The organism is Peribacillus sp. NPDC097675 (genome assembly GCF_050277655.1).
Lineage (GTDB): Bacteria > Bacillota > Bacilli > Bacillales > DSM-1321 > Peribacillus.
The window spans coordinates 1-47,712 of sequence record NZ_JBNNSK010000020.1; the positions used below are offsets into that span (position 1 = coordinate 1).

Sequence of the window (47,712 nt, forward strand, 5' to 3'; positions counted from 1 at the left end):
TCAATGAATAATTATAACAATAGAAAAACAGGTGGAGAAAAACGAGTTGTTTTTCTCCACCTGTTTTATTTTAGGGACTTATTAGACAGCCCCCTGACGAACTTGCTAATATAGGAGTTCGTTTCTTTACTATTTTTAATAAATGTACAGGTTCTGATATTTAGATTTTTTTCACAAGTAAATAAATAAAATAAGGTGCTCCCAAAATGGAAACGATAATACCCACCGGTAATTCCATTGGTGCCATAATAACTCTACCAATCGTATCAGCAGATAAAAGCAGAAGACCGCCTAATACTGCAGTCATTAGCAATAACCTTGCATGTCTAGGTCCGACTAATTTTCTAGCGATGTGTGGAGCGATTAGTCCCAAGAATGTTATGCCCCCACCAACGGATACGCACGCACCTGCTAGTGCAACTGATATGAGCAATAATACTCTACGTTCTTTTTCAATAGGTAGACCTATGCCAATCGCAATCTGGTCACCTAAGCTCATTACATCAAGATTTCTTGATTTATAGAATGTGATTGGAATCAGAATGAATAACCACGGCAATAGTGCCCAAACAAAATTCCAGTTTGTGCCCCAGATGGTTCCTGATAGCCAGACTATGGTCTTCATGAAATCGTTTGGCTCCATTTTCATCTGGAAAATGACCAAGCCCGCCATGAATGCTGCATTGATTCCAATACCTACTAACAATAATCTAACAGGTGTCACTTTACCGTTTTTCCACGATAAAATATAGATTAAGAAAGCGGCAAGAAAAGCACCGACTAAAGCAGCGAAAGGCATTATGAATACGGAGGCCCAGCCTGTTAAGAAGGCCGTGCCTTGGAAAAAGAACATATACAATACGATGGCAAAACCTGCTCCTGAATTGATCCCGATGATTCCCGGATCAGCTAAAGGGTTTTGGGATAGTCCTTGTAAAATGGCCCCAGAAACGGCTATTCCCATCCCAACAAGTATCGCCATGACAATTCTTGGCAAACGGAATTCAAAGATGGTTAACTCGTTTTGAGGAGTACCGTTGCCCAAAAGCGTATTGATCACTTCGCTTAAAGGAATTTTTATGTAACCGGCATTAATGCTGATGAAAAAAACAAATACGGTTAAAAGGATGCCTATAATTAACAATAATTTAAAAAGGTTTCTTTCTTTACGCATCATATTCCGCTCCCCTCTTTACGCGCTAAATATAGGAATAAGGGGACACCAATGATAGCTGTTATGGCTCCAACAGGCGTTTCAAACGGTATGTTCACCGTTCGTCCTATGATATCTGAAACTACTAACAAAGTTCCGCCTAAAACGGCTGAGCAAGGAATGATCAATCGGTAATCACTGCCAATTAAGAACCGTACAATATGGGGGATGACCAGTCCGATAAATCCAATCATTCCGGCAATCGAAACTGCTGCCCCAGTAAGTAATAGCACCACAATGGTACCTGTGAACTTTACGAGGGTTATATTTTGTCCAAGCCCACGTGCCACTTCCTCGCCCAAGCTCAGGATAGATATAGAGCGCGAAAGGAATAGGGCCAACAAAAGCCCTCCTAGAATAAAGGGGAGAGCAAATGATATATGTTGTGGCTGAACGCTTGAGACGCTCCCTACAAACCAATAACTAATATCTTTTGATACATTGAACTTTATGCCGATCGCAGTAGAAAGCGAACTTAAAAGGGAAGCAATAGCCGAACCGGCCAACGCTAATTTGACTGGTGTGCTTCCACCTCTAGTAAGCGATGTAATGCCAAAGACAATAGCAGCACCTAACCCTGCACCGGCAAAGGAAAACATCATTAAACCTATATAGGTCATGCCAGGCATAAAGGCTAAAGCGATCGCTATAAAAAAGGAAGAACCGGCTGTTACACCCATAATGGAAGGGTCAGCCAAGGGATTTCTAATCATCCCCTGCATAATGGCTCCGGAAACAGCTAGGGCGGCTCCGACACATACTGCAGCAATGGCCCGGGGGAATCTTAATTCCCGAATGATGACATGAGAAGAGTTATTCCCGTCAAATTCAAATAATGCATTAATCACGTCACGATAGTTTAGGTCTGCAGCCCCAAAATTCACGGACACGATAATGGAAATGACCAGAGCGACCAAACCTACTATAAATATAACCATACTCATGAAGAGATTTTTATTGGTATGAAGTGAAGCAGTAGGTTCTTTTGATTTTGACTCCATAGTAACAACTACTCTCTAAAAAATAATTATTGACATTAATATCGTTCTATATTTAAATTAGTTGATAACAATTATCAATTATAGTCAATATCAACAAACAAATTATAGTCTATCATATCTCTAGGGGGATTAAAATGTATAATGTCATTAGTAAGAAAAAAATGATTCAATTATTAGGAGCTGGGATATTAGCTTTTTCTTTAGCTGGTTGTAGTGACGATGAAACCCAAAAAGATGAGGGTTCAACAAGCAAAACAGAAGAGTCATCAAGTAAAGATGGACAACAAGAAGCTAAGTCAAAAACTTTGACGGATGCAATGGGCAATAAAGTCGTCATTCCGGCTAATCCAAAACGTATCATCGCTACATATCTTGAAGATAATCTGGTTGCTCTAGGCATCGAACCGGTCGCCCAATGGAGTGTAAGTGATGGAGCGGAAGTTCAGGGATATTTACAAAATGAGTTAGAGGGCATTCCGACAATTCCATATGATCTTCCATTTGAATCCGTGCAAAAAATGGAACCGGACTTAATCATTATGGATTCAGCTGCCATGGTAGAAGGCGGTAAATACGAACAGTATAATAAGATTGCTCCTACATATGTGATCGGTAAGGAAGTCAATAATGACTGGCGCGATGAACTGACACGAGTCGGAGAAGTGTTCGGTAAAGAAGATCAAGCTCAAAAAGCTTTGAAAGATTATGATGAAAAAGCAAAAGAAGCTAAAGTCACGCTTGAAGAAAAAGTAGGTAACCCTTCAGTGGCAGCTGTTTGGTTAGTAGGCGGCAAATTCTTCATTGTTAGCGATAACCTTTCAAGTGGTGCGGTTATGTACGGTGATTTAGGGTTAAAAGAGCCAAATGTCGTAAAAGAAATCTCAGCTAAAGCAACCGGGAATTGGAGTGAAATTTCTTTAGAGAAATTAGTGGAGCTGGATGCGGAACATCTATTTTTAGTCAATAGTGATGATTCTTCGGGCTCTAAAGCTTTAAGCGACAAGTTATGGAAAAGCGTACCTGCTGTCAAGGCTGGGAATGTTCATGAATTCTCACCTGATGAAAGCTGGTTGTATACAGGCGCCATCGCTAACGGGCAAATCATTGATAATGTTTTAAAAAGTTTAGTGAAATAGTATAATAAAGGCTATCACTTTTGTGGAGATAGCCTTTATTTTTTTGAGAAATCATATAATTTCTCCTACTTCTGGTGTTTGAGTGAAATTCCTACTGAAAGAAGGTCATGAGATGGGCCACTTATTAACAAAAGAACTGTATGTAGGTTATCAAGACCACATTATCGTGGATAATATGAGCCTTCAGTTCAAAAGCAACGAGATCACTACGATAATTGGACCTAATGGTTGTGGGAAATCCACATTGCTTAAGGCAATCACGAGAATCATTCCTCATATGAGCGGAAGTGTATTGCTGGATGGGCAGTCCATAGCAAAGGAAAATACTAAAGAATTAGCAAGGAAAATGGCCATCCTTCCTCAAACTCAAGACGCGCCTGCGGGGTTAACTGTTCATGAACTCATTTCCTATGGACGTTTTCCCTACCAAAAAGGGTTTGGTAAATTATCAGTAAGAGATTATGAGATTATAGATTGGGCGTTGGAGGTCACGAATACGGCAGATTTCAAATTTCGCTCTGTCGATTCACTTTCCGGTGGGCAGCGGCAACGTGTCTGGATTGCGATGGCTCTAGCTCAGGAAACGGAAATCATCTTTTTGGATGAGCCGACAACATATTTGGATATGGCACATCAACTTGAGGTGCTGGAGTTGTTAAAAGACCTGAATGAAAAGCAAAGTCGGACGATTATAATGGTACTGCATGATCTTAACCATGCAGCTCGTTTCTCCCATAACATGATTGCCTTAAAAGATGGCCTTCTCATAAAAGAGGGGAAAAGTGAAGACGTAATGAAAAAAGAAATATTAAGAGAAGTATTCAATATCGATGCGGAGATTGTAAAAGACTCTCGTACAGGGAAGCCCTTATGCATGACGTATGACTTAATTCGGGATAAATGAGGAGATAACATGTTTTTGGTCATCAAGCGTTTTTTTAATTATTATAGACCCTATAAAGGGCTGTTCATTATTGACTTTTCAAGTGCTGTATTCATCGCCCTTTTGGAACTGATTTTCCCATTGGCCGTGAACCAGGTTATAGATGATTTGTTACCGACCAATAACTGGAGGATCATCATCCTTTCATGTATAGGACTCCTTGGTATCTATTTACTGAGTACCGGTTTGCATTTTGTCGTCACGTATTATGGACACAAACTTGGTATTAATATCGAAACGGATCTACGGAAAAATTTATTTTCTAAACTTCAAAAACAATCTTTCACTTTCTTCGATAATAATAAAACGGGTCATTTAGTTTCTAGGATGACGAGTGATTTAATGGATATTGGAGAAGTCGCCCATCATGGTCCCGAAGATTTATTCATTGCCTTCATGACCATTTTCGGAGCGTTCTTCGTCATGTTCCAAATAAATTGGCAGCTAGCGGTTATTGTTTTTGCTGTCGTTCCTTTTTTAATCGTCCTATCTGTATATTTCAGCCGTCGCATGACCAAAGCCTTTCATTCCATGTTTGGTAATATAGCGAATTATAATGCCCGTATAGAAAATAATATAAGTGGCATCCGTGTTGTACAGTCTTTTACCAAGGAAGATCATGAAATTGAGTTATTTAATCGTTCTAACTCCGAATTCCGTCATACAAAATTATTGGCCTATAAAATCATGTCGTGGAGTACTTCGATAAACTTCCTTCTCATGAAATTGGTTGCTCTAACAGTATTGGGTTGCGGAGCCTGGTATGTGATTCACGGAAAAATGACATACGGCGAATTTGTTGCCTTTATTATGTTATCAAATATCTTCGTCGCGCCGATTCAGCAGATCAGTGCGATCATTGAAACGTTACCTAAAGGTTATGCGGGATTCAAGAGATATCTTGAATTGGTTGACATGCTTCCTGATATCCAGGACAGAGATCATGCTGTAACAATCGATGATGTAAAAGGTGATGTAACTTTTAGAGATGTTTCATTTGGTTATGACTCAAACAGAACCATTTTAAATAATGTTACTTTCAGTGTGCCAGCTGGGGATACAATTGCTATGGTAGGACCATCAGGTGGTGGTAAGACAACAATAAGCAGTTTGTTGCCACGCTTTTACGATATACAGTCAGGCAGCATTCAAATCGATGGCATAGATATTCGGGATTTTACATTAAGTTCATTACGAAAGCATATTGGAATCGTTCAGCAAGATGTATTTTTGTTTGAAGGAACAATCCGTGATAACATCATGTACGGAAATAAGAATGCTACTGCTAGCCAATTGGAGAAGGCGATCGAGGATGCTCAACTAATAAATGTGATTGAGCATTTGCCTGAAGGATTGGATACATTAATCGGCGAGCGTGGTGTGAAGCTGTCAGGTGGGCAAAAGCAACGAGTTTCAATCGCCCGCATTTTCCTGAAAAATCCTCCTATTTTAATTCTGGACGAAGCTACCTCTGCATTGGATACAGAGACCGAAAAGGCTGTTCAAGAAGCATTGGAACGGCTTTCTGTAAATCGAACAACGATTATCATTGCCCATAGGTTAGCAACGATTAAGCATGCTGATCGGATAATCGTCGTTCAAAATGGCCAAATTATCGAACAAGGAACTCATGATAAGTTGATACATCACGAAGGGGCATATAAGAAATTAATTCTCGCCCAAACAGTATAATACTGAATAATCACAAAAAGTGTTCACCAGCATAATGGGGAACACTTTTTTGTTTGATAAAGCGTTTTTAGTTGAACTTGTAAAAGATAGATGGCTACCTTTTTCATTAAACTGCAAACGAATATACGGATAATTAGAAATAGACAGAAATTTAAGGTTGTGTTTTTGAATGTAGTATAATAAAATAACTTAAAACCAACTAAACTAATTGGAATATTTATATATTCAGGAGGGCAGCTTGTGCAACAACAAATCATAGAAGTAACCAATGTAAATAAATCGTTTCAAAATGGAAAACAAATAATAAATGTTCTTGATCGTGTTTCTTTTCATGTGGAAAAAGGAGAAATAGTCACATTACTTGGAAAAAGCGGATGTGGAAAAAGTACACTTCTCAACATGGTTGGAGGCTTTGAAAAGCCGGATGAAGGAAGCGTGATTCTAGATGGGAAATCTATTAAACAGCCAACCAAAAAGTGTGTCATGCTGTTTCAACAAATCAATCTCCTTCCGTGGCGTTCTGTTTTAAAAAATGTGGAATTAGGTCTTGCTGGAGAAAAAATATCACGTGAGGAAAAAAACGAACGGGTGATGGAAGCGTTGAAGCTTGTCGGGCTTGAAGGGCATCTACACCAGTTCCCCCACCAATTATCCGGTGGGATGCAACAACGTGTCGCAATTGCTCGTGCTCTTGCTATTGCACCCGATGTCATCTTGATGGATGAGCCATTTGCGGCGCTGGATACATTCAACCGATACCATTTACAAGATGAACTTCTTAGAATTCAAGAGAAGAAGAGAACGACCATTCTCCTTGTTACTCATGATATAGATGAAGCTGTCTATTTATCTGACAGAATATTGATCATGGAATCACATCCAGGGAGAATATTCAAAGATATCCCTATAAAGCTTGTAAAACCACGTGATCGGGCACATGGGGATTTTCATTATTATCGAAAGAAGATTTTAGAAGAATTCGAGTTAAGTGGTGATCAATTCGTTCCGGAGTATAACATCTGAGAGGGAGTGGTGTTTTGAGCAAGAAAAGTTGGGGGCTTTCTCTATTGATTACTTTCGTTTTGCTTTTTACGGCGTCATGTGGTCAGTCAACACAGCAAACTTCAAGTAAACCAACTATTAAAATTGGCTACCTTCCTACTACCCATGCCGGTGTACTATATCTGGATAATTACACGTATGGAGGGGAATATGCTGAATACAATATTGAGCTTGTTAAGTTCAGTTCCTGGCCTGATCTGATGGATGCATTAAATACGGGACGGGTGGAAGGCGCTTCTGTATTAGTAGAACTAGCCATGAAAGCTAAAGTGAAAGGTATCGACTTAAAAGCTGTTGCACTCGGCCATAAAGATGGGAATGTAGTTATTTCATCAAAAGAGATTGATAGCACAAAAGATTTAATAGGTAGAACATTTGCGATTCCGCATAAATACTCAACACAAAACATTTTACTGAATGAAATGCTTAAAAAAGATGGTGTAAAGTATGAAGATGTAAACGTTGTCGAGATGCCACCTGCTGAAATGCCGGCAGCACTATCTGAGAACCGGATTTCTGGATATGCAGTAGCTGAACCGTTTGGAGCAATGGCCGTTCAACTCGATAAAGGGAAAGTGCTTCACCAATCAGATGATTTATGGCCTAATTCGTATTGTTGTGTACTTGTTTTGAGAAATGATTTTATTCAGTCCAATCATGACGCCACTCAATCATTGGTGACACAATATGTAAAGACTAGTGAGATAGCGGAACAAAAAGACCAAAATCTAGTTGATTCATTTGATCAATATATGAAGGTAGAGAAAGAAGTGCTCGATTTATCACTTAAATGGATATCATTTGATGGATTACGTATCGATAAAGATGAATATAACAAGCTTCGCAAATCCGTAATCGAGATGGCTTTATTCGACAACCCGCCATCCTATGAAGAATTCGTAGACAATACATATATAGATAAAGCGATGTGATAAAGATGAATCTAATAAAAAAACTGATGAATTTTATGATTGGAATGATTGTATTAATCCTACTATGGCAAGTGATTATTTGGATAGGCGGATATGAAGAAGCTCTCTTACCTTCACCATTAAGTGTTGGAGAAGCGATCATCACTCTCATAGTTAATGGGACGTTATTCATCCACTTAAAAGTAAGTCTCGGGAGATTTATTGCAGGTTATTTATTGGCAGTCATTCCAGCTGTTCTTTTAGGAATGGTCTTAGGAAGAACCCCTCGTCTCTGGAATATAATCGATCCAATCGTACAAGTACTGAGGCCTGTTTCCCCGGTTGCTTGGTCCCCCTTTATCGTACTTTGGTTTGGAATCGGGAATATGCCCGCGATTGCAATTATTTTCGTAGCTGCTTTTTATCCCGTTCTATTGACGACGGTTGCGGGTGTTAAGAAAATTGATCGTTCCTATTTAAAAATTGCGGAAAATTTAGAAATTAAGAAGATGCAATTAATGATTAAAATTATTTTTCCTGCAGCTTTTCCATCTGTCGTGAGTGGTCTTCACCTTGCCCTTGGAACGGCGTGGATTTTCTTGGTTGCAGGAGAAATGGTAGGCGCTCAATCAGGTCTTGGTTATTTAATCGTGGATGCTAGAAATACATTGAATCTCGATTATGTATTGGCAGGTATTGTCTTTATTGGTGTTTGTGGTTTTTTATTGGACCGATTAATTGGGTTATTCGAACAATGGGTAGGAAAACACTGGGGAAGATTTTCGAATTAACCAAAGCAGAAACGAACAAAGAAACGCTAGTTCATTGCTAAGCGTTTCTTCGTTCATTTGTGATCAATGACGGTTTATTAGGTGGGATTCATTTATTCATCTTCGACGGTTAGAAGTTCTTTCTCAACAGGAATGACTTTTATATCTTGGACCCGTTCTCCTGTTTTTTTAGAATAATAGCCAATGTTCACTTCATCGCCAGTTACAGGATCAATAAGCTGTTTATAACATTTTTGTAAATGATTGCTTCCCCAAATAATGAGTGAGTTGAAGACATCTTCCAACTCCTCGCCACTTTTAGTCAATGTATAACGGTAACGAGGAGGGTGGTCAGTATAAAGTTCCGCTGTAACCAAACCTTCCTTTTCCAAGTACTTCAGCCGTTCTGATAAAAGATTAGATGAAATTCCACTTAGGGCTTTTTTTATTTCGTTAAACATTGTATGCCCGTTTAATATTTCATGTACTACCAATAAGGTCCATCGGTCACCGATGATATTTAGTGACTGGGCGATATTACAGGGCAAATCGTACCTAGTTTTCATAGTATCCCTCCGTTGTTTGATTTGATTTTACCATAGTTATTAAAAAAACAACAAAGTTGATTTTTTTAACTAAGTATAATAAAATAACCTTATAAACATTTCCACCTAAAAATAAAAAAAGTGAGGGTTTTATCATGGGACTATATTTAATTGAATCTTCATTGAAAGACATCGTATCAACAAAAGAAGAACTGGATCAGAAGGTGTCGGAACTACAATCGAAACTGAGGGACAGCAAAGCTTCATTAGTGGAACTTCAACTATCTAAGGATTTCTCCCGTTCATTCTTCATTATTGAAGGAGAAAATCAAAATGCAGCAACTGAGGCATTAAAAGGTGAGGGTATTTCTGTAGAACTTGTGAAAGAAGTTCGCCTCGTCGGAAAAGAATTAGAAGATGTGAAGAAATACAATGAGGTGGTCAACTACTTAGTTGAATGGAATATCCCGGAAAACCTTACGATGGAACAATACTTGGCGAGAAAGAAAAAGAATTCCGTACATTATCAAGAGGTGCCAGAGGTGGCCTTCTCAAGAACGTATGTGTGTGAAGATATGACAAAATGTCTTTGCTTCTACGATGCACCTGATGAAGCAGCAATTAAACGTGCTCGTGAAGCAGTCCAAACTCCTATAACTTCTATTACGGAGATTCATACAGAAACCAAATAAACTGATCTTAAAAAAATGACACTTAAACCAGTGAGGTTTGGGTGTCATTTTTTTTATTTTTTAAAGAAGATATTATCTGAAAATTTCGAGTAGAGGGTTGCTATTTTGAATGGGGTATAATAAAATAACCTTAAACCAACTAAACTAATGTGAATAAGTGAGTTTCTTGCTTTTCTAAATAGATAAAGTGTTTTTGGTTAATAAAGTCCTGTTACTATTCATAAAAGTTATCATCGAATTTACAAAAAAGTTTTCCTTCTATGTTGTGCTTTTCTAGTGACACAACAATTTCTACAGACTCATCACCGATTACTTGCATCACTAAATTTTATACAGATACTAAATATAAATAGGGAGGAATTTTGGTCATGGAATCGTGCATAGTGGAAAAAAATCTTATGATCGAACAATTAATTGAAAAAGAATTAAAGCCTTTCGTAAAGAAAATTGATGCTGATGCTTTTTATGCAGATGGTTTTCTGAAAAAGCTCGGTGAAGCGGGCCTGTTTTCTTCTATTAATAAGCAGGATAAAGAAATGTTATTAGATGAAATGCATGTAGTTAAAGAAACGGCTAAAGTATGCATGACCACAGCATTTTGTCTCTGGTGTCACTTGGCTGCATTAACTTATATCCGGAAAACTGATAATTTAGAAATAAAAAATAAGTTATTGTCATCTTTTGAAAATGGGGAAATATTAGGTGCAACAGGTTTATCCAATCCGATGAAGTATTACGCGGGGCTTGAGAAACTGAATTTGAGTGCGGAACCGGTTGAAGGCGGTTATATCATTAATGGTGTATTAGCGTCCGTTTCTAATCTTGGGGAGAACCATTGGTTTGGGTTAGTTGCGGGTGTAAGCGAGAACAAACGTATTATGGGCGTTGTTCCTTGTAACGTATCCGGTTTGAAGCTTAAAGAGAAGGTGGATTACTTAGGGATTAATGGTAGTTCTACGTATGCGTGTGCCTTTAATGATGTATTTATTCCTAAAGAATGGATACTGTCTGAAAATGCTGATTTGTTTGTGGAGAAAATTCGTCCAGCATTCATTGCTTATCAAATCCCCCTAGGACTAGGTGTTACCCAAGCATCTATCGAATTAATCGAAAAGGTTGGTCAGAAGCAGAATGGGTGTAATCTATATTTAAAAACTCAATCAGACGATTTGCAAGAGGAAGCGCGAAAACTAGAGGAAAAGGTTTTAACAATATTTAATCGTGATGAATCTCTTAATTGGAAAGATGTTGCGGATATCAGGCTTAAAGTTGCTTACCTAACACTTAAGGCTGTTCAAACAAATATGCTTCATAACGGCAGTGCAGGTTATTTAAAAGACAGTGCACCATCAAGAAAACTTAGAGAGGCATATTTCTTTGCAAACCTGACACCAACAGTGAAGCATTTGGAAAAAGTCCTTACTGTATAACAATTTCCTCATGAGAATGTTTACTCATGGGGGTTTTTGTTTTGTAAATTACATCCCTTTGAATATAATAAGGGTCAAAATGCATATGGTATTCCTTTATTAAATAGAAAGCTTAAGAAAAAGGAAATCCGAAAGTTTATGTAAAAACGTATAAAAGTAGAAGTTTTAGTCAGTAAGGGATCCGTCTAGATGACTATTACACACAAATTAAGGATGGCACGAAAACCAGTGAAAGCGATTTGAATAAAGATACATATTATTTTGTTAATTCGGGAATAAAGACATGTCTTATAACGTAAAGGCTACCTTCAAATTGAGTGAGTATTATGAAAAGGAAAGTAACGATACAGTTAAAAACAGCTACCTCAATTAAATAAAAACGATTACGGTGTTTTACAACAATTCACGGATAAAGATTATATGAATTTTTCCGTAAAGATAAAAAGGAAAGTGACAATCACTTATAATAATACACATAAAGAGCAGAGAGAAATCTTAATCGTCAATTCAAAGGATAAGATTTATAAAAATAAACACGGACTATCATGTATAAAAACCTAGCACCAGTTCAATTTCCATCTCCTTACCAGAATGCATTTATTATGTTCTGGTTCAATACGGGAGTGGGGCGTATAAAAATTAAGGTAAAGTAACCTGAAATGTTACGTGCAAAAAACGGTGCGAACCAGTTAGTGGCTGCACCGTTTTTTTGTTGAAGCGGGCTATTACATATCGTGACTGCTGTTATGTTTTTGTCGAGAGTGTTGTCTGTTTTTCACTTTATGAGATCCACTTAGCGGTTCAGGCTGACCGGATTTTTTTTCTTGAGGTGCATTTTTTTGCATGCTTTTTCCATCATTTTTACTCATATGACATCCCTCCTAATTGTTAAGATAATCAGTTCGAGTAAATTTATTCACGAGCATATATTTGCAACCAACGTACATCCTAATGATTGAAAACAAACATATTGAGGAGCTGAAACTAATGCAGGATAAACAAGATAAGCGGAGGTCTTTTCAAGAGGCACAGCAAAGCTTCAAACAAGTAAATGATGCATTCTTTGCGATTGAAAAGACAGCACCAAACTATGGGGCAGAATTGAATCATGTAAAACAGGAAGTGAATGAAGCTTATCAGCAAATCCAATCTGCTTTAACTACGGCTTCTGAGCATCAGCGTGAACAGTTAAGGCAATTTGAGCAGGATATCCAAGAAATTGTGAACGAAGTCAATTCTGATAGCTATTGATGGTGATAATTAAAACTGATAGGAACTGACTGTGGAGTATCATCAGCAAAATATATTAGGCTTTTTGAAGAGTTATCAGTACCTTCAAAAAGCCTATTTTCATGAGCTACATCGTAATCATTGATTTTTCTTGCGTTTTTTATTATTTTGCCTTTGTTCCTCTGTTAAAGGTGGTTCATTACCCAATTCATCATTGTAACCTGCCCCGTTACCTTGAGATTTAGCTGCGTTCATTCCCGGTATTACATGATTTGCTTTTTGTTTTGCCATTTCGACACCTCCATTCATAGAGTGTCATAAGGTACGATGATTATGTATGATCTTCAAATATGTTTTGTTGGAATAATTTTTCAGCTGAAAATTATGGGAAATGGACTAGAAAAAAGCTTCTTTAAAGCGTGCAATGAACATTCCTAAAAGTGTTAAGGAATTTTACATAAGATAAACTTATCAAAAACAATAACTTTCTTGTTATTTACTTATGCTCATTTCTATATTACTATTAGATAGAAGAGAGAGTTAGGGTGGGAGAAGAGAGATAAAATTTCGACAAAACTAACTTTTCACTTATAACCATAGTAAACATGGTCTTAATGACCAGGTTTTACTTTTATGTGCAGAATTGTTCTGACAGTTTAATAGGGGGTAATATTCATGACAAAGAACGACGTATATCAAGCGCGTAAGTCTTTTGAAATTGAAGGGCAACGCTACAACTACTACAGCCTAGACGCTATTGAAAAAGCAGGGGACGGCAAAGTATCACGCCTTCCATATTCTATTAAAGTACTACTTGAAGCGGTACTTCGCCAAGTAGACGGAAGAGTAATTACAAAAGAACATGTTGCAAACCTTGCTAAATGGGGAACAAGCGAGCAACAAGATATAGATGTTCCATTCAAACCTTCACGTGTCATCCTACAAGATTTCACTGGTGTACCAGTTGTTGTAGATTTAGCTTCTCTACGTAATGCATTCGCTGCACTTGGTGGAGATCCTGATAAAATCAACCCTGAAATTCCAGTTGATCTTGTAATTGACCACTCTGTACAAGTTGATAGAGCAGGTACAGCTGATTCTCTTGATGCCAATATGGATCTTGAATTTGAACGTAATGCAGAGCGTTACCAGTTCCTAAGCTGGGCTCAAAAATCATTCAATAACTACCGTGCTGTTCCACCAGCAACTGGTATCGTTCACCAAGTAAACCTTGAGTTCCTTGCGAACGTAGTTCACGCTGTTGAAACTCCAAATGGAGATTGTGAAGTATTCCCTGACTCTGTATTCGGTACGGATTCACATACTACAATGATCAATGGTATTGGTGTTCTTGGATGGGGCGTTGGTGGTATTGAAGCTGAAGCAGGTATGCTTGGACAGCCATCTTACTTCCCAGTTCCAAAAGTAGTGGGAGTAAAACTAACTGGTCAACTTCCTAACGGAACAACGGCTACTGACCTTGCATTGAAAGTGACTCAAGTTCTTCGTGCACATGGCGTAGTTGGTAAATTCGTTGAGTTCTACGGACCTGGAGTAGGATATCTTCCACTTGCTGATCGTGCAACAATCGCTAACATGGCTCCTGAATACGGCGCTACAGTTGGATTCTTCCCGGTTGATGCTGAAGCAATCGATTACATGCGCTTAACAGGCCGCGATGAAAAACAAATCAAAGTGGTTGAAACATACTGCAAAGAAAATGGATTGTTCTATTCTCCTGAAAACGAAGACCCAGCATACAATGATGTTGTGGAAATCGACCTTTCAGCAATTGAGCCAAACCTTTCAGGACCTAAACGTCCGCAAGATTTGATTCCACTTTCTCAAATGAAGCAATCTTTCCATGATGCAATCAATGCACCTATGGGTAACCAAGGTTTCGGCATGACTGAAGCTGAATTGGATAAAGAAGTAACAGTTAAATTTGCTAATGGCAATGAAACTACTATGAAAACAGGCGCGATCGCAATTGCTGCAATCACAAGCTGTACAAATACTTCTAACCCATACGTAATGCTTGGAGCAGGTCTTATTGCTAAAAAAGCTGTTGAAAAAGGTTTGACTGTTCCTGAATATGTTAAAACATCATTAGCACCAGGTTCTAAAGTTGTTACTGGTTACCTTCGTGATGCAGGTCTTCAACCATACTTGGATCAATTAGGATTCAACATCGTTGGGTACGGATGTACAACATGTATCGGTAACTCAGGTCCATTAGCAGACGAAATCGAAGCAGCAGTTGCTGAAGCAGATCTTCTTGTAACATCTGTACTTTCAGGTAACCGTAACTTCGAAGGCCGTATTCACCCATTAGTGAAAGCAAACTACCTTGCTTCTCCAACATTGGTTGTTGCATATGCACTTGCTGGTACAGTGGACTTCGATCTTAACAACGATTCTCTTGGTAAAGATAAAGACGGTAACGATGTATACCTTGCTGATATCTGGCCTTCACAAGAAGAAGTTAACGCTGCTGTTAAAGCAACAGTTACACCGGAATTATTCCGTAAAGAATACGAAACTGTATTCAACGATAACAAACGTTGGAATGAAATTGAAACAAGTAACGAAGCAATCTATGCTTTCGATTCTAAATCAACTTACATTCAAAATCCTCCATTCTTTGAAGGATTATCAACAGAACCAGGTTCAGTTAACCCGCTTACAGGTTTACGCGTAGTTGGTAAATTCGGCGATTCAGTAACGACTGACCACATTTCTCCTGCAGGTGCCATCGGTAAAGATACACCAGCTGGTATCTACCTACGTGAAAATGGAGTAAAACCACGTGACTTTAACTCTTATGGTTCTCGTCGTGGTAACCATGAAGCGATGATGCGTGGAACATTCGCTAACATCCGTATCCGTAACCAAGTTGCTCCAGGTACAGAAGGTGGTTACACTACTTACTGGCCAACAGGCGATGTAATGGCTATCTATGATGCATGTATGAAATACAAAGCTGATGGTACAGGTCTTGCTGTCATTGCTGGTAAAGATTACGGTATGGGAAGTTCTCGTGACTGGGCTGCAAAAGGTACTAACCTCCTAGGCATTAAAACAGTCATCGCGGAAAGCTTTGAGCGTATTCACCGTTCTAACCTTGCATTGATGGGTGTTCTTCCTCTTCAATTCAAAGAAGGAGAAAATGCTGAGACTCTTGGCTTAACTGGTAAAGAAGCAATTGCCGTTAAAATCGACGAAACAGTTAAACCTCGTGACATCGTAACTGTTACAGCTACTGATGAAGCTGGAAACGTAAAAGAGTTTGATGTATTGGTTCGTTTTGATTCTGAAATCGAAATCGACTACTACCGTCATGGTGGTATTCTTCAAATGGTATTACGTAATAAACTAAAAGGTTAATTTAACTTTGAGAGACGCCAAACCTGTATGTCAGGTTTGGCGTTTTTTTGTGTCGATATTATGAAATCTAAGTATTTATTAAGGGAATTTGGTTTATCACTTTTCTGGGTGTGTTTTTCTTGATAAGATGTAAGAGGTTGACAGAGATGGATATGTTCTATTTCTTGTTGGGAAAGAATATTTTTATTGTATAGGATTAGGGGGACGGGGTTATGCTGAAAAAAATTATTGCCTCTGTTGTCTTACTGTCGCTAATTACGGTGGCAATCGTACAAGCAATGGATAATAAGCCTGAACCAAAAGATGATAGCGATTCAATCGGTGGATTGAAGATTGGAGCTAAAGCACCTGACTTCACTCTAGAGACATTGGATGGGAAACAGGTGAATTTATCTGATTACAAAGGAAAAAAAGTGCTGTTGAATTTCTGGGCAACATGGTGTCCACCTTGTAAAAAGGAAATGCCGGACATGGAAAAATACTCAAAGAAGTCTGGTGAAGATGTTGTCATATTGGGTGTGAACATTGATCCAGAAAATGACGTACAGGCCTTTGTAGATGAAAATGGTATAACATTTACGATTCCCTTGGACAGCCAGAGTGCAAAACGGCCGGTAAATGAACTATATAAAGTTATGGCCATTCCAACTACATACTTCATTGACAGTGAAGGCATTATCCGAAATAAAGTGGTTAAAGCTATGCAGTTCAATGAAATGGAACAAAATATCAATAGCATGAAATGAAGGGATCAATAAAGGAAGTGTCTAATTTTGGGTCTTAAAAGTAATCTAATTATTTCTCCATTAAATCATGACTTAATAGAGGATATCAATATGACAAATGAATACTTTTCGTTAAATGGCAGAGTTGTCCCTAGTTTAGAATCAGGAAGATGGTCTTATAAAGAAGTTCTTTTTGATGAAACTAAGGAAACGCGTTTTCCAGATGACGAACTCGATTGGAGCCAATATATAAACCGAGAGGATAAATCTCTGTTTTTAGCTTATATGAATGATACTTGCATAGGACAAATTAGAATCATTAAGGATTGGAATCGCTTCTGTTATATTGAAAACATTGCTACTAAAAAAGCTTATAGAGGCAGTGGAGTCGGAAAATTGCTCTTAAATAAAGCAGAAGAGTGGGCAAAACAAAGAAATCTAATAGGAATGTCGTTGGAAACACAAGATGATAATCTTGGTGCATGCAGATTTTATGTAAAACAAGGATTCTTACTAGGTGGAGTTGACACACTAAAGCAGTCATATAATCCTAATATTGAAACAACTTTATACTGGTATAAGTTATTTAAGTAACAGTGGCGTTAGAGGTATAAGTAATACAGTCGTTCCAACATAGGAATGGCTGTTTTTTTATACCTCACTAAAAAAATTGACGGTAATACTAATTGAATTTTGGTACTTTTATCTCAGTTGTTGAAAATTAAAATAGCTAATTATGCAAATTTAATATTAACCTGCTTGTATAGTCATAATTTTACGTTAATTTGGAAATAATGGAATATACACTATATATTAAGAAGGTGAAAATATGAAGAAAAGAAAACGATCCTTTGAGGAACTGATCAATGAAAATAAAAAGGAATTGTTAATGGACACCAAGCTAATGGAGAGACTAGAAGAACGACTTGAACAAAAACATATGCAAAAGGCTGAATAAAATCATAAGGGCATGAAGAAAGGGCTGGCGATGAATATTTCATTGTGGGCTTTTTTTACATGCGAAGAGGTTAACACATTTAAATCTGGATTCTAAAAAAACAATCAAAAACTGGAACTCATTAATTTCATTATTAAAACCATCCTAAAAAAAGGAGGCGATATATAATGAGTAATCCCAAAAAAGATTCAAAACACTTTAGACCGAGCCATCTGGGTACACAACCGAGAACAGGTGGAGGAAATAAAGGGAAGCAAATGCAAGATACTTCAGGAAAGCATGCCCAAGTCATTCAAACTAAAGGTGAGTAAGAAAGATTTTATGTATTTAAAGTCTAGGTGGAGAAGGGCGTTTTCTTTCTCTACCTTTTCTGTTTCAATAACAGATTATGAATGGAGACTCTATTCTTTAAAGGTATTCTGAAATTATGATAAGATGATGACAGTGCAATTGAAAAGAAAGTGGGGAAACAAAAATGTTGATAGCAGAAAATGAAATAGAGGTTCGTTATGCTGAAACGGACCAAATGGGAGTCGTATATCATGCTAATTACTTTGTATGGATGGAACTTGGAAGGACAAAATTAATTAATGATTTAGGATTCCGTTATGCGGATATGGAGGCGGAGAACATCCTTTCCCCCGTAATGGATATACAGGCTTCTTACAAAATTCCCGTGCGTTACGGTGATAAGGTACTTATCAAGACATGGATTGAAGAATATGATGGTCTCCGTGTCGTTTATGGATATGAAATCCTGAACCACGATAATAAAGTGGCGGCAACCGGCCAATCTATGCATGTTTGCGTTAAGAAGGAAAACTTTAAACCTGTATCCATCAGAAGACTATTCCCAGCGTGGCATGCAGCCTATGAAAAAAATAAAAAGTGATATCTACGTTACATAACCGAGGTGATAAATATGGCGTTCGGAATTAAGCGGGTAGACGTTATTAACTGGAAACGTCAAATTGACCAAGGGAAAATTGCGTTTTTAACTCACTATTGGCTTGATGATCGTTTTCCTGATTGCAAGACAGTGACGAAAGTCGGCTGTAAGGATTTGAACCGTCTAGCTGAGTGGGGATATAAATATGGTTTGAGAAAAGAATGGATACATCACAGGAAGGATGGCTATTCACATTTTGACCTATTGGGGGATCGGGAAAGAGACATTCTTAAAGCTGAAGGTATTAACGAAAGATTAATTAAGTAAAAGGGGAAACAAGGGAAACTGACAGCAGCAGGGAATCCTGCTGCATGGTCAAGCTCCTTTTTTATATACAAATTCAGGTTCAGCAGTTTTCTCATTGAAGTTAATCAGTAAATCATGTCCATCGAAAAACCAAGTATCTTTTTCTTCTACATAGAAGGTGATTGATCCCATTGTATGTGAAGCTGCTATGGCTTCAGGTTCTTCCTGAATGATGCCCAATGAAAATCCACTTTGAATAGTACTTACCCCTCCATATCGTGCATGGAAACGAAGATAAGCTCCTTCAGATAATTCTAACTCATCGATATACCAGTTGGCAGCCCGGTCGGAAATTTGTAGTTTCAATAAGTCAACCTCCTCCCTTTTTAATTGAACATGTTTATTATAAGATAATTATAGTATAGATGCGAGTAAAGTATGTTGCGGAGGAAAATCAGAAATGAATATACCCTATACGATTTGTTTTATTAAACGAGTAAAATCAGGAAGAGTCGAAATTCTTATGCTTTTGCGTAATAAAGAACCTAATAAACATAAATGGAATGGCGTTGGTGGGAAAATTGAGGAAGGGGAGACCATAGATGACTCGATGGCTCGAGAAATAATTGAAGAAACAGGATTAAAAGTGAATAATATGTGTTTCCGTGGTATCGTAACATGGAACGAGACGAGTGGAATGTACGTTTATCGGGCTGAAGACACAGGTGGAGAACTCATAGCTTGTGATGAAGGTGAACTTGCCTGGAAGCCCTATGAGTGGGTGATGGAGAGTGATGAAGTTGTGTCGAATATTAAATATTATTTAAATGATATTTTATTTGAGCAGTCTTTATACGAATTTGCTTTGACTTATGAAAATGAACGACTACTTTCATTTGAAAAAAAATCTTTACCTGGCAATTATAGATTACTACCTACTAAATGAATTTTCCTGTACATATGTAATGAAAAAAATAAGGGTAAGAATTTCTAACCACATGGGAGTTAAGGTTGCAAAGAAAAGAGAGATGAAAAAACGACGCTTTTCATATAGGGATGTATTGTCCAGAGGTGATTATATAATGGATATTGGTAAAGATGGCATGCTTTCAAATGCAAAAAGAAAGCATGCCTAAATCGTACCTGTTATTTTTCCTAAAGCTTTTCTTACTGACCTGCTATTTTTTGTTATCTTTTTCTTCGGCCTCAGCTAGTTTCTGTAACAAGATGGGTGTAGGCATATGCATAATTTGCTCTAAAGGTAGGTTAAGAGTCTTAGATAACTTTATCGCGGTTTCTGATGAGATTTGTAAAGGCTTCACGGCTTCTCTCCTAATCTTCTATTTAAATGGTAAAAAAGTGATGAAAAGCCCATCCAATGGGCTTTTTCTCCTGCTGAATTATAGCCATTTCACTTTCGGTTCCGTCTTATCAATAATTCGTTTAATGTTGGCACGATGACGGTAAAAAATGAAAACGGTCAGTATACCGATCACGATGATAAGCGCCCAATCGCCGAAATGAAATACTAGGCTGTATATGAGGGCCAGTAGGCAAGCAATCATTGATGATAGTGATACATATTTGGTTATGTATAAGGATATAAAAAATATGAGAACGGCAAAGAGAAAAAATATAGGTTCATAAGCCAGTATGACACCAGCTGATGTTGCTACTGCTTTTCCACCCCGGAAATTCGCAAAGATGGGAAACATATGACCGATTACTGCAAAAATTCCAGCTAGCAATTTAGGCATATCCGCATCTAGGAAGAATGGAAGGAGCGTGGCTAATGTGCCTTTAAGTATATCCATGGATGTTACGGTCAGCCCAGCCTTGATACCAAGCGTTCTGAAGGTGTTCGTGCCACCTAAGTTTTTACTACCATGCTCCCGAATATCAATTTTGTAAAAGGTTTTTCCAATTATCAAACCTGATGGAATCGATCCGATTAAGTAGGCAGCTAGAATAATGATGAGTGTAAGCATTCTATAACCCTTTCTTAAAGAAGAATATTCATATTTTATCGTGCATGAACAGGCTGAAAGTGAAAGAAGGACCAAATCAGCCTCAAATACCTGATAAGTTTATCTTATTGTAACATTTTCATGATAAAATGGCATGGCTGTCTGTAAAAATCCTTATGAATTTTTTTGATGGATCTTTGAATTCAATGATTTGAAAGGTTTATATGAGGGGTTTATCGTTAATATAAGAAAAGAAATGTGTACGTCCATCGGACAACCGATCCTTTAAGTTTGAAATGAAAATAATCGAAGAATTATCTGTTAGGTAAGAAGGAATTTTTGTATAATGGTTTTCTTAATAATGGTATTAAACAGCTTTTCTTTGTAAAATATTCTTAATAAGACAAAACTATTCATAACTATTGCATTTTATTATAAAGGAGACTGATAAAAGTGATTGAAAATCCAAGTAGAGAAGAAATGGGCCAGATGTTGAAAAAGGCGAAACGGATTGCTGTTGTAGGACTATCAAATAATCCTGACCGTACTTCTTATATGGTTACTAAAGCTATGCAGGATAATGGATATGACATCATTCCGGTCAATCCAGCCGTATCCGAAGTTCTGGGTGTTAAAGCTGTTGCTTCTTTAAAAGATATTGATGGACATGTCGATATCGTCAATGTTTTCCGCCGGTCTGAATTCCTACCGGAGATTGCCAAGGATTTCGCAGAAATTGATGCGGATATATTTTGGGCACAACTTGGGGTAGAAAACGAAGAAGCGTATAATTTTCTTAAAGAAAAAGGTTATACTGTAATCATGAATCGTTGTATAAAAGTTGAACATGCTCTTACAAAGTAAATGTTAAGAGCGGATTTTCCGCTCTTTTTTTATGTGTTGGGAATTTTATTTTCATAAAATATACATAGCTTGTTCCCAAAATAAAAGATAGCATATCAATCAAAGTACATATAAAATTTAAGAGAAATAGTAAAACGCTATTTGCCAAATGAAAAATTACGGCTACAATTAGAACGGAAGATAAGATGGTTTCACATTAAAACGAACATGACAAATTCTGATTAAGAGTGTTAACGTTTAATAAAGGGACGAAAAAATAGAACACTTGTTCTTTCTGTTCGGAACCATTATACTTTATGAAAGGTATCGAACAATAAAATATTTGATTTTAGGTAAAGAGTCATTTCATTGCAGTATGATTTGGCCCGGAAATTGTGTTTAGTAAGGAAAGGGGAATTTCTGTGGCAAAGAAAGTAAAAACAATCGAGTACAATGATGATGCAATTCAGGTACTGGAAGGACTCGAAGCGGTCAGAAAACGTCCCGGTATGTATATCGGCAGTACGGATTCACGTGGACTTCATCATTTAGTGTATGAGATTGTAGATAACTCCGTAGATGAGGCTTTGGCTGGTTATGGAGACCACATTTGTGTGAAAATACATAAAGATAATAGTGTTAGCGTAACGGATAAAGGTCGTGGGATGCCTACAGGTATGCATAAAATGGGCAAACCGACTCCTGAAGTCATTTTAACGATTCTTCACGCCGGAGGTAAATTTGGACAAGGTGGGTATAAAACGAGCGGAGGACTGCACGGAGTTGGTGCATCAGTTGTAAATGCCTTGTCTGAATGGCTCGTTGTGACCATTAAACGAGAAGGTTTTATCTATGAACAACGCTTTTTCAACGGAGGTAAGCCTGAAACCACTTTAGAGAAAATAGGCAAGACCAATCAATCCGGAACGAAAATCCATTTCAAACCGGATCCGAAAATATTTTCAGTTACCACTTTTAATTATGATACCCTCTGTGAAAGACTTCGCGAATCAGCTTTTCTTTTAAAGGGCATGAAAATAGAGTTAATAGACGAACGTAAAAATGAGCAAGAGATATTCCATTATGAAACGGGAATAGAAGCATTTGTGGAATATTTAAATGAGGAAAAAGAAACGCTCCATAATGTTGTCAGTTTAGAGGGAGAACAGAATGGGATAGAGGTAGACCTGGCTTTCCAATTTAATGATGGATATTCAGAAAATATTCTTAGCTTTGTCAATAATGTGCGGACTAAGGATGGTGGTACCCACGAAATTGGTGCTAAGACGGCTATGACGCGTTCATTTAATGATTACGCAAGAAAGATGGGTCTGTTAAAGGAAAAAGATAAGAATCTCGAAGGTTCTGATATCCGAGAAGGCTTATCTTCGGTAATTTCCGTCCGTATTCCTGAAGAGCTCCTGCAATTTGAAGGACAGACTAAAAGCAAGCTTGGCACAAGTGAGGCCCGCTCTGCTGTTGATTCAATCGTATCCGAGCATTTAGCTTACTTTTTTGAAGAAGACCCTACTACGACTACACTCTTGGTGAAAAAATCAATTAAAGCTTTCCAAGCCCGCGAAGCGGCACGTAAAGCACGAGAAGATGCTAGGAGCGGAAAAAAACGAAAAAAATCAGATGGTAATCTTTCCGGTAAGTTGACGCCAGCTCAATCGAAAAATCCTGAGAGAAATGAGTTATACCTTGTAGAAGGGGACTCTGCAGGAGGATCGGCGAAACAAGGTAGAGATCGTCGTTTTCAAGCGGTGTTACCGTTGAGGGGTAAAGTCATCAATACGGAAAAAGCCAAACTTGCCGATATCTTTAAAAATGAAGAAATAAATACGATTATTCATGCCATTGGCGCAGGTGTCGGAGCGGAATTCAATACGCCAGATACCAACTATGATAAAGTCATTATCATGACAGATGCCGATACGGATGGTGCTCATATTCAAGTTTTACTGCTTACATTCTTTTACCGCTATATGAAGCCTTTAATTGAGGCTGGAAAGGTATTTATTGCCTTACCACCTTTATATAAAGTTAGTAAAGGAACGGGGAAGAAAGAAGTTATAGAGTATGCCTGGAGTGATGACGAACTACAGGGTGCAATCGATAAAATAGGTAGAGGCTATATGATCCAACGCTATAAGGGCTTGGGTGAGATGAATGCCGATCAGTTATGGGATACGACCATGAACCCGGAAACAAGGACATTGATTCGTGTTAAGATCGATGATGGTGCCAGGGCAGAAAGACGTGTGACAACGTTAATGGGTGATAAAGTGGAGCCACGGCGTAAATGGATTGAAGCTAATGTCGCTTTTGGTCTCGAAGAGGAATCGAATATTTTAGATAATGAAAATATGTCGATTGAAGAGGAGGTCAATAACGATGGTATTTGAAGAGACATTTCGTGATTTGCCGCTAGAAGAGGTTATTGGAGACCGCTTCGGGCGTTATAGTAAGTATATAATTCAGGACCGTGCACTACCAGATGCAAGAGATGGACTGAAACCGGTTCAACGCAGGATTCTATATGCGATGCATGTAGAAGGAAATACCCAAGAAAAAGGTTTTAGAAAATCAGCCAAAACAGTAGGAAATGTTATTGGTAACTATCATCCGCATGGCGATTCCTCAGTTTATGAGGCCATGGTCCGAATGAGCCAGGACTGGAAGCTACGGAAGGTCATGGTCCAGATGCATGGAAACAACGGTAGCATCGATGGAGATCCACCGGCAGCAATGCGTTATACGGAAGCAAGGCTTTCGGCAATTGCCTCCGAGATGCTCCGGGATATAGATAAGCGGACTGTAGATTTTGTCTCGAATTTTGACGATACATCTGAAGAACCGATCGTATTGCCGGCCATGTTTCCTAACTTGCTCGTAAATGGTTCAACAGGTATATCCGCAGGTTATGCAACGGAAATTCCTCCTCATCAATTAGGAGAGGTCATTGACGCTGCCATTATGAGGATTGATAACCCTAAAGCGACAGTCGAGGAATTAATGACAGTTATTAAAGGTCCCGATTTCCCAACAGGGGGTATCATTCAAGGAATCGAAGGCATTCGTAAAGCCTATGAAACAGGCAAAGGTAAAATCATTGTACGAGGCTTGGCCGAAGTGGAGACGATTCGTGGTGGGAAGCAACAAATTGTCGTCACGGAAATCCCTTACGAAGTCAATAAGGCGAATCTTGTAAAGAAAATAGATGAGTTCCGCCTTGATCGTAAAATTGAGGGAATTGCGGAGGTTCGTGATGAAACCGATCGTACAGGACTTCGTATCGTTATTGAATTGAAAAAAGAAGCAGATGCCAATGGTGTCTTGCATTATTTATATAAAAATTCTGATCTTCAAGTGTCTTATAATTTTAATATGGTTGCGATTTATAAAAAGCGGCCGACATTGATGAGCTTGCCTAAAATGCTTGATGCTTATATTGATCATCGTAAAGAAGTCATAATAAACCGTTCCCGTTATGAACTTCAGAAAGCGCATGATAGGGCTCATATAGTAGACGGCTTAATAAAGGCATTGTCCATTTTAGATGAGGTCATCGCCGTTATCCGGGCTTCAAAAGACAAAAGAGATGCTAAAGATAATTTAATTTCTAAGTTTGGATTTACTGAAGCTCAGGCTGAAGCAATCGTATCCTTGCAGCTCTACCGTTTGACGAACACGGATATTACAGCTCTTAAAGCTGAAGCTGCTGAGTTAAACAGTAAAATTGAGGAATTGACTAAAATTCTAGGTAGCGAAAAGGTTCTATTGCAAGTAATTAAAAAGGAATTACGATTTATAAAAAAAGGGTATGATGACGGCCGACGTTCTAAAATTGAGAATGAGATTGAAGAAATTAAAATCAATCTAGAAGTCTTGATAGCGAGTGAGGACGTGGTGGTCACTGTAACGAAAGAAGGCTATGTCAAGCGTACATCGATTCGATCATATACAGCTTCCGGAGGGCTTGATTTTGGCATGAAAGATTCAGATCGCATGCTACAGAAGTTGGAAATGAATACGACAGAGGTGTTGCTGTTATTCACTTCCAAAGGGAATTTCCTGTATTGTCCAGTCCATCAGCTTCCGGATATTCGTTGGAAGGAAACGGGTCAACATATTGCTAATATCATCCCAATAGATCGGAATGAGCAAATCATTAAAGCCATTCCAATCAAAGATTTCAATCAACCAGAATTTTTAGTGTTCGTAACGAAAAACGGTATGGTGAAAAAGACTGAACTCTCTTGCTATAAAGCACAGCGTCATTCGAAAACTCTGGTAGGCATTAATCTAAAGGGTGACGATGAATTGGTGGATGTCCACCATACAAATGGCCAGGCTGAGCTGTTCTTAGTAACCCATAATGGCTACGGTTTATGGTTTGATGAAGATGAAGTGAGTATTGTTGGTATACGTGCCGCTGGTGTGAAGGGAATTAATTTAAAAGAAGATGACTTTGTCATTGGCGGTAAGGTATTAGCCAAGGATAGTAAGGAATCCATTTTTATAGTGACTCAGCGTGGAGCCATTAAGAAAATGAAATTGACGGAATTCGAAAAAACAAGCCGGGCAAAACGCGGCGTCGTAGTATTAAGGGAACTCAAATCAAATCCACATCGTGTCATCGGTTTTGATACAATCAATAAAACCGATAGTTTGTTCATTCTTTCTGAAAAGGGGAAGGTTGAAACCGTTCATGCTGCAACACTGAAAAATCATGATCGTTATACGAATGGATCCTTTATATTTGATGAAACGGAAAGCGGAAAAGCGAAAGAATTATGGAAGATTTCACTAGATGATGAATCTGTTAAAGATTCGTAAATCCTATCTTCACATAAAGGGATGCTGAATACAGTCAGCATCCCTTTTCTTAGTAACAACCCGTATGGCTAATAGCTCCTCTTGGCAGATATTCCGTGTAATGCCTTGACGAAAATGGTGGATTTTCAGCTGAATTCACTGTGTGAGCCGTCGAAGAACGAAGAGTCGGGATCATTAGTGTTGAAGAGTAAATACCCATGTACCTCCAGAGAAATCGACAATCCTTACCAAGAAGGAATTGGTACATTTTAGATTTATTAGTATCTTTAATACTTTACCTTGCGAAAATTCTAGAAATACTGTACTCTTATATTTGCTATGACAAAATGAATATTTCTTACTTCTTATCAAGAGAGACTGAGGGACTGGCCCGAAGATGTCTCGGCAACAGACTTAATGTAGAGTGCTGTGCCAAATCCAGCAGGCGATTGACCTGAAAGATAAGAAGAGTGTTTTATAGATTAAAAGACCTCTTCTTGTAATAAAACGGAAGAGGTCTTTTTGTATTCATAGGATATGAATTTGTTACTATTTCATAATCATCCCTATATATAAAATGAAGGGATGCCGCAAATTTAAAGAGTACAGAAAGAGTATTTCCATAACCATGTAAAAATAATAAAGAGGTGTACATCATGAGTTTAAACAACAAAGGGAATCCATGGGCTTTAACGCCGTTCATCGTTTTTTTGATATTATTTATAGGTTCTGGTGTTATTACTAGGGACTTTTACACATTTCCAGTAATTGTCGCCATTGCCATTGCTTCTGCTGCGGCACTGGCAATGAATCGAAAGGAATCGTTTAATCAAAAAGTAGAAATCTTTTGTAAAGGTGCAGGCGATTCAAATATCATGTTAATGGTTCTCATATTCCTATTGGCTGGGGCTTTTTCGGAAGTGGCCAATGGGATGGGTGCAGTAGAATCTACGGTGAATCTTGCTCTATCGGTTGTTCCGCAAAATCTATTAATGGTGGGGTTATTTATTATCGCCTGCTTTATCTCTTTATCTATGGGGACAAGTATGGGAACGATAGTAGCTTTAGCACCAATTGGAGTAGGAATTAGTGAACAAACGGATATTTCAGTTGCCCTATCCATGGCTGCGATCATTGGTGGGTCAATGTTCGGTGATAATCTTTCTTTTATTTCGGATACGACTATAGCAGCCGTCCGTACACAGGGAACGAAAATGAAAGACAAATTCAAAGTGAACTTTTTTATTGTTTTACCTGCTGCGATTATCACATGTGTTATCCTTGGTTTTCTGACGATGGGTGAACAAGCTACAATTTCTGGGGAAGCTTACAGTTGGATCAAAATTTTGCCTTATCTTTGTGTTCTAGTGGCAGCATTGGCCGGAATCAATGTATTCTTGGTTCTCTCTATCGGCATTGTCTTTGCTGGAATAATTGGTTTAGCGGATGGCAGTTATCATGCATTGGTAGTTATTCAAAAAATAGGAGATGGAATGGCTGGGATGTATGAAATCTCCTTCTTAGCAATTTTGATTGCAGGCATGGTTTCAGTCATCAAACATAACGGGGGTATAGATTATTTACTGAACCTCGTAACGAGAAAGAGCAAATCAAAAAAAAGTGCAGAGTTCAGCATCGCAGGATTGGTTGCTTTAACGAACCTTTCAACAGCAAATAATACAATTTCCATCATCATTGCTGGGCCACTCGCAAGAAATATTGCCGAAAAGTTTGGTATAGATCCACGGAAATCTGCCAGCTTGCTCGATGTTTTCGCTTGTAGTATTCAAGGATTATTGCCATACGGTGCACAACTACTTTTAGCGGCCGGTGTCGCACATATATCTCCTATCAGTATCCTACCCTATTCATTCTACCCAGTCTTGATTGGGATTTCAGGAATCATAGCCATTTTAATAGGTTTTCCTCGATTCTCGAAGAGGAAATAAAAATAGTATGGTTGGAAGAGTATCGATAAATCATGAATGTTACCCTGGAGCATGGTCTCCAGGGCTTTTTTTTAGAGTAAGTGATTTAGAATGGAAAGTGTGGATGAAACTTTAATTATTATAATATTCCAAAAAAACTAATATATACCTTCAATAATATTAAAATAGTATAATTAAATACTATATATGGGGTCACCCTTATTATTAAGTGTTTACTATTTTATAAAAGCGGGAACTTTAAAAGTATTGTATTGAAATAATTAGAGGTGGGTTCGTTTAAAAATGGAGATATTAGAAAAGTTTATTACAGAAACAAATGATTTATTATGGTCATCCATATTGATTATTTTATTAATTGGGATGGGCATTTATTTTTCTGTTCGGACTAAGTTCGTTCAATTTAGAATGATAAAAGAAATGATAAAACTTTTAGGGGAAGGGGCTACAGCGGACAAGAAAGGTGTATCATCGTTTCAGGCTTTTTGCATCAGTACGGCTTCTCGGGTAGGAACTGGTAATCTGGCAGGTGTGGCAATAGCCATCACAACCGGTGGTCCGGGAGCTGTCTTCTGGATGTGGTTAATTGCATTGATTGGATCTGCTTCTGCTTTCATTGAAAGTACTCTCGCACAAATTTATAAAGTCAAGGACGGCGAAGCTTTTCGTGGTGGTCCAGCTTATTATATGGAAAAAGCATTAAATGCACGCTGGATGGGTATCACGTTTGCAGTTTTAATTTCATTGACGTTTGGACTTGCTTTCAATTCTGTACAGGCCAATACAATTTCAAGCGCATTCAATGCCTCCTTTGGAATTGATAAATGGGTTACAGGACTCATCTTAGCTATTGTTACAGCTGTCATTATTTTTGGTGGGATTAAAATGGTTGCTAAAATTTCTGAAGTTATCGTACCGTTCATGGCTGGAGCTTATGTGTTAATAGCTTTAGGTGTCATTGTATTGAATATCACTGAGTTACCTAGTGTTATAGCTTTAATCTTTGAAAGTGCATTTGATGGATTAAGGGAAATAGCCAGTGGTGCACTGGGGGCGGCCCTGATGAACGGGATTAAGCGCGGTTTATTTTCAAATGAGGCAGGGATGGGGAGTGCACCTAATGCTGGTGCAACTGCAGATGTCACCCACCCGGTAAAACAGGGTCTCATCCAGTCTCTTGGCGTTTTTGTGGATACCCTTATTATTTGTAGTTCGACCGCCTTTATCATTTTATTTTCTGGGCTGTATACATCTAAAGAAACAGACGGTATCGTTCTCACACAAAATGCTCTAAGCGAGAATTTAGGTTCATGGGCTGGTGTCTTTCTTGCCATTATCCTACTCTTATTTGCCTTTAGTTCCATTGTTGGAAACTATTATTATGGAGAATCCAATATCAGTTTTATTAATGAAAAAAGAACTTGGATAAATATTTATCGAGCAGCAGTCGTTGGAATGGTCATATTCGGATCTATGGCTTCACTCGAGTTCGTATGGAATTTAGCAGATTTGCTGATGGGGTCCATGGCCATCATAAACTTGATTGCGATAGCTTTACTCGGGAAAATAGCTTTTGCAGCACTTGGCGATTATCAAAAACAAAAGAAGGATGGCAAAAATCCTGTTTTCCATGTAAATAATATTAAGGGATTAAAAAATGTAGAATGCTGGGGGGACCCAACTGATCATGTGGAAGGTTCGAGTAAAAAGGATATAAAATAAAAAGGAAGAATATGAATAATGATGACCTCGATTTTTGTCGAGGTCTTTTTTTTGGTTAGGTTATCTGAAAAATGATACTTTCTGGATGTCAGTGTTTTAGAGAGGGTTTGATGCTAATAAAAAGGTAATTAACTAATCCTGCTCAGTACTGATATTTTAAGAGGATGGTGAAGTTAATTAGATTTTTTGTAGGAATAAGTTCCTTTTTGAAAAATGGTAATATATAATATTGTTGGAAAATGTCGGCATTAAAGGATATCTTTAATTCTGCAATTGAGATACTATAATATTATATGATTCTACTAATTTTTTGAAAATAAATTGCACCCTTGTAGGTTTTTGGTGTTCAACTAAGTGAGTGGGGGAATAAAAATGAGTATAATCCTCGATAAGGAAAAAGTAGAAAACTCTGCACAAATGGAAGATGCAATTTTGATAGGGAGATTTCAAAATGGTGATGATGAGGCGCTAAATCATTTAATTATAAAATATAAAGGCCTTGTCAAAACGAAAGCTATGAAATACTTTCTGACAGGTGGAGATAAGGAAGATGTTTTTCAAGAAGGCATGATTGGATTGTATAAGGCTATTCGCGATTATAGGGATTGTAAGAATTCGGCCTCCTTTAAATCATTTGCAGAACTGTGCATTACTAGACAAATTATAACAGCAGTCAAAGCGGCCACTCGTCAAAAACATTCTCCATTAAATACCTATGTTTCCTTGTTCAGACCTATTTATCAAGGAGATTCCGAACAAGCACTCATAGATGTTGTTCCTGAACAAAAGCAAATGGATCCAGTTTCCATCTTAATAGGATTGGAAGAATTCAGCGAAATAGAGCTGAAATTAGCAGAACTCCTAAGTGAATTAGAAAGTACAGTTGTTGATTTATATATGGGAGGGCAAACCTATTTAGAAATTTCTCGAGAGTTGAATGTTCAGGTGAAGACAATAGATAATGCACTCCAAAGGGTTAAAAAGAAGTTGGATAAGTATCTGGAATCACGACTGATGGTTGATTAATTCTTCCTTCGTTATCTTAGAGAATCATACTTGAAAGTGGAGTGTTTATGCGTAAGGTTAAAACGGTAAAAATAGATGGTGAAAATGTTTTTATGTTTAATAGTGCAATATATATCTTCGAGGCAGAATCAAGGTATACATTGGAACTAGATATGGTTGTAAGCGAAATCGTTCTGAAAAAATATGGCAAGCTGGAAAATCTATTTATAGAAGTCGAATTGGAAGATGGTGAAGTTATCAGTACGATTATGCATCTTCGTGGTCTCGTGGGGGGTGGATTGCCGCAACTTAACCTATTTTGCGAGATGTATGATTTAGGGGACTATGGTGATATTCAGATAGTAAATGAAAATGATGTTTCCTTCCCTAATATAGAAGAGGGCATTACCCTAGAAGAAATAAGAAAAGTGGAAATGCCAAATGAAAAAATTAATCTTAAGCTTCATTTACCAATAGATCAAACTGAATGGCTAGCTAAACAAGGAAAAAATCTAAATGGAATAATGTTAGAAGCGATATACGACTACTGGAAAAAAGAAAACTTAAAATAAAAAATAAGGGGGGACCATATATGTTTAAAGAAGGTGGATCCCCAATCACTGAATTTATTAGATGGTGTCCCGACTGTAGTAAATATGTGCTCGTGAATAATCCGGTAATGGGAAGATACCGAAGGCACTAATTGGACTATATTCCGACAAGTATATTACTGAAAAAATGGTAGATTAGTCGGTTGCAAATGGCTCTTTTAAGGGTTTAATTCAGCAGAAATTGAAAAGTCTCTGCACAGATGGTCACAGGTAAATTGTCAAAATATCCTCTATGGTACATCTAGTCATTAACCATATATTTTTACAATAATCGTAAATATTTTTAGTGTAAAACACTCTACAGTAAGGATTATTTATGAGGGGTATAAATATTGTTTCCAGGAAGGTTCTTGATAATATTCCAGGATTCTATAGCGTCTTTTTTACTTTTCCCTTTATTCTTAGGGTCTGAAAAGTAGTCGTGGGTGAATTGATTATATTCAAATTGTGGAGCGATTTTTTTCTATATCCGGGCTCTTTTTTACATTCTTCTTCTATATTCCAAGCATCTAAAACATCACGTTATGTTTTTCCTACATTATTTTTAAAATAGTTCTGAATATGGATGGAAAAATGGAATGATGGACCGATAGTTGTTTTGAAAAACGCTCGAACATCTTGACTACAACGATGATGTTCCACAATTACTGTATCAAGACTCAATTTTCTTTGTTGTGTTTTATTATTCGAATGTACTATGGGAAGTCTGGGCGGCTTTTTTATCTCTCCTGTTTCAAGAAAAGTTTCTATTCTAGTTGATAATTCAATTTTAGATCCAACTGCGCTTATTCCGTTATCTCGACAAAACTGCTGAAGTTCTTTTTTTAACCAATAAAAATCCTTATATTCATGAACTCCTGTATGTTTGGAGAGAAAAGGCCTCATTGATAACCTCCTGAATTTTCTTGATATTTAAATTATAGAACATTTGTTCTTAATATGCAATATTATGATAACCAATGAAAATTTATTACTTTGCCAACACCGTTCCAAGAGAACGGTGTTATTTTTCGTTTTTTTTTGAAATATAGCATATAGTGTATGTCACTCAAAAAGAATTTTTGCAAGAGTCCAAACAAACTTTCTTATTAAACGCTCAATGAGTATTTGAAAATTAACCTCGCCAGAATAATCATTTAAACATCATAAACGATAGCTAAATTAAATAGTTATCCCAGAATAAACCTCGCTAGAATATATGTATATGGACAAAACCCGAAAAACCCGTTAGTAAACAAATAAAAATTTAATGGATGGTTTGTGGGATTTTATTAAATATTTTCCTTTTTGATGGAGAAGCTAACAAGAATAAATCAGGTTAGAAAGGAAAAACGTATGGATCACTTACAAATGGCACGAGCGATGTTTGGTACTAATATGGGTGTACATATTATATTTGCTACTTTAGGTGTAGGAATACCTATGATGATGTTGGCTGCTGAATTAATGTACCAACGGACGAAAGATTTGCAATATGTGGTCATGGCTAAACGCTGGACTAAAACGTTAGGGATTTTGTTAGGAGTAGGAATCCCTACAGGTACAATTGCCGGTGTACAGCTTTCACTTTTATGGCCTGGATTTATGGAGGTGATTGGGCGAGTTATGGCCCTTCCATTCCAAATTGAGATTTATGCTTTTATGGTTGAAGCATTATTCATGTCCATCTATGTGTATGCTGCTGAAAAAATAAGGCCTTGGGCTCGAATCCTAAGTTTATCCTTGGTCGCTTTTGGGGCTTTGGCATCAGCCGTGTTAATTGCGAACGTCCATGCTTTCGAGGGGACACCCGCTGGTTTTAGATTTGAGAATGGTGAAATTGTAGATGTGGATCCGTGGGCGGCTTTTTTCAATCCTAGTTTTTTGGTGACGGCAGGCCATACGGCAGTAACTGCATATACAACAGGAGCCTTTGCCATAGCAGCTGTTGCCGGCTACAAAATGCTCAAAAATAAGTATGGTTCATCGGAGTACAATTTTCACCAAAAGGCTTTAAAGTTAAGTATCGTGCTGGGGCTGATCTTTTCAATTTTAACAGCACTCAACGGTCACTCGACCACACAGCATTTATACCGGGAACAACCGGAAAAATTAGCTGCAGCAGAAGGTCTATTCGAAACGAAAGATCATGCAGGGCTCACATTGTTCGGATGGACAGACCGAGAAGATAGGGAAGTGAAATACGGAATTGAATTTCCTTGGGTGTTGAGCGTTTTGTCCGGGAATAGTTTTGATACCGTAGTTACCGGTTTGAATGATTTTCCCGAAGAGTATTGGCCGCCGCTTTATGTCCACACGCTGTTCAATGCAATGGTGATCATCGGGACAGCATTAATTGGATTATCCTTATTCGCATTAGCGTGGAATAAGGTATTTAAGAAAGATAGATATCCAAAGTGGCTTTTATGGCTATTTGTGGCATCTGGTCCGTTGGCGGTCCTTTCGATTGAATGTGGTTGGATATTCGCTTGTACGGGCAGACAGCCATGGACAATTTATCGAATGCTTACGACGGCTGATTCCGTAACTACTTATGAAAATCTAGGGTATCTCTTCACATTATTCATTATCGTTTACATCATTTTATGTGTATCTGTTGTATTTACACTTATCTATTATTTCAAGCGTCATTCTGTAACGGAAGATATTTTCAAGGCTGAACAGAAGGACGTTCAATTATTCGACTCTAATTCATAGAAAAAAGGGGGAAAGGTGAATGAATGATGCACTTCAGGCTATCACGCTTGTTTGGGGCTTTATTTTCTTATATGCAATCATGGCATCTATGGACTTTGGAGCAGGTTTTTGGGCGATGATTTATATCAAGAAAGAACATACGAATGCCACGAAAATCGCGAATAGTTATTTATCCCCGACATGGGAAGTAACGAATACATTCGTAGTGGGACTTGTCGTTGCCATATACAGTCTATTTCCAGGAGCGGTATTTTCAATTGGAGTAGCTTTAATCGTCCCAGCCAGTTTAATCTTGCTTCTTCTATGTATCAGAAGTGCTTTTCTTGTCTTCTCTCACAGTTTGGACAAGTATGAGAAGGTTTTGACTTATATATCAGGGATAACGGGCCTGATTATTCCTGGTCTATTGATTAGTGTTTTACCCATAACCCATCTTGGGTTCCTCGAGGTTATGGGAGGAAACGAAGAACTTAATTTAGGTAAACTTTTCACTAGCCCGAATGAATATGCCTTTTTGGGATTTGGAATTTTGAGTACGTTATTTCTTTCATCGTTACTACTTTCCGATTATTCAAAGCAGGCGGATGAACTAAAATCGTACAAAGTATATCGTCGAGATGCGATGATAACTGGTCCGCTCATGTTAGTAATGGCGTTTCTCGTGATGCTTACACTGAAAAAAGAAGCAGCATGGATCTATGAGGGAATGATGGAGAACTCTACACTTTTATTCCTATCGCTTATCTTTTTTATCATTAGCGGCGTAGCCCTTTTCCTTCCCTACTTTTCGAAGCGAGAGGTTAAAGGAATGCCAAGGCTCGCCGTAATAGCGATCATTATCCAATATATGATAGGTAGCTATGTGTATGGAGTCGCACACTTACCGTATATAATTTATCCGAACGTCAAGATTTTTGAAGCTTTTACCGACCCGAATTCATTCAGGGCAGTATTCGCTACATATATTGTCGGCTTTGCAATCTTGGTTCCCGGCTTTTATTACTTCTGGTCTATTTTCATGAAAGACCAACGTAGAAAGCTCAAAAAACGGAACATGTCCAATTAGTTAATAGAAAAAAGAGAGGGTATAGCCATGAATAAGTTAGCCTTACTAAAATACACGGTATTAGTACTTTCCATTTTTTTAAGCTATCAAGCGGTCGAAGCACATGATAAAAGTTTTCCAGAGGATGGAACCTATATTTCATCCAAAAGAGATGTCACGGGTGATCAAAAAATTGATATCATTCAGGTTCAAGGAACACCATATAATAAAGAAAGCAAGTTCCTAAAGGCAATCGAGTTGCGCGTGGAAAGTAACCGCCAATCTATTAATGTACCACTGGAATCCGGTTATAAGCCGGAACTGGCGCTTGCTGATTTGAATAAAGATGGGATTCAGGATGTATTGGTCACTGTTTTGACGGAAGGAATAGAACGTACGCTTAGCAGTTATGCTTATACTTTCAAAGGTGGAAAGGTCAAGGATCTGGAGGTTCCTCCGTCCGTACCTGTGACTGCTCAATTTCTAGACGGGTACAAAGCGGAAGTCCAGATTGAAGGGAAAAAGCCAATCGTTGTGGATGTTAGTTCCAGAAAGCAAGACTATGAAGAATTGGGAATATATCAGAATGGTAAGTTGAATGAATCTACTGAACTGTTGGTCAATTCATACACTTCTTTGAAACCGAAGACCCTTTTTGGAAAGGGGAAGGGACTAGCAGGTGTTCAATATGTAATGGGTAGCAACGAACGAGATCCATTGTTGGAAATTAAATCGTTCTGGTCTTTCAATCATGGCTGGGATCTAATTAAAACCGATGTCAAACCGGTTAAGAACAAGTAGGATGTTCACCAGAAATGGGCAGCCATCATAGGATAGGGTAAACGGTAATTTTCAAAAGGAGTATGAATGGATGCCAGAATTTCAACCGGATAAATTAACGGTAAAATTTATGCCACCCACCACCCCGTGCCTTCCAGTTGACGGAAGAAAGTATACCCTTACTCATTCTGATGAAACGGGTGCCCTATACCTGGCAATCGGGACGGAATATGATTGTTCAGCCTTGAATGTAAAATTGAGAGATGAAGTGATGGCTAATTGGGATGCGTCACTTGGTCAATATCTTTTAACGGTTAACGTTTATGTAGATGGAGTGGAAAATGAATATGCTCAGGCAAAAGCCCGATATACAATTTTTCGAAAAAACCTGAATTTGGCTATTACAGCTATAATTAACGGAGATAAAGAATTTTACTGTTTTTTCCCGTGGCTCGTTGATTGCCCGATTTATGTACAGTTTCAATCCTCTTTTCATGAATTTAACCAGCGTATTTTCTATGGCACACCTCGATACTACTGGCTTGATTGAATAATCCCCCCTTATGCTCCCTAAACGAGCTAGGTGGGGGAACTTCAAGAAAACTTTTGTAATATTTCCTATACTTAATTATTTGAAATTGACAAATTTATAAAATTTGGTAAAATCTAATTATAATCCAGTTGTAAATAAATTGGATTTTTTACTCAGAAATAAATGTAAGCGGATACATAAGGAGTGATGGCCTTACGGAGTTAAAAGAAAAAATCATAGAAACATCACTGAACCTCTTTGAACAACATGGTTATCACGGAGTCTCTGTGAACGAAATTGTAAAAGAAAGCGGAACAAGTAAAGGTGGTTTTTATCACCACTTTTCTTCTAAAGATGAGCTCTTGTTTGTCATACATGATTATTTTATATCCTATGTGTTAACGAAAGCACAGGAAGCCACCTCAGAAAGCATTCATCCTTCAGAAAAAATGCAAAAGATTATCCTATCGTTTGTTAAAGTGTTTGACCTCTATAAACCACATATCTCAGTTTTCTATCAAGAAAGCATATACCTTAAACCACCTTATGTTGAAGCAATCAAAAATAAACGTCACAAATATAAAGAAATTGTTTTTTCTGTGATTCAAGAAGGAATTGAAAAGGGAGAATTCCGCAGCGAGCTGCCGGTTGAAATAACTGGGATGTCTATTTTAGGCTTGGTGAACTGGACCTATAAATGGTATAAACTGGACGGCGAAAAATCAATCGAGGAAATCGGTCAAATCTATGTCGATTTAATTTTACAGGGATTATTAACGGAAAACATGAAGAATGATCCAAGGATTCAGCCTTTTTTACTGAAAAACCAGATTGCAATAAATAGGAAGTGAATCGCTCACATCCTATACAGACCAACTAGTCGGTCTCACTATGAAAGGGGAACGAATAAATGGATTTCTCACTCACAAAAGAGCAACAAATGATTAAGGAAATGGTAAGAGAGTTCGCAGAAAAAGAAATTAAGCCAATTGCAATAGAGTTGGATGCGAAGTCAATGTTCGCGGAGGATGTTTTCAAGAAGATGGGTAAATTAGGGTTGCTTGGAATTCCATTCCCAGAGGAATACGGAGGTTCAGGTGGAGATACGATATCCTATGCGATTGCTGTCGAGGAAATCGGTAAAGCTTGTGGAGGAACCGGATTGAGTTATGCTGCAGCCGTTTCTCTTGGTGCGAGCCCGATTTATTACTTTGGTACCGAGGAACAAAAGCAAAAATACCTTATCCCGATTACCACTGGTGAGACGCTGGCGGCATTCGGACTGACTGAACCGAATGCAGGGTCAGATGCTGGTGGCACGAGATCGACGGCGGTAGTGGAAGGTGATGAATATGTGATTAATGGTGAGAAGACATGGATAACAAACGCCAGCTACTCTAGAACGATCACAGTTACGGCCGTCTCGGGAAAAGACAGTCGGGGAAAAAATATTATTTCTGCTTTCATCGTCCCAACGGATACACCGGGACTAACGATAAACAGCAATTATGAAAAAATGGGGGTGCGAGCCTCTAATACATGCGAAATCATCCTGGATAATGTCCGGGTACCCAAGAAGAATTTATTGGGTGATCCAGAAAAAGGATTCAAGCAATTCTTGTTCACGTTAGATGGGGGAAGGATTTCCATCGGAGCATTAGCAGTTGGAATTGCTCAGGCTGCCTTCGACAGAGCATTGGCTTTTTCAAAAGAACGGGTTCAATTTGGAAAAACAATTTCTAATTTTCAAGCGATACAGTTCAAACTGGCTGATATGGCCATGGAAATTGAATTGGCGAGAAACATGGTTTATAAAGCTGCATGGTTAAAAGATAATAAAAAACCATTTGCAAAAGAAGCGGCTTTTGCCAAGCTTTTTGCAAGTGAAACCTCCTTCCGTACGAGCAATCAGGCTATTCAAATTCATGGAGGCTCAGGGTATATGCGTGAATACGAGGTGGAGCGTTACTTACGAGATGCTAAGTTACTAGAAATTGGTGAAGGTACTTCAGAGATTCAAAGAATGGTAATAGCGAGACAATTGGGCTGTTGATCCTTTTGAATTACGAATATGGAACATATTCACGGTAGTGCTTACTGGGAGATAGACAGGTAGTGTGACTTATCACATAAGTTGTTCAGCTTACTTATACATGATAGGAGGAGTTCGATGTCTGATTTGCAAGAAATCACTGTCGGCAAGCTGCTTCAAGAGACCGCTAATCAATATGGAAATAATGAAGCGGTTGTATATCATGAATTGGGTTTACGGTATACCTACAGTGAATTGGAAAGGGTTTGTCGTGAGGCAGCTCGTGGCTTTATGTCACTTGGTATTGAAAAAGGTGAACATATTGCTATTTGGGCAACGAATAAACCAGAGTGGGTCATTTCCCAATTTGCAACAGCCCAAATGGGTGGTGTACTTGTCACGGTCAATACGAACTATCGTACGAGTGAACTTGAGTATCTTCTCCGGCAATCGGATGCGACGACCATCATCTTGATGGAGCAATATCGTGATCATTCTTATATAGAAACGCTTTATGAGATTATTCCTGAATTAAAGACCGCCGATCCTGGTAAATTACAATCTAAGAAACTACCGAAATTAAAAAATATCATCATGTTAGGCGAAACACGATATCCCGGTACCTTTTTATGGTCTGATATCCTTGGCGGTAGTAGTCGGATATCCGAGGAAATGCTCGATATACGGATGAATGAACTGAAATCTGAAGATGTAATTAATATGCAATATACGTCAGGAACGACGGGATTTCCAAAAGGAGTCATGTTGACACACTCAAATTTGGTCAATAACGGGTTAAACGTAGCGTCCTGTATGAAACTTACAAACCAAGATCGGCTCTGTATCCCGGTACCGATGTTTCACTGCTTTGGATGTTCACTTGGAACGATGGCTTCCGTAGCTGTCGGGGCTACAATGGTGCCTGTCATTGAATTCAATCCACGTACCGTACTTCAAACCGTGGAGTCGGAAAAATGTACGGCTCTTCACGGGGTACCGACAATGTTCATTGCCGAGTTGAACCTTGACGACTTTGATGAGTATGATCTGCGTTCTCTTAGGACTGGAATCATGGCTGGGTCCACTTGTCCGATTGAAGTCATGAAAAATGTGGTGAATAAGATGGGGATTTCAGAAATCACGATTACGTATGGCCAAACGGAATCTTCACCTGGGATCACGATGACCCGTACAGATGACCCCATTGAACTTCGTGTTTCTTCGGTTGGTCGGGCATTGCCGAATGTGGAAGTGAAAATTATAAACCCTGCTACCGGAGAGGAACTTGAGAAGGGCCAACAGGGTGAACTTTGCTCAAGAGGTTACCATGTCATGAAGGGCTATTATAAAAACCCAGAAGCAACAAAGGATTCCATTGATTCTGAAGGTTGGCTCCATACTGGGGATTTAGCGGTTATGGATGAAAACGGGTATTGCAAAATAACCGGCCGCCTAAAGGATATGATCATTAGAGGGGGGGAAAACATCTATCCCCGTGAAATTGAAGAGTTCCTTTATCAGCATCCTGCGATATTAGATGTTCAGGTCTTGGGCATACCTGACAAGAAATATGGTGAAGAAGTAACGGCTTGGATTATTTTGAAAGAAGGAGAAGTCCTGACAGCAGAAGAATTGAGAGTGTTCTGCCAAGGAAAGATTTCTCATCACAAGATACCGCGTTACATTCATTTTACGGATGCCTATCCAATGACTGCATCCGGGAAAATCCAAAAATATAAGCTACGGGAGCAAACCCTTAACTTATTGACGGAACAGACGAAATAAGGAGGATATTGGATGATAAAAAAAGTTCTTATTGCAAACCGAGGAGAAATTGCTTCTCGTGTCATTCGCACTTGCAAAGAATTAGGAATCGATACTGTAGCCGTCTATTCTGAGGCTGATTCCGAATCGCCATTTGTCAGTTTTGCAGATGAAGCATACTTACTAGGTGGATCCCGTGTTCAGGAAAGTTACTTGAATGTCGATAAAATCTTAGAAATTGCTAAAGCTGCAAAGGTAGATGCCATACATCCGGGATATGGATTTCTAAGTGAAAATGCTGATTTCGCACGTTCATGTGAAGCAGCTGGCTTGATTTTCATTGGCCCTAAACCGGACGTCATTCAACAGATGGGCAATAAAGTGGAAGCCCGAAAAAAGATGGAGCAAGCAGGGATCCCGTTAGTACCAGGTTTCTCCCGTCCCTTAATGGATAGCATGGAAGCAGCGGCCGTAGCCGAAAAGATTGGATACCCTATTATGCTGAAAGCATCAGCTGGAGGCGGGGGCATTGGTATGCAGGCGATTGCTAATGAGGAAGAGCTCTCAAAAGCTTTCGAAGGAAATCAAAAAAGGGCACAATTATTTTTCGGCAATGGAGATATGTTCATCGAAAAATTGATTGAGAAACCACGTCACATCGAGATTCAAGTACTGGCAGACACGTTTGGTAATGCCGTTTATTTATGGGAGAGGGAATGCTCGATCCAAAGACGCCATCAAAAAGTCGTGGAAGAGGCGCCATCTTCTTTTCTTGATGAAGAAACACGAAGGAAAATGGGTGAAGCAGCCATAAAGGCCGTGCAGAGCATCGGTTATCACAATGCAGGTACCTTGGAATTTTTAGTTGATGCTAATAAAAAGTTCTATTTTTTGGAAATGAATACACGTCTTCAAGTGGAACACCCAGTCACTGAGGAAATTACCGGTCTTGATCTTGTTGAACAGCAGATCAAAATCGCTAACGGTGAAAAACTCTCTTTTACCCAAGAAGATGTAAAAAGACAGGGTCACGCCATAGAAGTGAGGATTTATGCAGAGGACCCTAAGACATTCTATCCAGCACCCGGTAAAATTACGGGTTTGTCCCTCCCAGAAGGTGAAGGGATTCGCCACGAGCTCGCCGTACAGGATACCTCGGTCGTTTCCCATTTTTATGATCCGATGATTGCCAAGTTGGTAGTAAGCGGTGCTACCCGTGAGGTTGCAATTGATCGATTAAAAGAGGCACTGGAAAACTATAAGGTTGAAGGAATTAAAACGAATTTACCGCTACTTAAGGAAATCATTGAACATGAGGCGTACTATCAAGGAGAAACAACCACAGATTTCATCAATAAATATATTAAAAAAATCAAGGTTTAATAGATGGATACAAATTACTTCGTGATCATAACTAAATGAGGAGGACTTAATAATGGAAGAATTAAAAGCAAGCATGGCAGGAAGTGTATGGAAGATCCTAGCGGATAAGGGGCAAAGTGTGGATGATGGACAGGAAATCATCATTTTGGAATCTATGAAAATGGAAATTCCCATTGTCGCAGAAAAGGCTGGAACACTCAAGGAACTTAAAGTGAGCGAGGGGGATTTTGTTAATGAAGGCGATGTTTTGGCCGTCATTGAATGAAGAGACGGAGGGATAGGATGAATTGGCCTGAAAAAGTAACCATTAAGGAAGTAGGCCCTAGGGATGGGCTTCAAAATGAGAAGGTCATCGTACCGACGCAAAGGAAAATAGATTGGATCGATCAGCTTTCGGCGACCGGCCTTACTTATATAGAAGCGACTTCTTTTGTGAATCCGAAATGGATCCCTCAATTGGGAGATGCATTGGAAGTAGGAAAAGGAATCAAGCGTAATCCTACCATCACATATGCGGCACTCGTTCCGAACCGTAAGGGCTTGGAGTCTGCCCTAGAAGCGAGTATGGATGAAATTTCGGTTTTCATGTCAGCCAGCGAAACTCATAACTTGAAGAATATAAACAAAACAATCCCGGACACTTTCCCTGTTCTTAAGGAAGTTATCGATGAAGCAACTGCCATTGGAAAACCAGTAAGAGGGTATGTTTCCACAGTTTTCGGCTGCCCATATGAAGGGGCAATTGATATCGAGAACATTTTTCGGGTATGTGACCAATTATTCGAGTATGGAATCAATGAACTATCATTAGGAGATACAATCGGTGTGGCTTCTCCCAGACAAGTGGAAGAGTTCCTTGAGCAAGCAGTGAAACGATATGATAAAAGCCTACTTGCACTCCATTTTCATGATACGAGAGGGATGGCTCTTGCCAATGTCCTCAAATCACTGGACTATGGTATAACCACTTTTGACTCTGCGCTAGGAGGACTTGGGGGCTGCCCTTATGCACCGGGTGCAAGCGGAAATGTGGCTACAGATGACTTGGTTCACATGCTTCATAATATGGGAATTTCTACAGGAATAGACACCGAAAAATTGATTAAGTCAGCTTCCATGATGCAATCCTGTTTGGAAAAACCCTTGCCTAGCCATCAGATGGCCATTTATAACGCACAATGAATCAAGAGGAAGTGGGTGAGGCTATGTTATCAAATGTAAAGGTCAGTCATGAGGAAAATGGAATTGTCATGGTGACCTTGAATAGGCAGGATGCGGCCAATGCGTTATCGAAGGAATTACTCCATAACTTACATGAAGCGTTAAATGAATTGAAAGAACTGCCTAATCTTCGAGCAGTCATTTTAACAGGAGCAGGCGATAAGGCGTTTTGTGCAGGTGCCGACCTAAAGGAACGGGCTGGGATGAATGAAATGGAAGTCAGGGAAACGCTAAAGCTAATCGGTGATACCATATCAGCAGTGGAAAATCTTCCGGTTCCAGTCATTGCTGCGATAAATGGTTCTGCTTTTGGAGGAGGCCTAGAGTTAGCTCTAGCCTGTGATATTCGTATTGCCTCGAACACGGCAAAAATGGGGCTAACGGAAACTTCTCTTGGTATTATTCCAGGTGGGGGTGGGACTCAGCGCCTGCCAAGGATCGTTGGCACAGCGACTGCGAAAGAACTGATTTATACGGCAAGGAGATTAGACGCGCCAACAGCTAAACACATGAGAATCATCAGTGATGTGATCGATCCTAACCTATTGCTTGCAGAGGCGAAAAAACTGGCGAGGGAAATAGCAGCTAATGCCCCGTTAGCCTTACGTGCTGCAAAAAAGTCGATCAATCAGGGAATGGATACTGACTTAAAAACTGGACTGCAAATCGAACAAGACTGCTATCAAACGACGTTACAAACCCGTGACCGACTGGAGGGTCTGTCGGCATTTAAAGAAAAACGCAAACCGGTATTCAATGGTAATTGACTTCGATTGAAGGAGGAACATGAATGGTAACAACCGATAAACTCACCGAACAGGTTGAAAAAATAAGTAAGGGTGGTTTGGAAAAGTATCATCAAAAGAATGCGGAAAATGGTAAGCTTTTCGTACGAGCAAGATTAGAGTTGCTATTGGATGAAGGAATCGATATTGAGGATGCCTTCTTTGCAAATTGTACGAGTGATGGACTTCCTGCAGATGGGGTCGTCACGGGGATGGGGAAAATCAACGGCCAGACAGTCTGTGTCATGGCCAATGACTCGACTGTGAAGGCCGGATCATGGGGGGCCAGAACGGTTGAAAAAATCATCCGTATTCAGGAAACAGCCGATAAGTTACAAGTTCCACTTCTTTATCTAGTCGATTCAGCAGGTGCCCGCATTACGGATCAAGTCGAAATGTTTCCAGGAAGGCGTGGGGCTGGCCGGATTTTTTATAACCAAGTAAAACTATCCGGTAAAGTTCCACAGATTTGCCTCTTGTTCGGTCCTTCCGCTGCCGGTGGAGCGTATATTCCAGCCTTTTGCGATATCGTCGTCATGGTTGAAGGAAATGCATCGATGTATTTAGGTTCACCCCGAATGGCCGAAATGGTCATCGGTGAAAAGGTGACAGAAGAGGAAATGGGAGGAGCTAAAATGCATTGTTCTGTATCAGGATGTGGTGATGTACTAGTACATTCTGAACAAGAATCCATTGCTTTTGCCCGTAGGTACTTAAGTTATTTTCCAGGGAATTATCAACAAAAGCCAAAAGCATTCCAATCAGTACAACCAGCTGATTTTGAAAAAACAATTGAAGAATTGATTCCGAAAAATCAGAATGCTGCATTCAATATGTATGACTTAATTGACAGGATTATAGATCGTGAATCATTTTGTGAAATCAAGAAGTTATTTGCACCTGAATTGATTACAGGTCTCGCCCGATTAAATGGGCAATCAGTGGGTATCATCGCCAATCAACCACGAGTCAAAGGAGGAGTATTATTCCATGATTCGGCTGATAAGGCAGCCAAGTTCATTAACTTATGTGATGCTTTTCATATCCCGCTTTTGTTTCTTACGGATATTCCAGGTTTCATGATTGGAACGAAAGTCGAACAGGCAGGCATCATCCGACATGGTGCAAAAATGATTTCTGCCATGAGTGAAGCCACAGTACCGAAAATTTCGGTTGTTGTGCGTAAAGCTTATGGCGCCGGATTGTATGCAATGGCCGGTCCTGCTTTCGAACCGGATTGTGTCTTGGCATTACCGACCGCATTAATTGCCGTTATGGGTGCGGAAGCTGCCGTTAACGCTGTCTATGCGAATAAGATTAATGCAATGGAAGCGGAAGAACGTCAGGCTTTTATCCAACAAAAACGAGATGAATATAATGAAGATATCGATATCTACCGTTTAGCTTCGGAGATGATTGTCGACGCAATCATTCAACCCAATGATCTGCGTGATGAATTGAGTAAGCGGTTTGAAGCATATAGCAGTAAACAGTTAACTTTTACTGATCGTAAGCATGGGGTTTATCCGGTCTAATTATGTTATTTGTATGAAGCTAAACTCTATAATGAATCCCCCCCACTTAAGAAGTATTAAGTGGGGGGTATTTATACTTTTTCAGTTTCGGAAGTAAGGTGAAGGATAACTTTATTTATTCTTTTTTTACATACCACCAGGCGTATTTTTCCTTAGCTGACATTATTCTAAATAAGATCGATAAAAGGCCGATAAATAGGTATAAGACGTACTCACATACTGTTCTTAAATCATATTTTGAGGTGAACCATCTTGTTTAAATTTTCAAAGGTTAAATCAATTAAATCATCGCTAATAAGGTTATTATTTGCTTTAATAGCATGTTTGTTAGTGTTTAACCTAGCTACATTATACTATGATTCTTCTAAATCTATTGAACAGACCTTCAAGGAAATGGGTGTTCAGGACGCTTTAAGGATAACTTCAAGCCTTGATCCCATCCTTTATCAGGAATTTGTTGAAAATCCCCAGAAGAATGACCCTTACTTTCAAATTCAAAAACAATTAAATGATTTTCGAATAAAGTCGGGTGCTCTTTATGTATATACATATGCTATTAATAATAATCAGGTTCAATTACTGATTGATGGGCAGCCACCTGAAGAGTCTTCCACCATCGGTGAAGTTACGACATCATTATCCGTTACAGATTTATTACCGGTACTATCAGGGAAAACGGTGAGCACAGACATCATTAAAGATGAGAAGTACGGAAACTATATGTCTTCTTTTGCTCCCATTAAAGATAGAGAGGGAAAAGTAATAGGCATTCTTGGCATTGATAAAGAGGCCGAAATGATCCAATCGATTAAAAATGGGGTATTATCCAGTTTGTTACCGATCGTTATTGCAGTTTCTGTTATTTTTACCTTACTCATTCTTGGAATCGTCTACTATTATCTCGCTAAGAAGCTTAATCCTCTAAAGCGATTATCAGATGTAGCCAATTCTATTACAAAGGGCGACCTTGAAGAGGCCTCGACTTTAACGAGGGAATATAGAGTAGAATCTACTGATGAAATAGGATTACTCTATGCGTCCTTCGAAAAAATGACAGAAACCTTATCTGAAATGATAAAAAAAATACATGATCTTTCATCGTCATTACATAAGCAAAGTAGTAAATTGAATAATTCTTCTAGTGAAGTAAATGAAGGGACAACCCAAGTGTCTGTCACTATGGATGAAATGTCGAGTGGTGCAGAGTCACAAGCCAACTTAGCTTCTACACTTTCGGTGGATATGAAAGAGTTCTCCGAGATTATTGCGGCAACGAATAAACAAGGCCAAGAGATTACAAAGTCAACAGATATAGCAATAAATGATTCACAGACCGGTATGCAATTAATGAGCTCATCAATAGAAAAAATGCAAGAAATCTATAATATTGTCTTAGAATCAGTGAATCAGGTGAAAACTTTGGAAACACAAAATAATGAAGTGACCACACTTGTCACACTCATTAGTAATATTGCCGATCAAACGAATTTACTCGCTTTAAATGCTGCGATTGAAGCAGCTCGAGCAGGAGAACAAGGTAAAGGGTTTGCCGTAGTGGCAGATGAAGTTAGGAAACTTGCTGAACAGGTTTCCGAATCTGTAAACGGTATTTCTACAATAGTGGGAAACGTTAATAACAACTCGAAGAATATGGTGGAAATCCTTACAACGGGGTTAGAGAAAGTGGATGAAGGGAGAGGGAAGCTTCATAAGACAGGAGAAACCTTCAATGACATATATAAGGAGTTATCAAATATGAATGGATTGGTTCATTCAATGGCTAACCAACTAATTTTATTGACGGATAATGAAGAAAAAATGAAGGAATCTATTGAAGAAGTTGCAGCCATATCTGAACAAAATGCTGCTGGTATAGAAGAGGTAACTGCATCTGCTCAACAGATTAACGCGATGAGCGGAGAAATGAATCAGTTAGTTTTCAGTTTAGCCACTGCGTCTGAAGAATTAGAGGAAATGAGTAAAAGATACAAAGTTTAAAAGCGAGGAGAGGCTGTCCCAAAAAGGGAACAGCCTTTTGTTAGTGTGCCCGGCATGGGTGCAATCTATAGGGTGTGAGTCCCGAACCATGAAGGCAGTAGTAGTGGTTAGCTTAATGCAAGGGTGTCCACGGTA

Annotated in this window: 46 protein-coding genes, 1 pseudogene and 1 riboswitch; of the genes and pseudogenes, 38 read left to right on the plus strand and 9 right to left on the minus strand. The window is 38.7% G+C overall.

What is annotated here, in order from left to right:
• Positions 1-160: 160 nt before the first annotated feature.
• On the minus strand, positions 161-1,174 hold the full coding sequence (locus ACQKL5_RS20535; RefSeq protein WP_427610737.1) for a FecCD family ABC transporter permease: 1,014 nt from the start codon (positions 1,172-1,174) through the stop codon (positions 161-163).
• Positions 1,174-2,157 (minus strand): FecCD family ABC transporter permease, encoded by a 984-nt coding sequence (locus tag ACQKL5_RS20540; RefSeq protein ID WP_427610738.1) that lies wholly within the window; start codon positions 2,155-2,157, stop codon positions 1,174-1,176. Before ACQKL5_RS20540 ends, ACQKL5_RS20535 begins: the two co-directional genes overlap by 1 nt.
• Positions 2,158-2,348: 191 nt before the next feature.
• On the opposite strand from ACQKL5_RS20540, the gene ACQKL5_RS20545 reads away from it, so the two are divergent.
• The 6 genes from ACQKL5_RS20545 to ACQKL5_RS20570 all read left to right on the plus strand — a co-directional run bounded on the left by ACQKL5_RS20545 (position 2,349) and on the right by ACQKL5_RS20570 (position 8,749).
• Entirely contained in the window at positions 2,349-3,350 is a 1,002-nt protein-coding gene (locus tag ACQKL5_RS20545) for an ABC transporter substrate-binding protein (protein WP_427610696.1), read from the plus strand.
• Between the two features lie 112 nt (positions 3,351-3,462).
• Complete coding sequence (locus ACQKL5_RS20550; RefSeq protein ID WP_427610697.1) at positions 3,463-4,254, plus strand: ABC transporter ATP-binding protein; 792 nt, start codon at positions 3,463-3,465, stop codon at positions 4,252-4,254.
• A 9-nt stretch (positions 4,255-4,263) separates the two neighbouring features.
• On the plus strand, positions 4,264-5,985 hold the full coding sequence (locus tag ACQKL5_RS20555) for an ABC transporter ATP-binding protein (RefSeq protein ID WP_427610698.1): 1,722 nt from the start codon (positions 4,264-4,266) through the stop codon (positions 5,983-5,985).
• 240 nt (positions 5,986-6,225) lie between these two features.
• Positions 6,226-7,008: an ABC transporter ATP-binding protein gene (locus tag ACQKL5_RS20560; protein ID WP_427610699.1), complete on the plus strand. Its 783-nt coding sequence runs from the start codon at positions 6,226-6,228 to the stop codon at positions 7,006-7,008.
• Positions 7,009-7,022: 14 nt separating this feature from the next.
• A complete protein-coding gene (locus ACQKL5_RS20565; protein WP_427610700.1) occupies positions 7,023-7,979 on the plus strand; it encodes an ABC transporter substrate-binding protein in 957 nt (318 codons plus the stop codon).
• A 5-nt stretch (positions 7,980-7,984) separates the two neighbouring features.
• Entirely contained in the window at positions 7,985-8,749 is a 765-nt protein-coding gene (locus ACQKL5_RS20570; protein ID WP_427610701.1) for an ABC transporter permease, read from the plus strand.
• A 92-nt stretch (positions 8,750-8,841) separates the two neighbouring features.
• Here ACQKL5_RS20570 and ACQKL5_RS20575 read toward each other — a convergent pair whose 3' ends face one another.
• Entirely contained in the window at positions 8,842-9,294 is a 453-nt protein-coding gene (locus tag ACQKL5_RS20575; RefSeq protein WP_427610702.1) for a winged helix-turn-helix transcriptional regulator, read from the minus strand.
• A gap of 134 nt (positions 9,295-9,428) precedes the next feature.
• On the opposite strand from ACQKL5_RS20575, the gene ACQKL5_RS20580 reads away from it, so the two are divergent.
• Together ACQKL5_RS20580 and ACQKL5_RS20585 are read left to right on the plus strand one after the other, a co-directional pair.
• Positions 9,429-9,965 carry a DUF4242 domain-containing protein gene (locus ACQKL5_RS20580; RefSeq protein ID WP_427610703.1) on the plus strand — a complete coding sequence of 179 codons (537 nt, stop codon included), beginning with the start codon at positions 9,429-9,431 and terminating at the stop codon, positions 9,963-9,965.
• Positions 9,966-10,333: 368 nt separating this feature from the next.
• Positions 10,334-11,395 (plus strand): acyl-CoA dehydrogenase family protein, encoded by a 1,062-nt coding sequence (locus ACQKL5_RS20585; protein ID WP_427610704.1) that lies wholly within the window; start codon positions 10,334-10,336, stop codon positions 11,393-11,395.
• A 725-nt stretch (positions 11,396-12,120) separates the two neighbouring features.
• Here ACQKL5_RS20585 and ACQKL5_RS20590 read toward each other — a convergent pair.
• Positions 12,121-12,264 carry a small acid-soluble spore protein P gene (locus ACQKL5_RS20590; RefSeq protein WP_427610705.1) on the minus strand — a complete coding sequence of 48 codons (144 nt, stop codon included), beginning with the start codon at positions 12,262-12,264 and terminating at the stop codon, positions 12,121-12,123.
• Between the two features lie 118 nt (positions 12,265-12,382).
• On the opposite strand from ACQKL5_RS20590, the gene ACQKL5_RS20595 reads away from it, so the two are divergent.
• Positions 12,383-12,646: a hypothetical protein gene (locus ACQKL5_RS20595; RefSeq protein ID WP_427610706.1), complete on the plus strand. Its 264-nt coding sequence runs from the start codon at positions 12,383-12,385 to the stop codon at positions 12,644-12,646.
• A 117-nt stretch (positions 12,647-12,763) separates the two neighbouring features.
• Here ACQKL5_RS20595 and sspO read toward each other — a convergent pair whose 3' ends face one another.
• Positions 12,764-12,916 carry a small acid-soluble spore protein O gene (gene sspO, locus ACQKL5_RS20600; RefSeq protein WP_427610707.1) on the minus strand — a complete coding sequence of 51 codons (153 nt, stop codon included), beginning with the start codon at positions 12,914-12,916 and terminating at the stop codon, positions 12,764-12,766.
• Between the two features lie 384 nt (positions 12,917-13,300).
• Between sspO and acnA the strand changes: the two genes are divergently transcribed.
• From acnA to ACQKL5_RS20635, 7 genes are all read left to right on the plus strand, one after another.
• Positions 13,301-16,012 (plus strand): aconitate hydratase AcnA, encoded by a 2,712-nt coding sequence (acnA, locus tag ACQKL5_RS20605; protein WP_427610708.1) that lies wholly within the window; start codon positions 13,301-13,303, stop codon positions 16,010-16,012.
• Between the two features lie 212 nt (positions 16,013-16,224).
• Positions 16,225-16,758, plus strand: coding sequence for a TlpA disulfide reductase family protein (locus tag ACQKL5_RS20610; protein ID WP_427610709.1), 534 nt, complete (start codon positions 16,225-16,227; stop codon positions 16,756-16,758).
• Between the two features lie 27 nt (positions 16,759-16,785).
• A complete protein-coding gene (locus tag ACQKL5_RS20615; RefSeq protein WP_427610710.1) occupies positions 16,786-17,331 on the plus strand; it encodes a GNAT family N-acetyltransferase in 546 nt (181 codons plus the stop codon).
• Positions 17,332-17,566: 235 nt separating this feature from the next.
• Positions 17,567-17,695, plus strand: coding sequence for an FbpB family small basic protein (locus tag ACQKL5_RS20620; protein WP_402872652.1), 129 nt, complete (start codon positions 17,567-17,569; stop codon positions 17,693-17,695).
• A gap of 167 nt (positions 17,696-17,862) precedes the next feature.
• Positions 17,863-18,006 (plus strand): acid-soluble spore protein N, encoded by a 144-nt coding sequence (locus ACQKL5_RS20625; protein ID WP_427610711.1) that lies wholly within the window; start codon positions 17,863-17,865, stop codon positions 18,004-18,006.
• Positions 18,007-18,170: 164 nt separating this feature from the next.
• On the plus strand, positions 18,171-18,587 hold the full coding sequence (locus ACQKL5_RS20630) for an acyl-CoA thioesterase (protein WP_427610712.1): 417 nt from the start codon (positions 18,171-18,173) through the stop codon (positions 18,585-18,587).
• Positions 18,588-18,617: 30 nt separating this feature from the next.
• Positions 18,618-18,911, plus strand: coding sequence for a hypothetical protein (locus ACQKL5_RS20635; protein ID WP_427610713.1), 294 nt, complete (start codon positions 18,618-18,620; stop codon positions 18,909-18,911).
• Between the two features lie 48 nt (positions 18,912-18,959).
• Here the strand turns inward: ACQKL5_RS20635 and ACQKL5_RS20640 are convergent, their stop codons facing one another.
• Positions 18,960-19,256, minus strand: a complete 297-nt coding sequence (locus ACQKL5_RS20640) for a HesB/YadR/YfhF family protein (protein WP_427610714.1) — start codon at positions 19,254-19,256, stop codon at positions 18,960-18,962.
• A 94-nt stretch (positions 19,257-19,350) separates the two neighbouring features.
• Here ACQKL5_RS20640 and ACQKL5_RS20645 point away from each other — a divergent pair, with 94 nt between their 5' ends.
• Positions 19,351-19,836, plus strand: coding sequence for an NUDIX hydrolase (locus ACQKL5_RS20645; protein WP_427610715.1), 486 nt, complete (start codon positions 19,351-19,353; stop codon positions 19,834-19,836).
• A gap of 19 nt (positions 19,837-19,855) precedes the next feature.
• Positions 19,856-20,026 carry a hypothetical protein gene (locus ACQKL5_RS20650; RefSeq protein ID WP_427610716.1) on the plus strand — a complete coding sequence of 57 codons (171 nt, stop codon included), beginning with the start codon at positions 19,856-19,858 and terminating at the stop codon, positions 20,024-20,026.
• Between the two features lie 42 nt (positions 20,027-20,068).
• On the opposite strand, the gene ACQKL5_RS20655 is transcribed toward ACQKL5_RS20650, so the two are convergent.
• Positions 20,069-20,212 carry a YycC family protein gene (locus tag ACQKL5_RS20655; protein ID WP_427610717.1) on the minus strand — a complete coding sequence of 48 codons (144 nt, stop codon included), beginning with the start codon at positions 20,210-20,212 and terminating at the stop codon, positions 20,069-20,071.
• A gap of 78 nt (positions 20,213-20,290) precedes the next feature.
• Positions 20,291-20,878 carry a glycerol-3-phosphate 1-O-acyltransferase PlsY gene (gene plsY, locus ACQKL5_RS20660; RefSeq protein ID WP_427610718.1) on the minus strand — a complete coding sequence of 196 codons (588 nt, stop codon included), beginning with the start codon at positions 20,876-20,878 and terminating at the stop codon, positions 20,291-20,293.
• 459 nt (positions 20,879-21,337) lie between these two features.
• On the opposite strand from plsY, the gene ACQKL5_RS20665 reads away from it, so the two are divergent.
• The 7 genes from ACQKL5_RS20665 to ACQKL5_RS20695 all read left to right on the plus strand — a co-directional run bounded on the left by ACQKL5_RS20665 (position 21,338) and on the right by ACQKL5_RS20695 (position 31,766).
• Positions 21,338-21,721 (plus strand): CoA-binding protein, encoded by a 384-nt coding sequence (locus tag ACQKL5_RS20665; RefSeq protein WP_427610739.1) that lies wholly within the window; start codon positions 21,338-21,340, stop codon positions 21,719-21,721.
• A gap of 401 nt (positions 21,722-22,122) precedes the next feature.
• The gene (parE, locus tag ACQKL5_RS20670; RefSeq protein ID WP_427610719.1) at positions 22,123-24,108 is read left to right on the plus strand and encodes a DNA topoisomerase IV subunit B; all 1,986 of its coding nucleotides are present in this window, start codon (positions 22,123-22,125) and stop codon (positions 24,106-24,108) included.
• Positions 24,098-26,542, plus strand: coding sequence for a DNA topoisomerase IV subunit A (gene parC, locus ACQKL5_RS20675; RefSeq protein WP_427610720.1), 2,445 nt, complete (start codon positions 24,098-24,100; stop codon positions 26,540-26,542). The genes parE and parC overlap by 11 nt, the downstream gene beginning before the upstream one ends.
• A gap of 341 nt (positions 26,543-26,883) precedes the next feature.
• Positions 26,884-26,989, plus strand: a riboswitch (SAM riboswitch).
• A 188-nt stretch (positions 26,990-27,177) separates the two neighbouring features.
• Positions 27,178-28,470: a Na+/H+ antiporter NhaC family protein gene (locus ACQKL5_RS20680; RefSeq protein WP_427610721.1), complete on the plus strand. Its 1,293-nt coding sequence runs from the start codon at positions 27,178-27,180 to the stop codon at positions 28,468-28,470.
• Between the two features lie 282 nt (positions 28,471-28,752).
• Positions 28,753-30,189, plus strand: a complete 1,437-nt coding sequence (locus ACQKL5_RS20685; protein WP_427610722.1) for an alanine/glycine:cation symporter family protein — start codon at positions 28,753-28,755, stop codon at positions 30,187-30,189.
• Positions 30,190-30,561: 372 nt separating this feature from the next.
• Positions 30,562-31,215, plus strand: a complete 654-nt coding sequence (sigH, locus tag ACQKL5_RS20690) for an RNA polymerase sporulation sigma factor SigH (protein ID WP_427610723.1) — start codon at positions 30,562-30,564, stop codon at positions 31,213-31,215.
• 47 nt (positions 31,216-31,262) lie between these two features.
• The gene (locus tag ACQKL5_RS20695) at positions 31,263-31,766 is read left to right on the plus strand and encodes a hypothetical protein (RefSeq protein WP_427610724.1); all 504 of its coding nucleotides are present in this window, start codon (positions 31,263-31,265) and stop codon (positions 31,764-31,766) included.
• Between the two features lie 349 nt (positions 31,767-32,115).
• Here the strand turns inward: ACQKL5_RS20695 and ACQKL5_RS20700 are convergent.
• Positions 32,116-32,690, minus strand: a pseudogene (locus tag ACQKL5_RS20700) (DUF6434 domain-containing protein).
• A 450-nt stretch (positions 32,691-33,140) separates the two neighbouring features.
• Here ACQKL5_RS20700 and ACQKL5_RS20705 point away from each other — a divergent pair.
• From ACQKL5_RS20705 to ACQKL5_RS20765, 13 genes are all read left to right on the plus strand, one after another.
• Positions 33,141-34,502, plus strand: coding sequence for a cytochrome ubiquinol oxidase subunit I (locus ACQKL5_RS20705; protein ID WP_427610725.1), 1,362 nt, complete (start codon positions 33,141-33,143; stop codon positions 34,500-34,502).
• Positions 34,503-34,521: 19 nt separating this feature from the next.
• The gene (locus tag ACQKL5_RS20710) at positions 34,522-35,568 is read left to right on the plus strand and encodes a cytochrome d ubiquinol oxidase subunit II (RefSeq protein ID WP_427610726.1); all 1,047 of its coding nucleotides are present in this window, start codon (positions 34,522-34,524) and stop codon (positions 35,566-35,568) included.
• A gap of 27 nt (positions 35,569-35,595) precedes the next feature.
• Complete coding sequence (locus ACQKL5_RS20715; RefSeq protein ID WP_427610727.1) at positions 35,596-36,348, plus strand: hypothetical protein; 753 nt, start codon at positions 35,596-35,598, stop codon at positions 36,346-36,348.
• Positions 36,349-36,418: 70 nt separating this feature from the next.
• Positions 36,419-36,877, plus strand: coding sequence for a staygreen family protein (locus tag ACQKL5_RS20720; RefSeq protein ID WP_427610728.1), 459 nt, complete (start codon positions 36,419-36,421; stop codon positions 36,875-36,877).
• A gap of 179 nt (positions 36,878-37,056) precedes the next feature.
• Positions 37,057-37,710 (plus strand): TetR/AcrR family transcriptional regulator, encoded by a 654-nt coding sequence (locus ACQKL5_RS20725; RefSeq protein WP_427610740.1) that lies wholly within the window; start codon positions 37,057-37,059, stop codon positions 37,708-37,710.
• Between the two features lie 59 nt (positions 37,711-37,769).
• Positions 37,770-38,912, plus strand: coding sequence for an acyl-CoA dehydrogenase family protein (locus tag ACQKL5_RS20730; RefSeq protein ID WP_427610729.1), 1,143 nt, complete (start codon positions 37,770-37,772; stop codon positions 38,910-38,912).
• 117 nt (positions 38,913-39,029) lie between these two features.
• Complete coding sequence (locus ACQKL5_RS20735; RefSeq protein ID WP_427610730.1) at positions 39,030-40,676, plus strand: AMP-binding protein; 1,647 nt, start codon at positions 39,030-39,032, stop codon at positions 40,674-40,676.
• A gap of 12 nt (positions 40,677-40,688) precedes the next feature.
• Entirely contained in the window at positions 40,689-42,038 is a 1,350-nt protein-coding gene (locus tag ACQKL5_RS20740) for an acetyl-CoA carboxylase biotin carboxylase subunit (RefSeq protein ID WP_427610731.1), read from the plus strand.
• Positions 42,039-42,090: 52 nt separating this feature from the next.
• Positions 42,091-42,303, plus strand: coding sequence for an acetyl-CoA carboxylase biotin carboxyl carrier protein subunit (locus ACQKL5_RS20745; RefSeq protein ID WP_427610732.1), 213 nt, complete (start codon positions 42,091-42,093; stop codon positions 42,301-42,303).
• Between the two features lie 17 nt (positions 42,304-42,320).
• Positions 42,321-43,220, plus strand: a complete 900-nt coding sequence (locus tag ACQKL5_RS20750) for a hydroxymethylglutaryl-CoA lyase (RefSeq protein ID WP_427610733.1) — start codon at positions 42,321-42,323, stop codon at positions 43,218-43,220.
• A gap of 23 nt (positions 43,221-43,243) precedes the next feature.
• A complete protein-coding gene (locus ACQKL5_RS20755) occupies positions 43,244-44,026 on the plus strand; it encodes an enoyl-CoA hydratase (protein ID WP_427610734.1) in 783 nt (260 codons plus the stop codon).
• A 23-nt stretch (positions 44,027-44,049) separates the two neighbouring features.
• Entirely contained in the window at positions 44,050-45,579 is a 1,530-nt protein-coding gene (locus ACQKL5_RS20760) for an acyl-CoA carboxylase subunit beta (RefSeq protein WP_427610735.1), read from the plus strand.
• A 330-nt stretch (positions 45,580-45,909) separates the two neighbouring features.
• Complete coding sequence (locus ACQKL5_RS20765) at positions 45,910-47,577, plus strand: methyl-accepting chemotaxis protein (RefSeq protein ID WP_427610736.1); 1,668 nt, start codon at positions 45,910-45,912, stop codon at positions 47,575-47,577.
• Positions 47,578-47,712: the final 135 nt, after the last annotated feature.

Bases quoted from the DNA above. Each gene is read 5' to 3' on its own strand.
- ACQKL5_RS20760 (WP_427610735.1), top strand. From the start codon at position 44,050: ATGGTAACAACCGATAAACTCACCGAACAGGTTGAAAAAATAAGTAAG.
- ACQKL5_RS20735 (WP_427610730.1), top strand. From the start codon at position 39,030: ATGTCTGATTTGCAAGAAATCACTGTCGGCAAGCTGCTTCAAGAGACC.
- ACQKL5_RS20695 (WP_427610724.1), top strand. From the start codon at position 31,263: ATGCGTAAGGTTAAAACGGTAAAAATAGATGGTGAAAATGTTTTTATG.
- ACQKL5_RS20680 (WP_427610721.1), top strand. From the start codon at position 27,178: ATGAGTTTAAACAACAAAGGGAATCCATGGGCTTTAACGCCGTTCATC.
- ACQKL5_RS20650 (WP_427610716.1), top strand. From the start codon at position 19,856: ATGAAAAAAATAAGGGTAAGAATTTCTAACCACATGGGAGTTAAGGTT.
- ACQKL5_RS20665 (WP_427610739.1), top strand. From the start codon at position 21,338: ATGGGCCAGATGTTGAAAAAGGCGAAACGGATTGCTGTTGTAGGACTA.
- ACQKL5_RS20705 (WP_427610725.1), top strand. From the start codon at position 33,141: ATGGATCACTTACAAATGGCACGAGCGATGTTTGGTACTAATATGGGT.
- ACQKL5_RS20645 (WP_427610715.1), top strand. From the start codon at position 19,351: ATGAATATACCCTATACGATTTGTTTTATTAAACGAGTAAAATCAGGA.
- plsY (WP_427610718.1), bottom strand. From the start codon at position 20,878: ATGCTTACACTCATCATTATTCTAGCTGCCTACTTAATCGGATCGATT.
- ACQKL5_RS20755 (WP_427610734.1), top strand. From the start codon at position 43,244: ATGTTATCAAATGTAAAGGTCAGTCATGAGGAAAATGGAATTGTCATG.
- ACQKL5_RS20540 (WP_427610738.1), bottom strand. From the start codon at position 2,157: ATGAGTATGGTTATATTTATAGTAGGTTTGGTCGCTCTGGTCATTTCC.
- ACQKL5_RS20535 (WP_427610737.1), bottom strand. From the start codon at position 1,174: ATGCGTAAAGAAAGAAACCTTTTTAAATTATTGTTAATTATAGGCATC.
- ACQKL5_RS20620 (WP_402872652.1), top strand. From the start codon at position 17,567: ATGAAGAAAAGAAAACGATCCTTTGAGGAACTGATCAATGAAAATAAA.
- sspO (WP_427610707.1), bottom strand. From the start codon at position 12,916: ATGGCAAAACAAAAAGCAAATCATGTAATACCGGGAATGAACGCAGCT.
- ACQKL5_RS20555 (WP_427610698.1), top strand. From the start codon at position 4,264: ATGTTTTTGGTCATCAAGCGTTTTTTTAATTATTATAGACCCTATAAA.
- parC (WP_427610720.1), top strand. From the start codon at position 24,098: ATGGTATTTGAAGAGACATTTCGTGATTTGCCGCTAGAAGAGGTTATT.
- ACQKL5_RS20750 (WP_427610733.1), top strand. From the start codon at position 42,321: ATGAATTGGCCTGAAAAAGTAACCATTAAGGAAGTAGGCCCTAGGGAT.
- ACQKL5_RS20685 (WP_427610722.1), top strand. From the start codon at position 28,753: ATGGAGATATTAGAAAAGTTTATTACAGAAACAAATGATTTATTATGG.
- ACQKL5_RS20570 (WP_427610701.1), top strand. From the start codon at position 7,985: ATGAATCTAATAAAAAAACTGATGAATTTTATGATTGGAATGATTGTA.
- acnA (WP_427610708.1), top strand. From the start codon at position 13,301: ATGACAAAGAACGACGTATATCAAGCGCGTAAGTCTTTTGAAATTGAA.
- ACQKL5_RS20630 (WP_427610712.1), top strand. From the start codon at position 18,171: ATGTTGATAGCAGAAAATGAAATAGAGGTTCGTTATGCTGAAACGGAC.
- ACQKL5_RS20740 (WP_427610731.1), top strand. From the start codon at position 40,689: ATGATAAAAAAAGTTCTTATTGCAAACCGAGGAGAAATTGCTTCTCGT.
- ACQKL5_RS20550 (WP_427610697.1), top strand. From the start codon at position 3,463: ATGGGCCACTTATTAACAAAAGAACTGTATGTAGGTTATCAAGACCAC.
- ACQKL5_RS20730 (WP_427610729.1), top strand. From the start codon at position 37,770: ATGGATTTCTCACTCACAAAAGAGCAACAAATGATTAAGGAAATGGTA.
- ACQKL5_RS20545 (WP_427610696.1), top strand. From the start codon at position 2,349: ATGTATAATGTCATTAGTAAGAAAAAAATGATTCAATTATTAGGAGCT.
- sigH (WP_427610723.1), top strand. From the start codon at position 30,562: ATGAGTATAATCCTCGATAAGGAAAAAGTAGAAAACTCTGCACAAATG.
- ACQKL5_RS20635 (WP_427610713.1), top strand. From the start codon at position 18,618: ATGGCGTTCGGAATTAAGCGGGTAGACGTTATTAACTGGAAACGTCAA.
- ACQKL5_RS20595 (WP_427610706.1), top strand. From the start codon at position 12,383: ATGCAGGATAAACAAGATAAGCGGAGGTCTTTTCAAGAGGCACAGCAA.
- ACQKL5_RS20715 (WP_427610727.1), top strand. From the start codon at position 35,596: ATGAATAAGTTAGCCTTACTAAAATACACGGTATTAGTACTTTCCATT.
- ACQKL5_RS20580 (WP_427610703.1), top strand. From the start codon at position 9,429: ATGGGACTATATTTAATTGAATCTTCATTGAAAGACATCGTATCAACA.
- ACQKL5_RS20585 (WP_427610704.1), top strand. From the start codon at position 10,334: ATGGAATCGTGCATAGTGGAAAAAAATCTTATGATCGAACAATTAATT.
- ACQKL5_RS20625 (WP_427610711.1), top strand. From the start codon at position 17,863: ATGAGTAATCCCAAAAAAGATTCAAAACACTTTAGACCGAGCCATCTG.
- ACQKL5_RS20575 (WP_427610702.1), bottom strand. From the start codon at position 9,294: ATGAAAACTAGGTACGATTTGCCCTGTAATATCGCCCAGTCACTAAAT.
- ACQKL5_RS20720 (WP_427610728.1), top strand. From the start codon at position 36,419: ATGCCAGAATTTCAACCGGATAAATTAACGGTAAAATTTATGCCACCC.
- ACQKL5_RS20745 (WP_427610732.1), top strand. From the start codon at position 42,091: ATGGAAGAATTAAAAGCAAGCATGGCAGGAAGTGTATGGAAGATCCTA.
- ACQKL5_RS20590 (WP_427610705.1), bottom strand. From the start codon at position 12,264: ATGAGTAAAAATGATGGAAAAAGCATGCAAAAAAATGCACCTCAAGAA.
- ACQKL5_RS20610 (WP_427610709.1), top strand. From the start codon at position 16,225: ATGCTGAAAAAAATTATTGCCTCTGTTGTCTTACTGTCGCTAATTACG.
- ACQKL5_RS20710 (WP_427610726.1), top strand. From the start codon at position 34,522: ATGAATGATGCACTTCAGGCTATCACGCTTGTTTGGGGCTTTATTTTC.